Raw genomic sequence first — 55,642 nt, 5'->3', positions numbered from 1 at the left:
CAACCATTGCGAAAAACGGACGTATGCTGTATGCGCGTCAGATTACAGCAGATGGAATTTCTTATACGATTTACCTGACGGGAGGGTACTATAACACGCGTTCATATGCCGATTTAAAAACGGCGGTCGTTCTGGCGGCAATTTTGATCCTGTTTACCATTTTTGCCTCTATTTTATTTACCAATCGATTTTTGACGAAATTTGTATGGAAACGGATCGAAGAGCCGCTGGATATTCTGGTAAATGGTGTGCATGAACTGCGGGACGGAAATCTGGATTATCGTATCACATATGAGAGGCAGGATGAATTTTTACCGGTCTGCCAGGATTTCAATGAGATGGCAGGCAGGCTGAAAGAAATGGTACAGCGGATCCAGCAGCAGGAACGCAGCAGAAAGGAATTGATTGCCGGCATTTCCCATGATATCCGTACTCCTTTGACTTCTATTCAGGCATATGTGGAAGGGCTTCTGGACGGCATTGCAAAGACGCCGGAAGCGGAGCGCAGGTATCTGGAAACAATTAAAACAAAGGCAAAGGATCTGGATCATATTGTTTCCCAACTGTTCCTGTTTTCCAAAATGGAGCTGGGAGAGTACCCGAAGGACTTGCGCGAGCTGCGTCTGAACGAGGTGATGGAAGATATTGTGCTTCCCAGACAGGAAGAATACCGTCAGAAGGGGCTTTCCATTACGATGGATCTGGAAGAGGTTTCTCTGAAGGCAGACCCGGTCCAGTTTCAGCGGATCACGACGAATATTTTGGAGAACAGTTTAAAATATAAAGTGAAGGAGCAGGGAAATCTCCAAATATCGCTGCACCGGAAGGAAAGTGGCTTTTATTTGTCGTTTGCTGATGACGGACCGGGAGTTCCGGAAGAATCTCTTCCTCATTTGTTTGAAGTCTTTTACCGCAGCGATCCGTCCAGACAAAATCCGCATCAGGGCAGCGGTCTTGGCCTGGCGATCGTGGCGGCGGCGGCAGAACAGATGGGCGGAAGTATCCGGGCGCTTCCCTCCCGTATGGGTGGCCTGGAGATACAAATTGAATTTGAAGGTAAGGAGGAAGCCTGATGGATAAGATATTGATTATTGAAGATGATGAAGCGATTGCCGCCATTGAACGGGACTATCTTGAAATTGATGGTTTTCAGGTTGAAATTGCAGCGGATGGCGTAACCGGTTTAAAGCGGGGACTCAGTGGGGAGTTTAATCTGATCCTTTTGGATCTGATGCTTCCGGGAATGGATGGGTTTGCCGTGTGCCGGAAGCTTCGCGAAAAGCTGAACATTCCAATTTTGATGGTGACGGCCAGACAGGAGGATATTGACAAGATCCGGGGGCTTGGCCTGGGAGCCGACGATTATATAGAAAAGCCCTTCTCGCCGGGGGTTCTGGTGGCCAGAGTAAAAGCGAACCTGGCGCAGTACCGCAGGCTTTCAGAGCCGCAGAAGACACCCTCAGAGATTGCTCTGGGCGGAATCCGGCTGAATACCGGAACGCACCGGGTATTTGTGGACGGAAAAGAGGTAGAACTGAAAAACAAGGAATATGAACTGTTGCTTTTTCTGATGCTGAATGTGGACATGGTGTTTGACAGGGAAACTCTGTACGAAAAAGTATGGGGGCTGGAAGCCATGGGAGAAAACGCGACCGTTGCGGTGCATATCAACCGGCTCAGGGAGAAATTGGAGAAAGACCCGGCAAATCCCCGTTATATTGAAACCGTGTGGGGCGCAGGGTATCGGTTTAGGGGGTGAGACGTATGTGGATTGCTTTTGCGTTTGGTTCCGCGTTCTTTGCGGGAGTGACTTCAATTCTGGCAAAATGTGGCATTCGAAAAACGGATTCCACGGTTGCCACCGCGATCCGCACCATTGTGGTGCTGATCTTTTCCTGGCTAATGGTGTTTGTGGCAGGTTCCCAGAATCAGATCAGGGCGATTGACGGGAAAACGCTTCTGTTTCTTGTGCTGTCCGGTCTGGCTACCGGGGCTTCCTGGCTGTGCTATTTCAAAGCGCTGCAGATGGGGGATATCAACAAGGTGGTACCCATTGATAAGTCCAGCACGATTTTAACCATACTCCTGGCATTCCTGTTTCTTCAGGAACCGATCAGCCTGCCAAAAGCGATCGGTGTTGTACTGATTGCCATTGGTACATTTATGATGATTGAAAAGAAGGATGTGAGCGTCCGGCAGACAAAGAGCGGAAACTGGCTTCTTTATGCCGTCGGCTCCGCAGTATTCGCCAGTCTGACCTCTATTCTCGGAAAAGTGGGAATTTCCGGTGTGGAATCCAATCTGGGTACGGCTATTCGCACCGGCGTGGTACTGGTTATGGCGTGGGTGATGGTGTTTGCCACAGGGAAACAGCATATGCTCCGCGAAATACCGAAAGGAGAGCTTGGCTTTATCTGCCTGTCCGGCATTGCGACAGGCGCGTCATGGCTCTGCTACTATAAAGCGCTCCAGGATGGCCTTGCCAGTGTAGTGGCGCCCATCGACAAGCTGAGCATCCTCGTGACGGTGGCCTTTTCTTATATCGTGTTTCACGAAAAGCTGTCTAAGAAATCCGCCATTGGTCTTGTGGGCATTGTGGCCGGGACGCTGATTATGCTTATTCCATAGATTCTTTATTATATTTTATATGTAAAAGTCCGTATTTCCTTATGTCTTCCATTTGGGAATACGGACTTTTTTTGCAGGGAAGCCGCTAGTTTATATGGAGTTTAAGTCTGTTTTCTCTGTGGTTTATAACCGTGAGGTATTCTTTAACCGTAAAGTGAAGCGTTAAGAATGGAGGAAATCAGGATGGAAACGAAAATCACAGGTTTGACAGAGGCAGAGGCCAGGGAGAGAAAGCAGCGGGAGCTAAATGGTGTGCCCCGCCGCTCCATTACAAAATCAACCGGGCAGATCATCCGGGAAAATGTGTTTACCCTGTTTAATCTGCTCAATTTTTCAATCGCCGTACTTTTATTGTTTGCAAAGGCATATTCCAATATGCTGTTCATTGCGATTATTATTCTGAATATTGTGATCGGCATTGCACAGGAACTGAAAGCAAAAAAGCTGGTAGATGAATTATCGCTGTTAAACCGTCCCCAGGTAACGGTGCTGCGGGACGGAAGAGAAAAAAATGTTTTAGCGGAGGATATCGTCAGGGACGATGTGATGATGCTGGATAGCGGCAGACAGATCTGCAGTGATGCGGTGGTATTGTCGGGAAGTCTGGAGGTAAACGAATCGCTGCTGACCGGGGAGAGCGACGCCGTAGTGAAGGAGCCGGGAGATAAGCTTCTTTCCGGAAGCTCCGTGATTTCGGGAAAGTGCTATGCGCGGGTGACCCATGCGGGAAGCGAAAGCTATATCGGGAAGCTTGCGGATGAGGTGAAATCGGAGAAGGAAACGGGAAGCGAGCTGCTTGCTTCCATGCGGAAGGTTACCAGATTCACAAGCTTTTTAATTCTGCCTCTTGGCATTTTATTATTTATCGAAGCGTTTCTGCTTCGGAGCGGCTCTTTTGACACGGCAGTGGTGTCTACGGCGGCGGCCCTTTTGGGAATGCTCCCGAAAGGTCTGGTTCTCCTGATCTCCGTATCGCTGGCAAACGGCGTGATCCGCCTTTCCAAAAAGAAAATTCTGATACAGAATATCTATTCACTGGAAACGCTTGCCCATGTGGATGTATTATGCCTGGATAAAACAGGAACGCTGACGGACGGAAACATGAAAGTACGGAGCGTATCCTATCTGGGCGCTTTTCATGGGGAAGAAAGCCCTGGGAAAGAGGAGGCGGAAAGGCTGCTTCGTTCTTATCTGGCGGTAAGCGACGACAATAATGCAACCATACAGGCGCTGAAAGCAGAATGGAAACCGGAACAGATCGTGGCACCAGCCGGAAAGCTGCCGTTCTCTTCGAAACGGAAGTGGGGCGCCGTCAGCTTTGGGACAGCCGGAACCATATACGTCGGAGCGCCGGAGAGAATTTTAGGCCGCTGTCCGAAGGCAGTGGACGGGGCGTTGAATCAGGGCTGCCGGGTGCTCGCCATTGGATACAGTAAGCAGGGCTGGACAGAAGGCGAATCTTTGCCGCCGGATATCCTGCCTCTGTACATCGTAACTCTGGAGGACAATATCCGGAAAAACGTGGGCGAAACGCTGAGCTATTTTTACAGGGAGGGCGTGGCAGTCAAGGTAATTTCCGGCGACCATGTGAAGACGGTATCCATGGTGGTAAAGAAAGCCGGGCTAAAGCACTGGGAGAAAGCAGTGGACATGTCCGCATTGGGAGAGAATATCGACTATGACCGGATCTGTGAAGAATATGATGTATTTGCCAGAGTGACGCCGAAGCAGAAGCAGGAGCTGGTAGCCGCTCTGAAGAGGAAAGGGCATCATGTGGCAATGACAGGCGATGGTGTCAACGACCTGCTGGCGCTTCGGACGGCGGACTGCTCCATTGCGGTGGCGGAAGGAAGCGACGCCAGCCGCCAGATTTCGCAGATCGTTTTATTGGAATCGGATTTTACCCATCTGCCCCAGGTGGTGATGGAAGGACGGAAGGTTGTAAACAACGTGACAAGAACAGCAGGGGTATTCTTTATTAAGACCATTTATTCCCTCTTGTTATCCCTGATCTGTCTGGTCGGAAATATTCCATTCCCGTTTATCCCGATCCAGATCACGCTTATTGATGCGGCGATGGAGGCGTATCCGTCCTTCCTGACGATCTTTGAAGCCGATACCAGGAGGATTCAGGGGAGCTTTTTGAAGAAAGCAATTGGGAATGCGCTGCCCTTTGCGCTGACAGCTACAAGCATGATGATGTTTGTCGCCCTGTTCCTTCCCCTGCCCGCCGCGCAAAAGCAGACGATGATGTACTTTCTCCTGATTCTGACGACGATGGCCGCCGTAATAAAAAGCTGCATACCGTTTACTGCTCTGCGCATCTTTATCTGTGTAACAATGGTGATCGGGACGTTCGCAGCTCTATGGCTGTTCCCGACTCTTTTGGAGATCACGGCGCTTTCGCCCATGCTTCTGGCGCTCACTGCGCTGATTTTTGGAATGGGTCTTGTAATATTGATTCTTATATTTCAGGCAAAACAGATGATGGAGACATAAACCAAAAGTATCTGAGAGTAAGGAGGGAGCTATGACGATCCAAAAGAAGATCGTATTATCCAATTTAATCATGGTGTTTGTTCCTATCCTGCTGGCCTTCGTTTTCGTACTCCTATGGATTCAGACTGCGGGACAGAAATACTGGAAGCCTTTGGAGGAAATGTATGAGGACAGAAATGGCGTCCTGTCTGCGCAAAATATCATTTACGCATATCAGGAAGAATTATGGGCGACCAACTGGGCAGAAATCGAAGGCGATGAGGAAGGAAAAGAGGCGGATGAACCGGACGCCATTCAGCTGATGCAGACGCCTAAAATGACAGAGCTCAGGCAGGAACTGGCGAGAATGAATTATCATTTTGCGGTTTCCATTGATGGAGAAACCGTGTATTCCAATTTGACAGAAAGCGAGATACAGGAAATCCGACAGATTGGAGGAGACGTTTTATCCGAAGCAGACTCGGTTACGTTGAATGATGGAAAGAATTCTGTGATTAAAAGCAGCTTCCGGGAAGATGATGAAACCTGCGCTATCCTTGCTTTCAATGACGGAATGGCAGGCAGCCGGATGGGGAAGAGCTATCTGCAAAAGTATGTCATTCCCTATCTGTGGGGTTTTTTGGCGTTGCTGCTTGGAATTATTGTTCTTGTGAACTTTCTTTGCTCCCGATGGCTAAAAATGCTTCTTCTCCCTTCCGTAAAGAACCTGAGAGCGGGGGCAAAGCGGGTAAGGGAAGGAAATCTGGATGAGGATATTCCGGTATACCGGCAGGATGAGCTGGGAGAAGTATGCAGCGAATTTAATGAAATGCAGCGGTATCTGAAGGAATCAGCCGAAGAACGGGTACGGTATGAAAGCGGCAGAAAAGAACTGATTTCCGGTATTTCCCACGATCTGCGGACGCCGCTCACGACGATTAAGGGTTACGTTTCCGGCCTGCTGGATGGAATCGCCGACACAGAAGAACAGAGAGAGCAATATCTGAAAGCCATTCAGGTGCGGGCGCTGGATATGGAAACCCTGCTTAACCATCTGTCTGCTTACAATAAACAGTGGAATCCGGAATTTATCTATCATATGGAGCGGACAGATCTTGCTTCGTACATCGGGAACTATCTGCGGGAAAACGCGGCTTATGTCAAAGAAAATGCGATTCAGATATCCTTTGAGATAGAAGGAGAAAATCTTCAGATCTGTCTGGATTCCCAGGAATTTAAACGGATTTTGGACAATCTGTTTTCCAATACGGTACGGTACCGGGAAAAGGCGCACAGCCAGATCAGTATTCGGATAGAACGTGAAGACGTTTTTGTAAGCCTGACCGTTACAGACGATGGCCCCGGCGTACCGGATGAGGCTGTACGAAACATATTTGACAGCTTCTACCGGCTGGACGGTTCCCGGACAAAGTGTTCGGAAGGAAGCGGACTGGGGCTGGCGATCGTAAAACAGATTGTAACGGCGCACAGGGGGATCGTTTATGCGCAGAGCCATCATGGGCTTTCTATTATCATGAAATTTCCGGCGGCGGATCAGGAGGCGGACAAATGACAAGGATTTTAATTATTGAAGACGATGCTTTGATCGCAAAGCTGGAAAAGGACTATTTTCGTGCGGAGGGGTGGGACGCAGATTGTGCAGAGGACGGTTTTCAGGCTCTATGCCAGTTTGAAAAGCAGGAGTATCAGGCAGTTATACTGGATCTGATGCTGCCGGGAAAAGACGGCTATGAAATTTGCCGGGAAATCCGCAGGAAATCAAAGGTTCCAATTATTATGGTAACGGCCCGGAAGGAAGAAATTGATACGATCCTTGGGCTTGGCCTGGGAGCAGATGATTATGTCGTAAAACCGTTCAGTCCTCCGGAACTGGTGGCAAGAGTCAAAGCGCACATTCATATCCATGAATTGTTTGAAGAAAAAACAGAAAGCTGCATTCAGGTGAAAAACCTGAAAATTTATCCGGACGCCTACCGGGTGTACAAGGATGACCGGGAGGTGGATCTGACAAGCCGAGAATTTGAACTGCTTTTATTTTTGGCTCAGAATCCGAATATTGTTTTTTCTAAGGAAAAGCTTTTTGACCGGGTATGGGGTATGGATGCGGTGGGAGATATGGCCACTGTTGCCGTACATATCAATAAGCTTCGGGAGAAAATAGAAGATCATCCGGCCGCCCCCAAACTGATCCAGACAGTATGGGGCGTCGGTTATCGGTTTCAGATTATATAATAGCGGGAACCTATAACCTGATCAACAATGCGGCCGTGATGGTAGAGAGGGGGCTTGGCTGCGCTGTTTGTTTCCATCTTGGGCTAGAAGTATGATAATCTGCGGTTTGTGCCGCTGTCGCCTGCGGTAGAAACTTTAGAATAGGTATTAGACATGAAGAAATGAAGAATGTTATATTGCAGATGTCCGGAAGGGCATCTATTTTTTTAATAAAATTATTTTACGGACAGGGGTAATAAATCGTCTATGACAATTCAGGAAGCAAGTGAGCGGTACCAGTGAGGAATATCTTGGGCGGGCGCTGAAAAAGAATATCGCCCGTGACAAGGAATGTTTTTGACCCACTTTAGAAAGAAGAGAAGTCAGCCGGAGAAGGGCTGCTGGAACTGGTATGGATGAAGAGGCGGTAAAGCATGTGTTTGATAAGTTTTAATATTATTCAAACAAAATTTAAGCAAAAAATAAATATAAACCCGATAGAATACACCCATAGTAAACGAAAGGAGGGTATTAGCAGTGTAAAAAATGGTACCCGTGATCGTTGCTCTGGCGGCGATTGCTGGAATTACAATTACAGTAGTCAGCCGGCTGCAGGATAGATAGAAGTGCAGACAGAAAAAGCAATGAAAAATCAGAACAGGAGGATTTGCCATGACAGAATATAGAATGAAAACAGGAAAAATCGGAGAAAAGGTTGTGAAAACAGCAACATCCGCATATAAGAAAATTGAAGATTCGGTAGTCGGCGGATATAAGAAGATTGAAGATTCGGCAGTTGGCGGATATAAGAAGATTGAGGATACAGTAGTTGGCGGATATAAGAAAATCGAGAATGCGTTTGTAGATACTTTTTTAGAAAAAGTAGAAGATGAAAAAGCTGTAGGCCCGGAGGAACAGGCGGACGGAGAAAGTGCTCGATGTGCAGAAGAATCCGCAGAATAGGACGGATTCTGTAGCTATTTGCAAATGCAGAGTGTCTGGTGTGGGGAACAGAAGGGCCAGAAACTATCGCAGAAGCGGTACGGACAGGAGATATAACAAACCTGGCGGGATGATGCCTCTATTGAATGTTTCTGTACGTGGATTCGTTGGTGCGGCCGTGTCCCGTAAGAAAATTAAACGGATATTTAGAAAAAGTGTATGCTCTGCCAGCACATGGCGGTGCTGACAGAGTGTATTCAGTTTCCGGATCTGATCCTGGTAATCCGTTGTCGATCAGGAGTTTGGAAGCTGGCTTGTATATTGTTTTATTTTAATAATGACAAATATAGCTACTACCAATTCTGTAATTGGCATGGCAAACCAGATCGCGTCTGCTCCTGCGACAGCAGGCAGCAGATAAATGAGACATCCGCTGATCACTGCCCCTCTTGCAACTGACACAAGGAAAGAAGTGCGTGGTTTCATCAGCGCCTGGAAATAGTAGGTCGAAAAAATATTAAGCGGCAGCAGGAGAAAGCTGATACCATAGCTGCGGATAATTCCCGGAGCAATCGCGAGTATTTCGTCTGTCGGAGTCATAAAAATGCGGATGAACAGGTTGGGGACAAGCTCCGCAAGCGCTGTCCAGATCAAACCAAATACGGCTGCCGTTCCTAATGCGTATTTTAAGATCTGACTGATCCGTTTTCCTTTACCGGCGCCGAAATTCGTTGAAATGATCGGCTGGGATGCCTGCCCGATGCTGTAGGCACAGCACTGGACAAAGGTGCTGATATTGATAATAATGCCATAAACAGACAAAGCATTTGTTCCGAGATATTTCAAAATCTGCCGGTTAAAAAGCATGGTCAGGATCCCCATTGCCACGTCAATAAAAAACGTGGAAAAACCGGTCACACTGATGGTCTTTAACCTGAAAAACAATCTTGTTGGTTTTTCTAACCGCAGTGTGTTTCGTTTGCTGCCAAAATGGGTCAGCATAATCAAAAGAGAAAATACGGAACCCATAGCAGTAGCAAGACCGGCGCCCATGATCCCCATATCCAGGGTGAATACGAAGAAATAATCGCCGAACACATTGAAGATCCCGCCGAACAGGACTGCTTTGGTTGCCAGTCCCGGATTACCGTCATTGCGGAGAAATGCTGCCATCAACTGTGTAAATAAAAAACTTGGCACCACAAATTTTACCGGGAACAGATAGCTCTTTGCTAAGGGAAGTAAGGTTTCTTCCGCTCCGAATAATTTTAATAAGCCGGTATCAAAGAAAATAATGCTGATCCAGGTAATGGCGGCAAGGATCACAACTCCGATTAAAGCAGCGGTAAAATACTCGTTCGATTCTTTCCGGTTGCTTTCTGATCTGCCCCGCAAGGTGGAAAAAAGCACGGAGCCGCCGATCCCCATCAGGAGACCTAAGCTGTATATGATATTCCAGATGGGAGCGACAACGGCAAGTGCCGCTGTACCGTTCGGTCCCTGGTACTGGCCGACCATCGCCATATCGACGACGCCATAAATGGACGAGATCAGCGCGCTGCCAAAGGCTGCCGTCAGATACTTAAAATACATAGGCTTGATTTTACTTGTGAGAAAATCCATACTGTGTCCTCCTTAAAATAAAATTTACGCCCGGTTATTGCTTCTATAACCGAGCGCACTCGACATCTTTTTCGTTCCTGTGGCTGCGGCCACGAAACCTCCGATGACAATTCTTTAAAATTACTCAGAGTAACAAAAAAGCCGGATAAAGTCTTACAGGCATCGCAGCCTGTTGCCTTATCCAGCTTATCACTTCTAAAGAATGATATGCCCTCCGAGCAAGCGCCTTTATCATACAGTATGGAATCGGATTTGTCAATCTGAAAATCTGAAAAAATTTTTTATGGTCTCGATTTTCTTTACCATTAAGATTTTTTCAGGGAAATATGGTAGAATGGTTTAAGCAAACAGAATAAGTATTATAACTTGAGAAAACAGGAGCAAGGAGGTCGGGCTCATGGCGTCGCACAGAGAAGAAGTCAATCGTCTGGCGGAGGAATTTGAAAGCTGCCAAAAAATTTTAATAGCGCTTGGCGACGAAAACCGCCAGCATCTCATGTTGGAAATGATGCGAATGGAGCACTGCGGAGGGATCCGGGTCGGAACGATTACAGAAAAAACAAATCTCTCCCGCCCTGCCGTATCTCATCATTTGCAAATATTAAAAGATGTCGGCATTTTGAAAGTGCGCAGGGAAGGAACAAAAAATTATTATTACTTTGATGCGGATATGGAGGCAATGAACAGACTAATACAAATGCTCCAACACGCAAGAAATATTATGGACCAGTTGCCAGATTGGAGTAGTGATAAATGATGAAGACAGGAGTGATTGATGTCGGCGGTGGTCTGCGCGGCGTGTATGCCGCCGGAGTTTTTGATTATTGCATGGATCAAAAAATTCAATTTGATCTTGGCATCGGTGTTTCGGCAGGCAGCGCCAATGTGGCATCCTACATAGCAGGGCAGAAAAAAAGAAATTATGCGTTTTATACAGATTATCCTTTCCGGCGGGAGTATATGAGCCTTCGAAATTTTCTTTTTAAAAAGTCCTATTTGGATCTGGATTATATTTATGGGAAATTAAGCAATACCGGCGGGGAAAATCCGTTGGATTATCGGGCAATAACGAGCAGCCCCATAGAATTTCTGGCGGTTGCTACGGATGCCAAAACCGGTCAGGCGAAATATTTTGATAAAAGTGATCTGAGGCAGGATGATTACAGCGTTCTAAAGGCGTCCTCTGCGATTCCATTTGTATGTCATCCCTATGAGGTGAATGGTGTGTCGTATTATGACGGCGCCCTGAGTGACCCCGTGCCGATACAAAAGGCGTTTGCGTCAGGCTGTGACCGGGCGGTGTTGATTCTGACCAAGCCGAGGGATATCCCGCGGACGCCGGGAAAGGACAACTTCTTTGCAGACAGGATACAGCGAAAATATCCGCTGGCGGCTGAAAGGCTGCGAAAACGGGCTGAACAGTATAATTCTGGAGTGGCAAAGGCGATAGAATATGAGGCTCGCGGGCAAGCTCTTATTATTGCTCCGGATAATACCTGTGGTGTGGATACGCTGACAAAGGATCAGGATGCCTTAAAGCGGTTTTATGAAAAGGGATATCAGGATGCAAGGGCCATTAGAGGCTTTCTTAATAACGATGAATGTGAGGTATGAATATGAACTTGACAGAAGCAATGAAAGCACGTCACAGTGTTCGCCAGTACAAAAGTACTCCGATAGGAGCAGAAACGCTTTTGGCTCTCCAGACGGAGATGAAAGCCTGCAATCGGGAAAGTGGGCTGCATATTCAGCTTGTGACCAATGAGCCGAAAGCCTTTGCCGGGTTTATGGCGCATTATGGAAAATTCAGCGGTGTCACAAACTATATCGCTATGATTGGAAAGAAGGGACCTGGGCTTGATGAAAAATGTGGTTATTATGGGGAGCGGATGGTTCTGAAAGCGCAGCAGCTCGGACTAAACACCTGCTGGGTCGCAATGACCTACAGCAAGATTAAAACAGCATTTGAGATCGGGCAAGGCGAAAAGCTTTGTATTGTCATCGCTTTGGGATATGGCGAAACGCAGGGAGTGGAACACAAGTCAAAATCGCTTTCTGAGGTAACAAAGGTAACCGGTTCCATGCCAGATTGGTTCAAAAAAGGTGCAGAGGCAGCTTTGCTTGCGCCTACCGCAATGAATCAGCAAAAGTTTCTGCTCACTCAGAACGGCAATCAGGTGTCATTGAAGGCGGGAGTTGGATTTTACACAAAGATTGATCTGGGAATTGTGAAATACCATTTTGAAGTTGGAGCAGGAAAAGATACCTTTCAATGGGTATGAATAAAATACCACCTGCGAAATTATTTTTCACATAAGTTTTTTCATGAAGCTGCCTGTGAATCCGATGATGCAAAATAGATAATTTGTCCTCTTGCATTTATATGGCATCAATGATACTATATATAGTGCGCGGCAGAAATGTAGACACAAAGTATTGTTTCGGAGGTAGCAGCATGTTGGAAAATTTTGCTCAGAATCCTGGTACTATCAGGAAACGTGATGGCAGACCGGTGGTTTTTGACAGGAATAAGATTGAAAATGCGATTCGCAAGGCAAATGATGCGGCAAAGGTGGAAGCGATTTCCCCATATCAGTTTGAAAAGCTGGTGGATGAGGTGATTTCTTCTATCCCTGCGGGAGAGGTGCCGGAAGTAGAGCAGGTGCAGGATCTGGTGGAGGAGCGTCTGATTGCCAATGGATTTGCGAAAACGGCAAAGGCATATATTCTTTATCGTGCGGAACACAGCAAAGTCCGCAAGACAGAGGCGGACCTGGTACAGATTTACCGGGAGCTGACGTTTGTCAGTGCGGCAGAGGCAGACAGGAAGCGTGAAAATGCCAATATTGACGCGGATACAGCTATGGGAACCATGCTGAAATATGGTTCGGAGGGCTCAAACTATTTTGTTGACAATTATATACTCCCTAAAGATATTGCGGCAGCACATATCAATGGGGATATCCATATCCATGACAAGGATTTTTATATGCTGACAGAAACCTGCTGTCAGATTGATCTGATCAAATTATTCAAGGACGGATTTTCTACCGGGCATGGTTTTGTACGCTCCCCAAAATCGATCGCCAGTTATGCGGCGCTGGCCTGTATTGCGATTCAGGCGAACCAGAATGAGATGCATGGCGGTCAGTCGATCCCCAATTTTGACTATGCAATGGCAGACGGGGTAGCATGTACCTTCCGTAAAGAATATTATGATGCGCTGCAGCGATATTTTTGGCTGGAATACCAGTGTGAGACGGCGTTGGGGGACGAGTTTCGCACTGCGCTCAAAGAAGCATTGTCTGAGAACCTTGACATGGCTAATATCGATGACTATGAGCGCCCGTTTATAAACTGGATGATGAGCAGAGGAAAGAATCTGCTGGGAATCGAAGTGACAGAAGAGGCGGCGCGCAGGGGACACAAAACCTCTGTACAAATTGCCATGAAAGAGACAGATATGCTTACCTATCAGGCAATGGAGTCTTTGATTCACAATCTGAATACGATGAACTCCAGAGCAGGCGCACAGGTGCCTTTCAGCTCCATCAACTATGGAACCTGCACAAGACCAGAAGCCCGGATGGCAATCCGCAACCTGCTCAATGCCACCTATAAGGGTCTGGGGACAGGGGAAACGGCAATCTTTCCGGTGCAGATTTTTAAGGTAAAGGATGGGATCAATTTTCAACCGGGTGATCCGAATTATGATTTATTCCGCCTTGCCATTAAGACCTCCGCAAAGAGACTTTTTCCGAATTTCAGCTTTATTGACGCGCCGTTTAATCTGCAATATTATAAAGAAGGCGACTATAACACAGAAGTCGGATATATGGGCTGCCGTACCCGTGTCATGGGCAACCGCTACAATCCGGAAAAAGAAGTGACTTGCGGGAGAGGAAATTTAAGCTTTACCTCAATTAATCTTCCGAGGCTGGGGATTCAGGCGAAAGGCGATATTCAGGCGTTCTATGACAGGCTGGACAAAATGCTGGAGCTTTGCAGCAGGCAGCTGCTTCATCGATTTAGTATCCAGAGCAGCAAAACGGTGCGGAACTATCCGTTTTTGATGGGGCAGGGTATCTGGATAGATTCTGAAGGCCTTAGCGTTGACGATAAGGTGGGCGAGGTTTTGCGGAACGGAACCTTAAGCATCGGTTTTATCGGCCTGGCGGAAGCATTGGTGGCTTTGACGGGCAAACATCATGGAGAAAGCGAAGAGAGTCGGAAACTTGGGTACGAGATCATTTCTCACATGAGGGAGTTTGTGGATAAAAAGTCGGAGGAATACAAACTGAACTTTACGTTACTGGCGACTCCGGCAGAAGGGCTTTCCGGAAGATTTGTGCGGATAGACAGGCAGAGGTTCGGCAGTATTCCGGGCGTTACGGACAGAGAGTATTATACCAACTCTTTCCATATACCGGTTTATTACCCGATCAGCGCATTTGAAAAGATCCGGGTCGAGGCGCCCTATCATGCCCTGACAAATGCAGGGCATATCAGCTATGTGGAATTGGATGGAGATACGGCAAAGAATCCGGAGGCATTTGAATCTGTAATCCGATATATGAAAGAGTGCGGTATCGGCTACGGTTCTGTTAATCATCCGGTGGACAGAGACCCGGTCTGCGGATATACAGGCGTAATTGACGATGTGTGCCCGCGGTGCGGACGCCGGGAAGGCGAAGCAGTGTCACTGGACAGATTGAATGAGCTTCGCAAGAAATATCCGGATATTCCCGTATATTTTGACCCAAATCATTGAACGCAAAATTATTTTAGTCAGGAGGAATTGATATGACAGGAAAGCTATTGCCAGAAAACGGAAAAGTGGGAGAGAATGTAAAATTTGACCGTATCCGCCGGATTACCGGATATTTGGTGGGAACGACTGACCGTTTCAACGACGCGAAGCGTGCGGAGGAAAAGGATCGTGTCAAGCATACCTTATCCTAAAGAGCTGAAGATTGCCGGGATCGTTCAGGATTCCATCGTGGATGGTCCCGGCATCCGGTATGTAATCTTTACGCAGGGGTGTCCGCATCACTGCCGGGGATGCCATAATCCGGAAACCCATGATCCTTCGGGTGGACAGATCGCAGATGTAAATACGATTCTGAAGCAAATCTTTTCCAATCCCCTGCTGTATGGCGTTACCTTTTCCGGCGGAGAACCATTCGTGCAGGCAGAAGCGCTGGTTCCGATTGCAGAGGCCGTAAAGACAAAGAAAAAGCATTTGATGATCTACACAGGTTATCTTTACGAGCAGCTTTTGGAAATGAAAAATAAAGACGTGCAGCGTCTCCTGGAATTGTCGGATATTCTTGTGGACGGCCCGTTTATTATGGAACAGCGGGATCTGACGCTGCAGTATCGGGGGAGTAAGAATCAAAGAGTCATTTACCTTGTGAAAACGAGGCAGGCGGGAGACATTGTACTGTATAAAAGTGAATATGAAGATCTGTAACGTATAAGAAGTCCCACTGAATGAAGCCACATTCAGTGGGATAACAAATGTTTACCAGTGTCTGCAGCGGCGGTTGCGGCAGCGTCTGTGATGCATCTCCTGGAAGAGAAGCACCTGGATGAAGTCGCCGAGCCAGTTCTGGCGGGGCGGATAGCGGCGGCGTCCCTCCTGGTTCATGGAGAACATATCGTCCTGATCGTTGGTTTCCTCCACGGGATAGCGGTCCTTTACCTTGTCGTAAATATCGTCGGTCAGCATACGGATGCGCACGCGGTCCGGCATGGTATCGAACATCATGCTGCCCTCGTACTCCATACTGTCGCATACGCGCTCCACCTCGACCATGATGATTTTTGCGATTTCCGGGTACATTTCCTTTAATTTCTGCCAGTCACGCTCATTTTCCTCTTCGAGAAGAATATCGTCGCTCACGCGGGCGCGGGAATCCAGCCGCGGTTCCATCTGCGTAACGGCCCGAGAATCCAGTCGCGGTTCCATCTGCGTAACGGTCCCGGAATCTGAGCGCGCGTCGGATTGCGGCATCTGTGAGGAATCCATACGGGAAGCGCCGGGCTGCGGCATCGTTTCCATATACGGTACTCCCTGCGGCGATGTCCCTTCCATATCTTTCATCTGGCGCGGCGGTTCTGTACGCAGCCAGGAGGGTGGGATCGCGCCGGGGATCTGCCCTTCGTCCATCATCTGATCGCATTTCGGATAGCAGGGGCATTGTCTGATACAATTACAGGATTTTTTTCTATCCACAATAAAAGGCTCCTTTTGCAGTTCCTTATAGTATATGTTCTGACCGCCAAAAGGTTAAAGCGCAAAATTTATACGCATTCAAACTGACTCTGATAAAGCCGATAGTAAGCGCCTTTTCTCTCCATCAGCTCGGCGTGACTGCCGGATTCGAGGATGTGCTTTCCGTCGATATAGAAGATCCGGTCGGCTCCGCGGATGGTGGAAAGACGGTGCGCGATGATGAAGGAGGTTCTGTTCTGCAGCATGGCGGCGATGCCGGACTGCACCAGAAGCTCGGTGTGCGTGTCGATGCTCGAAGTCGCCTCATCGAGGATGAGGATGCGCGGATCGGAGAGCATGGTGCGTGCAAACGCCAGAAGCTGTCGCTGCCCGATGGAGAGCTGCGAACTGCGCTCGCTGATCTTGGTGTCATAGCCGTTTTCCATCTCCATGATAAAGCTGTGCGCGTTGACTGCTTTCGCTGCGGCGATCATTTCCGCCTCCGTCGCGTCGCTTTTGCCGTAGCAGATATTTTCCCGCACTGTTCCGGTGAACAGGAAGGTGTCCTGCGTCATCACGCCCATCTGCCGCCGCAGGCTCTCTAAGGTAACCTTGCGCGTATCAAAACCGTCGATGCAGATTTTGCCGTCTGTGACGTCGTAAAAGCGGCTGATCAGATTGACGATGGTCGTTTTTCCGGCTCCGGTCGGCCCGACAAGTGCGATCGTCTCACCGGGTTTTACTGTAAAGCTGACATTTTCCAGAACGAGCTTATCCGGCTCGTCGGTGTAGGCAAAGCTGACGTTTTCAAAACGCACCTCGCCTTTGATCGGCGGAAGCTCCGTGCTTCCCGGCAGGCTGGTGATCTCCGCCGGGGTATCCAGGATATCGAAGATACGCTCCGCTGCGGAAATGTTTGTCACGATTTTATTATAGAAGCTTGACAGGTTGCGGATCGGGCTCCAGAACATGCCAAGGTACGTGGAAAACGCCAGGAAGGTGCCGACGCCGATCTTATCCGCGCCGACGATGCGAATGCCGATAAAATACAGCAGAAATCCGCCAACGCCCCAGGTGATTTCCACCAGTGCGCCAAACGTATCGCCAATACGCACAGCGTCCACAAAGCTGTCGCGGTATTCCAGCGCACAGCGATCGAAATCCTTCTGGCGCTCCGGCTCAGCGGCAAAGCTCTGCACGATGCGGATGCCGGAAAAATTTTCGTGAATAAACGCATTCAGATTTGAGTTTTTCTTCCGATGGATCTGCCACAGCTTATGCGCCGAAATCTGGATGAGGAACATGCCGGCAGCCAGGAACGGCAGTGTGAGCAGCGCCGCCAGCGCAAGCTGCCAGCTTTTCGCCAGCATGATGCAGGCAACGCCAATAACGGTGAGCAGATCGGGAAGCAGCTTTGTCACGCTGTCGGACAGCACATCCTTCAGCGAGTTGACGTCGCCGACGACGCGCGCCAGGATCTTTCCGGTCGGGCGGCTGTCAAAAAAATGAAAGCTCAAAGTCTGGATATGCTCGTAAAGCTGACTGCGGATCGTCAGCAGCACTTTATTTGTGACGTCCGCCATCATGCGCATCCAGCATCTTGTGCAGAGCATATACAGCACGAAAAGCAGGAGCGCGATCACGGCAAGCCGCAAAAGACCGGCAGTGTCTCTGTTTGCCACGTAGGTGTCGATGGCAAGCTCGATCATCAGCGGCGTTGCCAGCGTAACGGCAAGTGTGATGAGCAGCAAAAGCGCCACCGCCGCCAATGTTTTTTTATACGCGAAAAGGTAGCGGTAAAGCCGCAGCAGTGTCTCACGTTTTGAGACATCGCGCATAACCTCATCCTCGCGGGCTGAGTTTACTGACATAAAAATTTCCCCCCTTCGTATTGCACGCACCAGGTCCGGTAATAGCGTCCCTTCTGCGACATCAGTTCCTCGTGCGTGCCGCGCTCCGCAATCGTGTTATTTTCCAGCACGATGATTTCATCCGCGGAGCGGACAGCCGAAATACGGTGTCCGATAATGATTTTTGTAGATTGCTTCATTTCTTTTAGGTTTTTCTGGATTTCCTTTTCCGTCTCCATATCGAGCGCGGAGGTGGCGTCGTCCAGGATCAGGATAGGAGCCTGTTTTGCAAGGGCGCGGGCGATGCTGATGCGCTGTTTCTGTCCGCCGGAAAGACCGACGCCGCGCTCGCCGATGATTGTCTCATATTGATTTCCAAGACGGCTGATAAAGCGTGCGGCTCCCGCCTGCTGGCACGCCCATTCCACGGTAGATTGCCGCATTTCCTCGCGGCAGCCGGTTTTTACGTTCTCGGTAACGGAATCAGAGAACAGGAAAACGTCCTGCATGACGACGGCAGTACAGGCGCGCAGCTTTGAAAGCGGCAGCTCGCGGATATCGACGCCATCCAGCAGAATGCGCCCTTCCGTCACATCGTAGAACCGCTGGATCAGATTGACGATGGTCGTCTTTCCGGCTCCGGTCATGCCCATAATGCCGAGCGTCTGTCCCGGCTTTAAGGTGATGTTGATGTCTCTTAATATTTCGTGACCATCGAGGGAGAAGCCGACGTGGTCGAAGGTAAGCGCGCCGCTCGTTTCAGAAACCTGCGCATTTTCGGCTGCGTTTGCTGTTTGGCTGTCCGCCGCTGCAGCCGGATCGACGATCTGCGGCTTCTGCTCTGCCACTTTTTTGATTTTCTTCCAGGAGGCAAACGCTGAGGCGATATCATTGCTCAGCCAGCCGAGAATTTCCATCGGCCAGATAACGTTGTTTGCATACTCGGAGAAAGCGCCGAGTGCGCCGAGCGTCATCCGTCCGGTAATTACCATCAGACCGCCGACGATGATGACGGCGATCAGCATTACTTTCCCAAGGAAGGTGATCAGCGGCTGATATTTTGCAAGCAGGCCGGCCTGCTCCATATTCAGATCGTAGAAAAGCCGGTTGTGACGGCTGAATTTCTCAATTTCGTAGTTTTCCCGCGCGAACGCTTTCACGGTTCGCACGCCGGCGATGCATTCCTGTGCGACGGTGTTCAGCTCGGCAGTCTCCTCGCTGATCTTGTCGTAGACCTCGCCCAGTCCCTTCTCCATGCGCACGGCGCAGAAGCCGATCAGCGGCAGCACCACCAGAGGAACAAGGGTGAGATACGGGTTCAGCCGGAACATACAGACCAGCACGAGGATGGTGTGCGTCAGCGCCTCCACAGCGAGAATGCCGATGAAGCCGACCGCAACCCAGACTTTATCCACGTCCTCTTTCGTGCGTGTCATCAGCTCGCCGGTGTTGTGCTTGTCAAAAAAGTCCATCGACATGGTCTGGATGTGCCGGAACAGATCGCGGCGCATATGGTAGCCGACTGAAACGCCGATGTAATCGTATGTAAATTCCTTGACGTACTGAAAAATGGCACGCCCGATGCCGATACCGAGCAGCCCGAACAAAAGCCTCATCAGCAGTTCCACGCGCCCGGCGACGATCACATCGTCGATGATGCTGCGGGTGATCTGCGGCGCCATCATGTCCAGCGCGATGCTGATGACCATTCCGGCGAAGCCAAGCAGATACAGAAATCCGTAGCGCTTCATATAAGTTCCCAGTTTTTTCATGATCGTTGATTCCTTTCCCTGAATTTTGTGCTGTCAATGAAAGCCCACGGATTGCTTCACGCCGCCGGCGTTCCATAAAGAAAAAAGCGAAAGAGCATGTACGCTTTTCCGCTTCTGTATAGGACGATTGATTTTTTACGCGCATAAAGCTGCTGACCCGCATTGGCGGCAGGAAAGCATCCGACGAATGCTCGTGCGGGCATGGCACCTGGCTCATTGCTCGCGGGAATAAAAAACCGCAGTCCTTACAGACTGCGGCAGATATGCGTATCCGGACAGCAGACCAGTGCTGTCAGAAAATTGCTGCGAGGCAGACTGTATGAATCATCTTATCTGTCTGGTTGTCTGAAATATAAAATCTTCCGATCATCATCGCTGCCTCCTTTCCCCTTTTTTGCTAACTGTCTCTCATTGTAAGGGGTATTTACGGTATTGTCAAGACTGATCTGCAATTATTTTTGCAGATGGATTTGCAAAGGTTACTGTGGGCGGAGTGAGTGGTAACTAACATATTGCTTCCGGCAGCATCGGTGGTGTATAATAGGTATCCGGAGGCGCAATATAGTTTCTATAGAGGTGACAAAGAATGAGTGCAATTGTGACATTAAAAAAGGGCGAGGGCAGAACGGTGAAAGCCGGCGGGATGTGGATCTACGACAATGAGATCGCGTCAGTTGCCGGAAGCTTTGAGGACGGAGATATCGTACTGGTGCATGATTTTGACGGCTATCCGCTGGGACGCGGCTTTATCAACCGTCATTCCAAAATCAGTATCCGTCTTTTGACAAGAAATCCGGCGCAGGAGATCGACCGGGCGTTTATTAAAATGCGGGTGCAGAATGCGTGGGATTACCGCAAAAAGACAGTAGACACCGGAAGCTGCCGCGTGATCTTCGGCGAGGCGGATTTCCTGCCGGGAATCGTGATCGATAAATTTTCCGACGTGCTGGTGGTGGAGTCGCTGGCGCTCGGCATCGACCGTCTGAAGGAGACGATCGTGGATACCTTAAAGGAAGTGCTGGCGGCGGACGGCGTACAGATCCGCGGCGTTTATGAGCGCAGCGACGCCAAAGTGCGCGAGCAGGAGGGAATGGAGCGGCGCAAGGGATTTATCGGCGAGGCGTTCGATACCAATGTGCAGATTGAAGAGAACGGCGTGAAATATATGGTGGACGTGGTGAACGGACAGAAGACAGGCTTCTTCCTCGATCAGAAGTACAACCGGCAGTCTATCCGGCGGCTATGTCCGGGCGCGAAGGTGCTTGATTGCTTTACGCACACCGGCTCCTTTGCACTGAATGCAGGACAGGCGGGCGCGGCGAGCGTGCTCGGCGTGGACGCGTCTCAGACGGGCGTGGAGCAGGCAGAGCTGAACGCGCGTCTGAACGGTCTGGAGGATCGCGTGAAGTTTGTCTGTCGTGATGTTTTCGAGCTGCTTCCGGAGCTTGAGGCGCAGGGAGAAAAATTCGATCTGGTGATTCTCGATCCGCCTGCCTTCACGAAGTCGCGCAATTCTGTGAAAAATGCGGTGAAGGGATATCGGGAAATCAATCTGCGCGGAATGAAGCTGGTGAAGGACGGCGGCTTCCTTGCCACCTGCTCCTGCTCACATTTTATGACCTACGAGCTGTTTACACAGACCATTCACCAGGCGGCAAGGAATGTCCATAAGCGTCTGAGGCAGGTGGAATTCCGCACGCAGGCGCCGGATCATCCGATCCTTTGGGCGGCGGATGAATCGTATTATCTGAAATTTTACATTTTCCAGGTTTGCGACGAAAAATAGGAAAATGACAGCACAGGAGAGGCATGGAAAAGAGGAGGATACGGAAGATGACTTTAAAAGATCTGGAAATCGGAAAGTCCGCGGTGATCACGGCAGTCGGCGGCGAAGGCGCGCTGCGGCAGCATTTTCTGGATATGGGCGTGATTCCGGGCGCGGAGATCACGCTGGTAAAATATGCGCCGATGGGCGATCCGATGGAGCTGCGGATTCACGGCTATGAGCTGACGCTGCGCCTTGCGGATGCGGAAAAGATAGAGATAGAAAAGAAAAAAGCGGCGGTGAAGACGCCGGAAGGAAAAACGGATGTGCGTGAGAACCGCAAAAAGGTGGAGCATCCGGGACTCGGTGAGGGCGGCCGCTATCATGTGAAGGAGGGCGAGAATCCTCTGGCAGAGGGAACGCTGCTCACGTTTGCGCTGGCAGGCAACCAGAACTGCGGGAAGACGACGCTTTTTAACCAGCTCACCGGGTCGAACCAGCATGTCGGCAACTTTCCGGGCGTGACGGTGGACAGAAAGAGCGGTTCCATCAAGGGCTATCCGCAGACGGAGATCACGGATCTGCCCGGCATATACTCGATGTCGCCGTATAGCAGCGAGGAGATCGTCACGCGGCAGTTTATCATCGGCGAGAAGCCGACCGGCATCATTAACATTGTGGATGCGACGAATATTGAACGGAATCTTTATCTGACGATGCAGCTTATGGAGCTGGATGTGCCGATGGTGCTGGCGCTGAACATGATGGACGAGGTGCGCGGAAACGGCGGCTCTGTGCGCATCAATGAGATGGAGGAGCTGCTTGGCATCCCGGTGGTGCCGATCTCGGCGGCGAAAAATGAGGGCGTGGACGAGTTGATCCGCCATGCGCTGCATGTAGCGCAGTACCAGGAACGTCCGGGAAGAACGGATTTCTGCAGCCAGGATGAGCATGGCGGCGCGGTACACCGCTGCCTGCACGGTATCATGCATCTGATCGAGGATCACGCGAAGGCGGCAGGCATTCCAGTGCGTTTTGCGGCGACGAAGCTGGTGGAGGGCGATCCGATGATATTAAACGCGCTTGCGCTTTCTCAGAATGAAGAGGAAATGATCGAGCACATCATCAGCCAGATGGAGGAGGAGCGCGGCCTGGACCGCGCGGCGGCGATCGCGGATATGCGTTTTGACTTCATACAGAAGCTGGTGGACGAGACGGTGGTGAAGCCGCAGGAGAGCAGGGAGCACGCGCGCAGCCGGAAAATCGACCGCGTACTGACCGGAAAATATACGGCGATCCCGGCGTTTGTCGGCATTATGGGACTGGTATTTTTCCTTACGTTTAATGTGATCGGCGCGTGGCTGCAGGGACTTCTGGAGCTTGGCATCGGCTATCTGACGGATGCAGTGGATGTCTGTCTTACCTCCTGGAATATCAATGAAGCGATCCATTCGCTGGTAATCGACGGCATTTTTAACGGTGTCGGCAGCGTGCTGAGCTTCCTGCCGATCATCGTGACGCTGTTTTTCTTCCTGTCGCTTCTGGAGGACACGGGCTATATGGCGCGCGTGGCGTTCGTGATGGATAAGCTGCTGCGGAAGATCGGTCTTTCGGGCAGAAGCATCGTGCCGATGCTGATCGGCTTTGGCTGCACCGTTCCGGGCGTCATGGCCAGCCGGACGCTGCCGTCCGACCGCGACCGCAAAATGACGATCATGCTCACACCGTTTATGAGCTGTTCGGCGAAGCTGCCGATCTACGGATTTTTTGCCTCGGCCTTTTTCCCGGATCACGCCGCGCTGGTGATGATCGGACTGTACTTTATCGGAATTCTTGTGGGAATCCTTGTGGCGGTCATTTCTAAGAACAGTATGTTTAAGGGCGAGGCGGTGCCGTTTGTTATGGAGCTTCCGAATTATCGTATGCCGGGAGCGAAAAATGTGGCGCAGCTTCTGTGGGAAAAGGCGAAGGATTTCCTGCAGAGAGCCTTTACTGTTATTTTTATAGCGACGATCGTAATCTGGTTTTTGCAGACCTTCGACCTGCATTTCAGTATGGTAAGCGATTCGCAGAACAGTATTCTTGCGATGCTCGCCGGATGGATCGCACCGCTGTTTGCGCCCCTCGGCTTTGGAGACTGGCGTATTTCCACAGCGCTGATCACCGGCTTCATGGCAAAGGAAAGCGTCGTATCGACGCTCAACGTGCTCTTTGGCAGCACCGAAGCAGTGCTCGCGGCAATTTCTCCGCTCGCGGCAGCCTCGCTGCTGGTATTCTGCCTGCTCTACACCCCGTGCGTAGCCGCGATCGCGTCCATCAAGCGTGAGCTTGGCGGCAAATGGGCGGCGGGCGTCGTCGTCGGACAGTGTGCGATCGCATGGGTGTGCGCGCTGATTGTGCGGCTGGTCGGGCTGCTATTCGGGCTGGGATAAGAAGCAGTACGTGAACAGAAATATAGTCTTTGTTCTGCGAACATGGAGGGAACTATGCAATACTATGTCGCCCCGCTTGAGGGCATCACCGGCTACATTTTCCGCAATGTCCACCACAGATTTTTCCCGGGCGCGGACAAATATTTTATTCCGTTCATCGAGCCGAAGCCGAATTCGAAGAAGATTTTTTCCTCGCGGGAGCTGAACGATATTCTGCCGGAGCACAACGAGGGAATGTACGCCGTGCCGCAGATCCTCACGAATAAGTGGGAGGATTTTGTGTGGACGGCGAAGCATCTGCAGGAGTACGGCTACAAAGAGGTGAATATCAACCTGGGCTGTCCGTCGAAAACGGTGGTTTCGAAGAAGCGGGGAGCAGGCTTTCTCGCCGATCCGGAGGGCGTGGACGATTTTCTTGCGCACATTTTTGACGCGCTGGACATGAAAATTTCCGTGAAGACACGTCTTGGCAGGGAGGATCCGGTGGAATTTCGCTGGCTTCTGGAGATTTACAACAAATATCCGCTTTCGGAGCTGATCATCCATCCGCGCACGCAGAAGGAGTTTTACAGCTTTACGCCGCATTATGAGATGTTTGCGGAGGCGCTGGCACAGACAGCGCTTCCGGTGTGCTACAACGGGGATGTGAATACAAAAGAGGAATGCCGGGAAGTTGAAAAACGTTTCCCGCAGATAACCGGTGTGATGATGGGAAGAGGGATTCTGCGAAATCCGGGGCTGATCGGAGAGATACGTGGGGAAGAAAAGGCGGACATCCGGCGGCTGCGCCGCTTCCACGATGAGTTGTACGCCGCCTATCAGCAGGAAATGTCCGGTGACGTGCAGGTTTTATTTAAGATGAAGGAGCTTTGGACATACTTGCGCCATTCCTTTGTGCTGGAGGAAAAAACAGAAAAGAAGCTCTTTAAGGCGAAGCACCTCCGGGAATACGATGCGGCGGTGGCTGCGGTTTTCGCGGCGAACGCAGGCGTTCGTATCTGAAAGGCGATGGCTTTGCACTTCAGCATTTCCGCGTACCGGCTGACACAGATATCACCATACATGAAGGTCTGCGGATTGCTTCGCGCTTACTGTTTTTCCGCAATCTTTTTATCGTAGATACAATGCACACCCTGGTGTGCCATCATTCCGCCGAGGCAACGCTTATTGCAGCGCACGCACCGGCGGATTTTTCCGGTCTCCCCGGCGGATACCTTATTCATCCACTGTGGGTCGGCGATGAGCTGGCGGCTCATGGCGGCGCACTGTATCCTGCCGTCGGCAAGCTGCTGTTCTATGAAATCGGGATGAACCAGGCCGCCGACGCCGCAGATGGGAAGCTTCGTGTATTTGCGCACCTGGTCGCAGAATTTTAAGAAACAGCCTTCCTCAGAAAAATAAGGATGCTTTGCGCCGGGAATGGTATCATTCAGACTGGAGTGATTTGACAGTGTTACGTGAAAGCTGGTGACGCCTGCCGCCTCCAGCATCGGCACAAACAGCGGCAGCTCCGTATCCAGTACCCCGGCGTTTCCGTAGTGCGGGTTTTCCTGGCGGACGGCGAGCTTAAAATCAATGGGGTAGTCTGCAAGCTGCGAGCGGATTGCAGAGACGGCTTCTACGGCAAAGCGGACGCGGTTTTCGGCGCTTCCCCCGTAGCAGTCCGTGCGGTGATTGAACATGGCGGAGCTGAAGCTTCCGCACATGCGGTCCCCGTGCACCTGCACCATATCAAAACCCGCTTTTTTCGCCAGTACCGCCGCCGTCCCGAATGCGGCGGTGATTTTTTTCACCCTTTTGACGGGAAGGCTGCTGATGTAAGGGGCGACCTGCGCGTTCAGCAGTGGGCGCAGTTCCTGCTGTGAAATTTTCTTTGTCAGAACACCCGGAATGTATTTTATCATTCCCTTCAGATTGGTATCCGTCTGATGAAGCTGCGCGCAGATCAGACAATCGTGCCGGTGCACAGTTTCCGCTAACTTCTGATAATACGCAAAACCTTTTTTACTGTAAAGGCTGTGTCCGAAGCGGGCGGGCAGAACCGGGACATCCCCGATGATAATCATACTGCAGCCGCCAGCCGCGATGCCCTCTATCTTTTTAAAATAGTCCTCATCAGAAAGTCCCATCGTGGTGGGTGCAAAGATAAGGCGGTTTTTCAGAGTTACATTTCCAAGCGTTATGGGACTGCACAGCGTTTCATACATAAATATCACTTATCCTTTCTGAGAGCAACAGTTTAAGAAAGCCTAAACTGTGCCGTTTCCAAGCATCTTTTTCAGGGCGCTCTCCAGGCAGGTCTGCTCCTGGGGCGTCAGCAGCGCAAGCTTTTCTTCGTTCCATGAAACAATGATATCGTGGCTCTTCTGAAATACCTGAGACCCTTCTTTAGTCAGATTTAGACTAAAACGGCGGCGGTCCAGGGGATTTTTCTCCCTGCTGATCAGATGACTGGCGACCAGCCGGTCCAGAGTACGCTGCGTCAGCCCCCAGTCCATATGCAGAGCCTCGGTCAGTTCTTTGGGAGAACAGCCGGGATGCCTGCCGATGTAAAGCACCGGGTAGAGAAGACCTGGCGTCAGGTCGTCCTCCTGCAGCTTCCGGCTGCATTCTTTCACGAAATCCCGTCGCAGCTCTGAGATGTAATACGCTAATTTAACCTTCATAGTCCCTCCGTTGAATAAATTACTTGACTAAATCAAGTGTAATATAATTACTTGATTGGGTCAAGTATTTTTTAAAAAACTTTAAAATTCAAAGTAATAGATCAGCCGCTGTGTATGCAGACGAAAGAACGCCTGATACCGTATTTTACGCGACTTTCCTGACAGTCGAGCCGGAAAATGGTCGCTTTTTATTGACATTTTTTCCGGGCGTCATTATGCTGAAAGCAGTCTTGCAGGATGATACAGTAACATGGTCAGGGAGGATTTTAATATGGAAAATAAGAAAACATTTGGAGCTTTTATTTTGCGCCGGCGAAAAGAGCTTGGCATGACGCAGAAGGAATTCGCGGGGAAGCTGTACGTGACAGAATCGGCGGTGAGCAAGTGGGAGCGGGGAATGAGTTACCCGGATATCACATTGATTCGCAGCATCTGCGACGTGCTGGAGATTTCCGAGCATGAGCTGCTCACCGGGAGCGAGGATACGGAAAAGCGCTCCTCGGAGAAGCTTGCGGAAAAATATCTGCGGCTGACGCGCAATTACCGGCTGGCGCAGTACCTTATCTATGGAGCAGTTTTGCTGGGGTGTGCGATCGGAAATCTTGCGTCGTCGCATACGTTAGACTGGTTCTTTATCGTGCTTACGGCGGTGATGATGAGCGCGTCGCTGACGCTGGTTCCGGCGCTTGCCGCGCTGCATCCTGTGCTTGCGCAGTGTAAGGCGGCAGTTTCTCTTGGAAGCTTTCTGGTTTCCCTGGAGCTTTTGCTGCTGGTGTGCTGTCTGCAGACCGGCGGTGACTGGTTCCTGATGGCAGGCGTCAGTGTGCTGTTTGGAGCTGCTCTGGTTCTGCTGCCGTTTCTGCTTCCCACGCTGCCGCTGCCGGAGTGGCTCACGCACCGGAAAACGTCGTTTTATCTGATCGCGGTGATGACGCTGCTGATCTTACTGCTTCTTACCGGATGCCTGAAAAACGACGGCGACTGGTTCTTTACAGCGGCGCTTGGCACGCTCTTTGGGACCGGATTTTTCATTCTGCCGGTGCTGCTGCGCCAGCTTCCTCTGCCGGAAGCGTTGAGATCGCACAAAACGCTGCTGTATTTTATGCTGCAGACGATGGTTCTGGTCTTGCTTCTTGTCGCGGTCGATTTTGGAGCTGACGGAAGCGGCGGAAGAGATTTTATCCGGGAAATGCTGCCGATGACGATGCTGATCGCAGTGCTCCCCTGGGGCGAAATGCTGCTGATCCGATATCTTCCGGTGAGCGGCTGGTTCAGGGCATCCGCCTGCGCGCTGCTTGCCGCCCTCTGGATCTGGCTGTTCCCGGCAGCTATGGATGCGATCATGTTTTTTCAATATGGACCGTCCGATAATTCGTGGAATCTGTGGCTCACATTTGATTTTCGCGTGTGGGGCGGCAACCAGACGGCGATAAATGTCATTGCGATCATTCTGTTTTCGCTGCTTGCGATCGCGGCGGCGCTGGCTGGCGTTGGGATATGGAGGAAAAAGAAAGGCCGCTAAGGTGAAATCCGGCGTGCTTTGCATAAAATTCCATTTTTCAGACAAAATAACGGTAAATACCTGAAGGAGAAGAATGGAATGAAGGATAAAGTGTTTGGTGTTTTACAGCGCGTCGGGCGCAGCTTTATGCTGCCGATCGCGATTCTGCCGGTGGCAGGGCTGCTTCTTGGCGTCGGCAGTTCCTTTACGAACGAGACGACCATCGCCACCTACCGGCTGCAATGGCTCCTGGGTGAAGGAACCGTGCTGCACGCACTGCTGGTGATCATGAATAAGGTAGGCAGCGCGGTGTTCGATAACCTTCCGCTTATTTTTGCAGTCGGCGTGGCAATCGGCATGGCAAAGCGGGAAAAGGAGGTTGCCGCGCTCTCCGCCGCGATTGCTTATCTCGTCATGAATACGGCGATCAATGCGATGCTGGTGCTGAACGGGGACATTCTGGAGAACGGTCAGATCGCGGCGGATGTGCTGGAGGGAACCATTGCGTCCGCCTGCGGCATCCTGACACTGCAGACCGGCGTGTTCGGCGGCATTATTGTAGGCTGGGGCGTGGCGGCGCTGCATAACCGGTTTTATAAGATCGTGCTGCCGAATGCTCTGTCGTTTTTCGGCGGCACCCGGTTTGTGCCGATTATTTCTACGCTGGTCTATATGCTTGTCGGCATCCTTTTGTACTTTGTCTGGCCGCCGGTGCAGAACGGCATCCATGCGCTCGGAGGACTGGTGACGGGCAGCGGCTACATCGGGACGCTTATTTTCGGGCTGATCAAGCGCGCGCTGATCCCATTCGGACTTCATCATGTTTTTTACATGCCGTTCTGGCAGACGGCGCTCGGCGGCACGATGGAGGTGGGAGGTCAGCTCGTGCAGGGCGGACAGAATATTTTCTTTGCCCAGCTTGCCAATTCCGCGAATGTTTCACACTTCAGCGCGGACGCGACCAGATATTTTTCAGGTGAATTTATCTTTATGATATTCGGGCTTCCGGGCGCGGCGCTCGCGATGTACCACTGCGCGAAGCCGGAAAAGAAAAAGGCGGCGAAGGGACTGCTTCTGTCGGCGTCGCTCACCTGTATGCTGACGGGTATTACAGAGCCGCTGGAATTTTCTTTCCTTTTCGTGGCGCCTGCTCTGTTCGTCGTGCAGGTGATCCTGGCGGGATCGGCGTACATGATCGCTCATATGCTCAACATTGCCGTCGGGCTGACGTTCTCGGGCGGTCTGCTGGATCTGTTTCTGTTCGGTATTCTGCAGGGCAACGCCAAAACGAGCTGGCTGCTGATCATTCCGGTCGGCATTGTATATTTTCTGCTGTACTACTTTATTTTCCGCTTCCTCATCCGCAAATTTGACTTTAAAACCCCGGGACGCGAGGATGACGACAGCGAGACGCGCCTTTACACAAAGGCGGACGTGCGTGCGCGCCGGGAGGATTCTGCGAAGGAACAGCCGGAAAGTGCGGAGACGCTCGATCCGGTCAGCGCCGTTATCACGCGCGGTCTTGGCGGAAAACGCAACATCAGCGATGTGGACTGCTGCGCTACCAGGCTTCGCTGCAGCGTTCATGATGAGACGCTTGTCAACGATGCGCTGCTGAAATCAACCGGGGCGTCCGGCGTCATTCACAAAGGAAAAGGCGTGCAGATCATCTATGGACCGCAGGTTTCCGTGATCAAATCCGAGCTGGAGGCCTATCTGGAGACTGCGCCGGAGGAGCTTTATACAGCCGGAACAGAAGAAAGCGGCGGGGAGAAAGAGTTTGACAATGGCGGGCAACGGTCGTCGGAAATCGTGCAGTCCATTTTGATCTCCAGTCCCATCACCGGCATGGCGGGCGATCTTACGATGGTTCCGGACGAAGCCTTTGCCTCCGGAATGATGGGCGACGGGGCGGCGGTCCTGCCGACGGAAAGCACCGTGGCTGCGCCGGAGGACGGCATGATCGGGTTTGTATTCGACACAAAGCACGCGATCGGATTTGAGACGGATCTTGGCATCAGCCTGCTGATTCATATAGGGATCGACACCGTTAAGCTTGAAGGGGCAGGCTTCGAGGTTCTGGTGAGAAACGGGCAGAGGGTGAAAAAGGGCGAGCCGCTTTTAAAACTTGACCTGGAGTATCTGAATAAAAATGCTTCCTCCCTCGTCTCGCCGGTCATCTGTACCGGGCTGTCTGCGAACCAGAAAATCCGCCTTTTAAAGGAGGGCAAGATAGATGCCGGCGAAGCGCTGTTTGCGGTCGATATTTACGGAGAGCAGCCGTAGGAAGCTTCGGTACGCGCAAAAAAACGGGAAAGGACACGGAGATATGAAAAAATTTGAGTGTGTAATAAAAGATCAGCTGGGCATCCACGCAAGACCTGCGGGTCTGATCGCGCGGCGTGCGGACAAATACAGAAGCCGGATCACCCTGCGCATCGGCGGACGCCCTGCCGACGCCGGAAAAATCATGAGTATCATGATGCTGGGGGCAAGATGCGGCCAGACTATGGAGGTCGAGATTGAGGGCGAGGACGAGGAGGCGGCATATGAAGGGATGAAATCGCTGCTGGAGGAAATACTGTAGAAAGTATCATGAAAAACAGAAGATGTGTTCCGCTGCGGACAACCGGTAAAAGCAATGTGTCTGCAGGGAATACATCTCCTTTTATTTGTCAGGAAGGTTTCATCATGTCTGGCTTAGTAAGTATAATTCTCCACGTTTACCTTATCTACCTCCTGGAACGGCGCGAGCGTGGAAACCATTTTCACTGGCTTATCGTAGCTGTTTTTGCAGTAATGGATCTCACCGGGTTCAATGTGGATAAGCTGGCCCGGGTACATATGGTGTACTACGCCGTCCACAACGATGTCGATCTCACCCTCCAGGATATAGAAATCCTCCTCCATGATATTGTGGTAGTGTGCCTTGAAATCCTGCCCCGGCATAAACTGCACAATGGCAAAATTCATGCGCGGACCTTTCATAAGGTATTTGGGACCGCTGTCCCCGAAGCGGTATTCTCTGTCTTTTTCGTCAACGATAAACATATCTGCAATCTCCTTTCGGGTTATTATAATCATAAGAGTCTGGTAATTTCTGTGTTTTTAATATACCGGGAAAGCGCCGCTGTCATTTACAGTCCGGGCGCCGTCCACATCGGTTTCGTGATCCCCTCATTCACCAGCTCAAGCTGCGCAGCGTAAATTTTGCGCCAGGTAACGTAAAGCTCGTTGTAAACAGCATGGTTTTCCATGTTGGGCACGAATACCTGATCCCACTGGACTGTGCGCTTTGCACCCTCTTCGATACTGGGATAAATGCCGACGCCGTATCCCGCGAGAATTGCGGCGCCGAGAGCAGTTGCTTCTTTTACGACCGGAACCTTTACCGGCATACCGAGCACGTCGGCGAGGATCTGTGACCAGAGCGGACTCTTGGAGGCTCCGCCGGCAAAAATAACTTCGGACGGCATATTTCCGGTAGCTTCGTGCACCAGTTCCATGTGTCCCTTTACCAGCATGGCGGTATTCTCCAGAATAGCGCGATAGAAGGTATAGCGGTTAAATTTTTCCGGATCAAGCTCAAAATTCGTGAAGGTGGGAGAGGCGTGCTTCCAGCTTATAAAGTTCATAACGTCGCTGAAGGCGCACATCATGCCGTAACTTCCGGCGGGAATCTTTTTTGCCTCACGGTTCATGATATCGTAGGTGTCTTCTCCGGTAGCGGCGCTCTGCTGTTTTTCGAGCTGGCAGAAGCCGTCGCGGAACCAGCGCATTACAAGCCCCGGCTTGAAAGCAAGAGCCTCATACTGCCAGACGCCGGGTACGGCATGGCAGTTTACACGCACACGGCACTTGGAATCGGTAGCGCCGTCCGCTGTGTTAAATTCATACTGCCAGAAGCTGCCGCCAAAAACAGCCGCCTGGTTCGGCTCCGTTGCGCCCACGCCGATCGATCCGAGCTGGCAGTCTCCACCGCCCACTACCACCGGGGTGCCTTCGGCAAGCCCGGTATCCGCAGCGCCCTTTGCGTTTACGTTTGCGATAATGCTTCCGCATTCCATGACCGGCGGGAAAATATCGTCGCGCAGTCCGCATTTGCGGGCGATCGAAGCATCCCAGCTTCTGCTTCGCAGGTCAAAAATACCGGTGGTAGAACCGTTGCTTGGCTCTACAGCCTCCACGCCGGTCAGCCTGCGGATCAGCCAGTCGTTGAACATACCGATCTCGGCAACCTTCTCATAAATCTCCGGCATTTTATCTTTTACCCAGAGCAGACGCGGGAGAGCGCCAAGCGCATAGGTCTGACCGCTCTGCAGATAAATCTCTTTTTCCAGCTCCGGATCCATGTGGATGAGCTTTCCTACCTCGTCGTTGCTGCGCGCGTCAACGTTGGCGCATGCCCAGACCTCGTTTCCGTCTTTGTCGTAGAGGACGATGCCCTCCCGCATACAGGTGGTGGAAACGGCCGCGATCTGCTTCGGATCAATGCGGGTTTCCTCAAGTACGCCGCGGATGCAGTCGCAGGCAAGATCCCAGTTATGTACCCAGTCAAAATCCATGCTGCCCGGATAGCGGGGATCCTCCCGATGTTCCCATTCTCTCTGCACACAGCTTAGCTGCGTGCCATCTGTGCGAAAGAGTACGGCACGCACGCTTCCGGTACCGGCGTCGATCGCCATTAAAAATTGTTCTGCCATAAAAACCCTCCTTTTTTATTGATTATTCACTGCTTTTTAAAATGCCTGCCGCTGTGGTTTCATCTGTGATAAGAATATCCAGATATCCGCCGCGCAGCGCGGCAAGAATTGCCTCTGCCTTGTTCTCCCCGGCGGCAACGCCGATTACGTTGTCCAGGGATCTCAGTGTTTCCAGCGAAGTACTGATGAGCCGGTCCTCGATATCGGAAGGAACCAGTCTGCCGTCCCTGTCGATAAAATGACACAGCATGTCCCCGACTGCGCCCTTCATGGAGAGCAGCAGGAAATCATTGTAGGAGAGCGTGCCGTTCGTGAGAATAGTAGCACCCTTGTTCATGCTTCCGATACCGATCACGGTCATTTTCGCAAGCGATACCATGTTGCGGATCTGCTCGACGCCCGGCTCCTTTTCCATTACTGACACGATCTTCGGGTCGGTCATCACCAGCGGAGTCGGCATCAGATACAGCTTTGCGTTGAAGATGGTGGACTGTGTATTCGGCAGGTAATAATTGACGCCCCCGGTGAGGGAAACGACATTCACCGGAAACTCGGAATTATTCGCAAGGTGATTCAGGACGCGGCTTGGTGTGTCGCCGTATCCCATATTAATATAGCTGGATTTATCAAGACGCTCGTTGATGTACATAGCGGCTGCCTGCGCGACGCTTTCGTTGTTATCCTTGCCGTCCACGGCGGGCGGGACGATAAATGCGTCCTTCAGATGAAAGCGTGTGATAAGCTGTTTTTCGATCTGCATACGGCTGCTGTCGCTGTTGCGCACGGAAAAATGAATAATGCCGGTTCTGCGCGCCTTGTCCAGCAGGCGGTTTACACGCAGACGGGGAATCCCCAGATAGTCCCCGATGGTCTGCTGGGTAAGCCCTTCCATATAATAATACCATGCAACCTTTACGAGCAGAATATCTTCATAATCGTATTCTTCAGACATAGTTGCTCCTCCTGTGAAAGATTAACAAAAGTTTGAAAAGCTAACAAATGTTCTGCTTATAATGGAAGTTTAGCATGAAAAAGCGTGTATGTCAACAGAATTTAACATGGGAACAAAAATATTTAAAATGCATAAAAATATACACAATTTAAAAAAATCAATATTCAAAATGTATAAAAAATAAAAAGAGAGCCAAAAACGCTCTGTAAAATATCGACAATTTGCGTGTTGACAAATGTGGGTGCAGAGGTGTATAGTATACTCAAACATTATTTCTAAATGAAAACATTTGACGAAAGGAGGAGGCTTCTTGTCCGGGAAAGCGCTTTTAACGATAAAAAATGTACATAAGGCTTTCGGCATGAATGAGGTACTGAAGGGAATCAGCCTGGAGCTGTGTGAGGGAGAGGTTCTTGCGCTGATCGGCGGCAACGGCGCCGGGAAGAGTACGCTGATGAAAATCATCATGGGCATTTACCAGCACGACAGCGGCGAGATTTTTGTCAGAGGCGAAAAGGTTACTTCCAACAAAACCAGTGCGGCGCTTGCAAGCGGGATTTATATGGTGCCGCAGGAACCGATGCTTTTTCCGAATATGACGGTAAAGGAAAATATCATCATCGGTTTCAGTAAAAAGCCGGCGGAGCTGGGCAGGGAACTGACGGAGCTGATCAGGGAGATCGGCTGGAATCTGGACTTAAACAGAAAAGCGGGCAGCCTTTCCATTGCGGAGCAGCAGATGGTCGAGATATTAAGAGGTCTTCTGAGACACGCACAGATACTGATTCTGGACGAGCCGACCAGCGCGCTCACATTCGACGAGGTAAAAAGCCTGTTCAAAAGTGTGAACGAGCTGCGGGAAAAGGGCATCGGCATTATTTATATCACGCACCGTCTGGCGGAGGTTTTTGAGATCGCCACAGACGTTGCGATCATGAGAGACGGAAAGATCCCGGTGCGCGGACCGGTGGAGGAATTTACGCGGGAAGCGCTTGTGAAGGGATTGCTTCCTCCGGATGTGCAGGATAAGGAAAACAAATTAAAGGATCAGCTAAAGGGTGTGGATTACAGTCAGAAGCCTGTCTTTGAACTGCAGCATTTCAGCGGCTATGGCTTCAGCGATATTTCCCTGAAGGTTTATCCGGGAGAGATTCTCGGACTTGCCGGAGTGATCGGCGCGGGCAGAACAGAGCTTGCCACCACGGTATTCGGCAAGGATAAGGTGCTCGGCGGAAAAGCGATTCTGGACGGAAACGATATTACCGGGCTTTCTACCAGAAAAGTAATGGAGGCGGGACTGAATTATGTGCCGGAGGACCGCCACTATCATGGATTATTCAAGCTCAGCGATGTGGCGGCAAACACGACCAGCGCCATGCTTGGAGAAAAACCGATGGGCAGCTTTCTTCTGAACCGTAAAGCGGAATACAATATGACGCAGAAGTACATCGACGACTTTCGCATCAAGGTGACCGGGCAGGATCAGACGGTTGGCAGTCTCTCGGGCGGAAACCAGCAGAAAGTCGTGATCGGGCGCAGTCTCTCCACATCGCCGAAGCTTGTCATTCTCGATGAGCCGACGCGCGGGATCGACGCGGCAGCCAGGGGCGATGTGTACGCGATCATCCACCAGCTCCGGAACCAGGGAGTGTCAGTGCTCCTGATTTCCTCGGATATGGAAGAAATCGTTGAGCTTTCTGATCGCGTCATGACAGTATGCCAGGGCAGGATCAATGGAGAATTTAAAGGAGAAGAGATTAATCAGGATAATCTGATGGCTGCATCCTTTGGCATCACAAAGAATGAGGGGGTGGGAGCATGAAGCGGTTATTGAAAATACGGGAGCTCAGCAGCTTTCTGTTTCTCGTGGCGCTGTTTGTGCTCGTTGGGATCCTGAATCCGAGCTTCCTCACGGCAGACAATATTGTGGCGTGCTTCAACGACAGTGTGGTGTATATTCTGATCTCTGTTGGTATGGCGTTTGCCATTATCGTCGGGGAGATCGACGTATCAGTCGGTGCAAACCTTGGATTTACGGCAACGGTTGTATCGTGTATGCTGCGCGATGGACAGAATTGGGCGCTTGCCTTTATTACAGGCATTCTGATCGGCGTGCTGTTCGGGCTTTTTAACGGCTGGGGCGTTGCGGTGATGGGAGTCCCCTCCCTTATCTTCACCCTTGGCACCAACGGCGTGATGCGCGGCATGATGTATGTGTACACGGGCGGTGCGTGGGTGGAAAACCTGCCGGCATCCTTCAAGCAGCTTTACACAAATACGTTTATCGGGAACATCAGTATCTGCTTTACCGTGACGGCGATCGCTGTGGTCATCGTACATCTCCTGCTGAAGAATACGAAGCGGGGCAGATATTTTACTGCAGTCGGGGATAATCCGGGCGGCGCGACGCTGGTTGGCATCCCGGCGGTACAGACAAAGGTCGTGGCATATGTGATCTGCGGTATTTTCGCGGCGATTTCCGGAATTGTGTTTTCCTCCAGGATCGGTTTCATCACTGCCACTTCCGGAAACGGCTATGAAATGAAAGCGGTAGCGGCGTGCGTGCTCGGCGGCATCAGTCTTTCGGGCGGCGTGGGAAGCGTGATCGGAGCTTCCATCGGAGCCGTTATCATGGCGAGCATCAGCCGCCTGCTGGTATTTATGGAGCTTGGCTCTACCTACGACGATACTATCACGGGCATCATGCTGATCACCATCGTTGTTGTGGACGCGCTGATGCAGAAGCGGACGGCGGAGAAGAACCGCAGGGAGCGTCTGGCGGCGCGTACAGCGGGAAAGGAGGAGATGTAAATGAAAAAATCCTTTTCCACAAGAATAAAAGAGTTCCTGAAAAGCTGGGAGATGGTGCTGCTGTGTATTCTGGTGGCTGAATTTATCATCTTCGGCAGTGCAAACCCAAAGTTTCTGCGGCCGGCGCTGCTGTTTAACAGTATGAATGATTTTATGTCGATCTGCATTATCTCCCTGTTTGTAACGTTTGTTATGATCACAGGCGGTATCGACATCCAGGCGGGTTCGATCGTAGGCCTGACGTCTATCATCATCGGCGTTTCCTGGCAGGACTTCGGGTTCAATATCTGGGCGGCTGCTCTGCTTGCGGTAGTGATCGCGGCGCTCTGCGGCGCACTTTCCGGGTTCTTTGTAGCGTACTGCGGGGTGCAGGCGATGGTCGTCACTCTGGGAGGTCAGTTTCTGTACGCAGGGATCGCGCTGCTGGTATCGAATCTGGCGTCGACGGCGAGCTACCAGGGGATCAGCGGATTTCCGGATTATTTTAAAATTGTATCGAAGTATAAGCTTTTCGGTCTGATACCGAGCCAGCTGTTGATTTTCCTGGCGCTGACAGTGATCGCCTATATCATTCTTCACCGCTCAAAATATGGAAGAAGAGTGTTCCTGGTCGGCGTAAACCAGGAGGCGGCGGAATATTCCGGCATCAATACGCGCCTGGTGATTATGAGTACTTATGTTCTTTCCGCTGTGAGCGCGGCAGTCGCGGGTATTGTTCTGACGGCATACCTTGGCACGGCAAAGAGTGACCTCGGTTCTAATTTTACGCTGAATATCATCACGGCGGTAGTGCTTGGCGGCACGTTGAGCACCGGAGGAAAGGGGAATGTTATCGGAACGGCGCTGGCATCCATGGTGATCGGTCTGCTGAGATTCGGGCTTCCGCTTTGCTTCAAGGTGGGCACACAGTACCTGGATATCCCGGTGGGGATCCTGCTTCTGGTGGTGGTGCTCGGAAGGTCGCTCGGTTCGCATCCGTCGGTCACAAACCTTCTTGCAAGGATGAAGAAAAACAGGAAGGCGGCATAAATACGATGTTTAGGGGAAGGACCCTAGATATATAAAAATCTTTTATAAAAAGGAGGAAAAGAAATTATGATGAAAAAGGTTTTGGCTGGAATGCTGGCGACAGCTATGGTAGCCGGAGGAGCAATGACATGCTTCGCAAGCGAGTCTGTTGAGGGAATGACCGTTGCTTTTATCCCGAAGCTGACAGGAAATGCATTCTTCGAGTCTGCAAACGACGGCGCCCAGGAGTACGCAGAAAAATGGGGAATTACCGTTGAGTACATGGGCAACTCCGTAGCAGGCGCTGCCGAGCAGGTAGAGGTTATTCATCAGGCGATCAACACGGGTGTTGACGCGATCTGTATCTCCACCGTTGACGCGGCGGGCGTATCGGATGCGCTGAAGGAAGCGGCGGACGCAGGCATCACCGTCTGCACATGGGACTCTGACGCAAATGTAGAAGACCGTGCGCTGATGGTATCGCAGGGAACCCCGGAGGTTCTTGGCAAGATGCTGGTTGATATGGGCGTTGACGCTCTGACAAAACGCGGCAAAGACCCGGCAGCGGATGCGATCAAATACTGCTGGCACTACTCACAGGCTACTGTAACTGACCAGAACTCCTGGCAGGTGGCCGGTGAAGCTTACATTAAGGAAACCTATCCGAACTGGGAAAATGTAGCGCCGGAAAACTACTACAGTGAACAGGATTCTGAGAAGGCTGTTACGGTTGGTGCTGCCGTACTTGCAGACCATGCAGATGTTGACCTCATTATCTGCAACGACTCCACGGCTCTTCCGGGACAGCTTCAGGCAGCCCAGAACGCAGGCCTTACCAAAGACGACATTACGATCACCGGTTTCGCTTCCCCGAATTCCATCAAGGAATACTGCAAAGCAGGCGTTCTCTATGAATGGGGTCTCTGGGACTGCAAGATCCAGGGCGCTATGGGATGCTATGTAGCAGCTTACCTTGCAGCTGGCAACGAAGTGGCAGTTGGCGATACCATTTCCATTCCGGAAATCGGCGATGTAACTGTTGAGGCAAATGACAGTATCGCAGAGGGCGCTGCAACGGCAGACACAAACAATGGTGTTGTGCTTCTTCCGGAGCGTGCGATCTTCGACGAAAGCAACATGGATAATTACAACTTCTAAGGTTTGACTTGAAATTTACCGAAAAAGGCTGTTGCTTGCAGCAGCCTTTTTCAGGTATAATGCAATCGTGATTTCCGCGAGGATGCGCAGCCCGCGGAAAAGCAGGTGAAAACTTATTAAGAAAAGAGGAGAACGAATGGCAGATAAAGACGGACTTAAGGTAGCGAAAGATTATAAGGTAGATATTCCGTTTGCGAATAATGAGGGCTTTTACGTAAAGGGGGCAAATAATCTCGACTGGGGAATGCAGAAGCACCTTTCCAATATTTTCAACCCTAAGAGTGGGAATTCTGTAATGTTTGCGTTTGACCATGGATATTTCATGGGCTCGACGGCCGGTCTGGAGCGGCTTGATTTGCTTCTTCCGAAGCTGGCGCCGTATGTTGACGTATTTATGGGAACAAGAGGAGCTATCCGCACCTGTGTGCCGCCCCAGATCACGAAGGGCATTGCACTGCGTGTATCCTCCGGGTCCTCTATGCTGAATGATGATCTGTCGCACGAGGTGGTTGCGGTAGACATTGAGGATGCGATCCGTATGAACGCAGACTGCATGGCAGTACAGACTTTTATCGGCGCGGACGGACAGCTCTCCAGCATTGACAATCTTTCAAAAGTGATCAATGCGGGTATGCGCTACAGCATTCCGACGCTGGGCGTCGTTGCGGTTGGAAAGGATATGGCGCGCACCGACCGTTTCTTTAAGCTGGCGACAAGAATTGTGGCAGAGATGGGCGTTCAGCTTGTAAAAACTTATAATTGTGATAACTTCGAGGAGATCGTTGCAGCGTGTCCGGTTCCGATTGTTGTGGCAGGGGGAAAGAAGCTTCCGGAGCCGGAGGCGCTCAATCTTGCGTATACCGTAATCTCCAAGGGCGCAAGAGGCGTCGATATGGGAAGAAATATTTTCCAGAGCGAGCATCCGGTAGAGATGGCACAGGCGGTTGCAAAGATTGTGCATGAAGGATTTACAGACAAGGAAGCATACGAGTTTTATCTCGACGCAATTCATTAAAAGGCTAAAACAATCAGACGGGAGTTCCTCCCGTCTGATGTGGTATAATACAGGTAACGCGAAAATGTGATAAGGGAGAAGAGTATGGGATTACGGGTAGTTGAGATGGTTCTGCCGGTACTTCTAATGATCGGTATCGGTTATTTCTGCAACCGCAGACAGATTTTTGATATGAATGGCCTGAAAGGACTAAAGGCGCTTCTGGGGGACATCATGCTGCCGGTAGTGCTGTTTAATGCGTTTTTTACTGCCAGCTACAGTCTGCGTGTGGTGGTAGTTTTTCTGGTGGTTTATCTGGGCTTTGGGGCGGCGATCGCACTTGGCTTTCTGCTGCGTCCGCTGGTAAAGCCTTATGGAAAATATCTGCCGTTTCTTGTTGCCAGTGCAGAGGGCGGGATGCTCGGCTATGCCCTCTACGGGTTGATCACAGGCAGCCAGTCGGGCTTTGCGGCAGTCGATCTTGGGCAGACGGTGTTTGCATATACCGTATGGCTGGGGCTGCTTACTTCTGTGGACGGCGGCGAGGTGAAGGCGGAAAAGCTGCTGAAAAATATGATTTCCAACAAATGCTTTCTTGGTATGGTGTTCGGGATCGTGCTTGGAGCGGCGGGAGTGGGAAATGTTGTCATGAATTCGGCGGCAGGCGGTATTGTGAAGTCTGTCGTCAGTATGATTACGGCGCCGGTCAGTGCGGTCGTTCTTTTGATGGTCGGCTACGAGCTGAATCTGAAAAAGGAACTGTTCCTGCCGGTTCTTAAAACGATCGTGCTGCGCCTTGTCATTATGGGCGCGCTGCTGCTTGTCAGCAATCTGGTTATTTTCCGCATCTTTCCTTTCGATAAGGAACTGGAGATCGCGCTGATGGTACTCTATGCGCTCCCCGCGCCGTTTATCATACCGATTTTCTCCGATGTTGGAAAAGATGGAGAATATGTTGCCACCACGCTCTCCGTACATACGCTGGTTACGGTGGCGCTTTACGCGGCAATCGTAGTGTATAGTCTGTAACAGCGCAGGAAAAATGATGCAGGAGGAACCGAAATGGAATTACTGGATATCGTAGATGAAAATGGCTGCCCGACGGGAGAGACAGTCGAGCGGGAGACGGCGCACAGAAAAGGGATACGTCACCGTACCTCCCATGTCTGGCTGATGCGTGAGGGCAAAAACGGAACGGAGGTGCTCCTGCAGAAGCGCAGCAAGAATAAGGATTCGTATCCCGGCTGCTATGACATCTCCAGCGCCGGCCATATTCCGGCAGGCGTGGATTTCGTTCCCTCCGCGATCCGGGAACTGCGTGAGGAGCTGGGACTTTTGGTGGAAGCGGAAGAGCTGATTTACTGCGGGCAGCGCAGATTTCATTTTGAGGCAAAATTTCATGGAAAACCATTCAACGATTACCAGGTGAGCAATGTGTACTGTGTCTGGAGGGATGTGGAGCCGGAAAATCTGACGCTGCAGGCATCCGAGGTGGAGAGCGTGTGCTGGATGAATCTGGAGGAATGTAAGGCGGCGGTGCGCGAAAACACCATCCCGAACTGCATTTTTACGGAGGAGCTGGAGATGCTGCCGAAAAGCAGGCTTGACAACGCCGCTTTTCAGTCTGTATACTAGACATTAGGAAGAATCCTGCATATGATAAGGATGGGCGGAAAATGATAGCTTTTTTAAATTCGCTGCTGGAGTTTCTGGTAGAATGCGGCATCTTGATCTTTGAATATATCGGCGTCGGTGTGATCATCTGCACAAGTCTGGTCAGTCTTTACAAATATGTCACGCGCAGACCTGACACCAGAATTTATCTGGCAAAAGGGCTTGCCATGGGGCTGGAGTTTAAGCTTGGCAGCGAGATTTTGCGCACCGTTGTCGTGCGTGAGTGGAAAGAGATCGCTATTGTTGCCGGCATTATTGCGCTGCGCGCCGCACTTACCTTCCTCATTCACTGGGAGATCCGGCAGGAGGAAAAAGAAGTGGAGGATAAGCTGCATAAGGAATCGTAAACAGGAAAACCATCACGGAAAGAACCGTGTACTTGTAAGAGTCTGCCCTGGCAGGCTCTTGTTTCGCTATGCTTAAGGAAAGGGGATTTTGGGATAATGACACAGGCAGAAAAACAACACATGATGGCGACGGCGCCGATACCTGGACTGATCGCGCGTCTTTCGGTGCCGACGATCATCAGTATGCTGATCACTTCATTTTATAATATGGCGGACACTTTTTTCGTTGGAAAGCTCGGCACCAGCGCTACGGCGGCGGTTGGCGTCGTATTTCCGCTGATGTCCATCATACAGGCGCTCGGCTTTTTATTCGGTCACGGCTCCGGCAACTCCGTATCGCGCAAGCTCGGCGCACAGAAGGTTGACGAGGCGGAGCATCTTGCTTCCTGCGGCTTTTTTTCTTCGCTTGTCTGTGGTCTGTTTATTTTGATCGGCGGACAGCTTTTTCTGGAGCCGCTGTCTCGCATTCTCGGCTCCACCGACACAATTCTTCCCTACACCAAGCAGTATCTGAGCGTGATCCTTATCGGGGCTCCGTACATGACGGCGTCGCTGACGATGAACAATCTGCTGCGTTTTCAGGGCAGTGCGTTTTATGCAATGATCGGGATCACGACCGGAGCGGTGCTCAATGTGATCCTGGACCCGGTATTTATTTTCGTGTTTGATATGGGAATCGCAGGCGCGGCCTGGGCGACGATCCTCAGCCAGCTTGTGTCCTTTGTTTTGCTGCTTGTCGGAATGAAGGTATCAAACTGCGTTCCGCTGCGCATGAAGAACATGAAATATCTGCCGTCACTGATCGGGCAGATCTTCGGCGGCGGACTGCCCTCGCTCTGCCGGCAGGGACTTGCAAGTCTTGCCACGGTTGCGCTGAATCTGGCGGCGGGTCCTTACGGCGACGCGGCGATCGCGGCAATGTCTATCGTGATGCGCATCGCATTCTTTGCAGGCTCCACAGTGATCGGCTTCGGGCAGGGCTTCCAGCCGGTCTGCGGCTTCAATTACGGCGCAGGCAACATTAAGCGCGTAAAGGAAGCGTTCTGGTTCTGTGTGAAGCTGGCGACGGGCGTGCTGATCGTGCTCGCTATCCTCGGCTTTGTCTTTTCCGGCGATCTGGTTGCGATCTTCCGCAAAGACGATCTGGAGGTTATCGAGATCGGCACCCTGGCGCTGCGTATGCAATGCATCACGCTGCCGCTCACGGGCTGGATCATTCTGAACAATATGTTGTTTCAGACGATCGGGCGCACCGTTCCGGCAAGTGTGCTCGCGGCCTCCAGACAGGGAATCTTCTTTCTGCCCGCGGTGCTGATCCTGCCGTTTTTCTTCGGTATCCGTGGCGTTCAGTGCGCGCAGGCGGTGGCGGATGCGGCGGCGTTTGTACTGGCGCTGGTTCTGAACCGGAAACTGATGCCGACGCTGTGAGGCGAAAGAGGGCGACATTTGTTCTGCGCGGACAGAAGCAGCGCGCAGATTCACAGTACGGAATAATCTGTCAGGCATCTTCTGGTTTGATATCGTGAACAGGAGATGTGTAAATATAAGGTACGCAGGAGGAGAAGTATGACAAAGAAAGAGCTGGCGCTGGAAATCATTGAGCGCCTGAAGAAGGAATACCCGGATGCGGGCTGTACGCTGGATTACGACGAGGCCTGGAAGCTGCTGGTGAGCGTGCGCCTGGCGGCGCAGTGCACCGACGCCAGGGTGAATGTGGTTGTGGAAGGATTGTTTGAAAAATATCCGAGCGTGAAGGCGTTGGCGGAGGCCGACGTGGAGGATATCGAGCGCATCGTAAAGCCGTGCGGTCTCGGACACAGCAAAGCACGCGATATCAGCGCCTGTATGAAGATGCTGCAGGAGGAGTACGACGGAAAAATCCCGGAGGATTTCAATGCGCTGCTGAAACTGCCGGGCGTGGGGCGCAAGAGCGCCAATCTGATCATGGGTGATGTGTTCGGCAAACCGGCGATCGTGACGGATACGCACTGCATCCGTCTGGTGAACCGCATGGGACTGGTGGACGGCATCAAGGAACCGAAAAAGGTGGAGATGGAGCTTTGGAAGATCATTCCTCCCGAGGAAGGGAGCGATTTCTGCCATCGGCTCGTTTATCACGGCAGGGAAATATGCACGGCGCGGACGAAGCCGTACTGTGACCGCTGCTGTCTGCAGGATATCTGCAAGAAAAAAGGAGTTGACTAAATGAGTGAAGAAAAATATGCACTGTTAATCGACGCGGATAATGTGTCCGCAAAATATATCAAACCGATCCTGGATGAGCTTTCGAAATACGGAAACGTTACTTATAAACGAATTTACGGAGACTGGACGAGTACCCAGCACGCGAGCTGGAAGGAGGTGCTGCTGCAGAATTCTATCAGTCCGATCCAGCAGTACAGCTATACGCAGGGGAAGAATGCTACCGACTCAGCGATGATCATCGACGCGATGGACATCTTGTATACCGGCAATGTGGACGGCTTCTGTCTGGTGTCCAGCGACAGTGATTTTACCAGGCTGGCGAGCCGCCTGCGTGAGAGCGGCCAGAACGTGATCGGTATGGGCGAGGCAAAAACGCCGATTCCCTTCCGGCAGGCGTGCAACATTTTTACAACGCTGGAGCTGCTGCTTGAAGACAGCACCGCTGAGAAGGAAGAGAAAGCACCTGTGGTTTCGGCAGTGGAACAGACAGCGCACAAATCCGGCGAGACGGATGTGGTGAGCCGCGAGCAGGTGGAGGAAGCGGTCATCAAGATCATTACAGAAAATCAGAACAACGACAAGGAAACGGGACTCGGCGAGGTTGGCAGCCGTCTGGTGAAGCTTTACCCAGACTTCGATGTGCGTAATTATGGGTATAGTATGCTTTATAAATTCCTGGAAACTTTCCCGAAGCTGAAGGTCATCCGTGACGGTTCCAAAATGTCCGTGGCTCTCTACGAAGATCCGGGGCGCAAAGAAAGCCTGGAAAAATATATTGTTGAGCAGGTGCAGAACAGCGGCAGCGTCGGCATTGCTCTTGGGCCGCTCGGCAATAAAATTCACCTGCAGTTTAAGGATTTTAAAGTACGTGATTACGGCTACTCGCGGCTGAAGGAATATATCAGCAGCATCCCGAGCATCCGTACAAAGGGCGAGGGAAAGCAGATCCGCGCCGTCTTTGAAGATGCAAAAGAGAAGGACAAAGAGAAAGAAAAGGAAAAAGAGAAGGAAAAACCGAAAAAAAGAGCGGGCAGCAAAAAATGAGAGAGAAAAATGATCTGGGTGCGCAGGGAAGCGGGAGCCTGCATAAAAATATGAAAAAACGGGAGTCTGAAGGAAAACGCGGAAATGCGGCAAGAACCGAGACGTCAGGCGGACGGCGCAGTGATGGGGCAGGAACCGGGATAACAGGTGGACGATGCAGTGATGCGGCAGAGAGCGAGATGTCGGAGGGACGACACAGCGATATGCCGATGTGCCCGGTTCAGAAGAAATGCGGCGGCTGCCAGTTCCAGGGCATTCCTTATGCGCAGCAACTGAAAATCAAGCAGCGCCAGGTGGAGAAGCTTCTCAAACCCTTCGGAAAGGTCAACCCGATTATTGGTATGGAAAATCCGTATTACTACCGCAATAAGGTACACGCTGTTTTCGGCAGGACGCGGAACGGGGAGGTCATTTCCGGTACCTACCAGGAAAATACCCATAAAATCATTCCGGTAGAGCAGTGTCTGATTGAGGATCAGAAATCCGCAGAAATTATCCGCAGCATCCGTGGACTTCTGAAATCCTTCAAGATCAGGACCTATGATGAGGATACCGGTTATGGACTTCTGCGTCACGTGCTGGTGCGCCGGGGATTTCAGAGCGGGCAGATCATGGTCGTTCTGGTGCTTGCAAGTCCGATCCTTCCGTCCAAAAACAATTTTGTGGCGGTGCTGCGCAGGCTTCATCCCGATATCACCACCATCATCTTAAATGTAAATGATAAGAAGACCAGCATGGTGCTTGGCGAAAAAGAAAAGGTGCTCTACGGACCCGGCTATATCGAGGACACGCTGCTTGGAAAGACTTTTCGCATCTCTGCAAAATCTTTCTATCAGGTCAACCCGGTGCAGACCGAAGTCCTCTACCGGACTGCTATCGACTATGCACATCTTACAGGAAAAGAGCGTGTGCTGGACGCCTACTGCGGAATCGGCACGATTGGATTAATCGCAGCAGCAGAGGCAAAAGAAGTTATTGGTGTGGAGTTAAATTGTGATGCGGTTCGCGACGCCCGCATAAACGCAAAACGAAATGCTGTCACAAACACGCAATTCTATAACGCCGACGCCGGAAAATTCATGACAGACCTGGCAGAACAAAACGTAAGCGTCGACGTGGTATTCATGGATCCCCCGCGCGCAGGAAGCGACGAGGCGTTTCTCTCCTCTGTGGTAAAATTGCAGCCAGGGAAGGTAGTGTACATCTCATGCAATCCGGAGACACTGGCACGGGATTTAAAATATCTGACGGGAAACGGGTATAAGGTGGAGAAGATACAGCCGACAGATATGTTCTGCTTTACGGAGCATGTGGAGACCGTTTGCTGTTTATCCCGCATAAAGTAAGGAATTTAAACATTTTTTGCATACCACACAGGGCATTTTGTCGACCATTTGTCAACCAAATTTTCATTGGTTGACGAGCTTCTGGTTGACTGCCTGTTCAAAAATGTCTACGGAGCGGTTGGACATAGTTTCAGTATTATGGACATAAGTCTGCATCGTTGTCTGGATGTTGTCATGTCCGAGTCTCTCCTGGACGTCCTTTATATCGGCCCCGTTCTCGATCAGCATCGTCGCATGTGTGTGTCGGAGTGAGTGATAGTTAAAAGCAATTTTTAATTCATGCTGGATAACGCGTGCGCAATATTTAAAACTGTCTGTTGATATATACTGACCATTTTCACGCACACATACCATATCTGTGCGAGTTAAAGCACATGGTATGCTACGTTCTACCTCTACGAGCCGTAGGATTTTATCCCCTTTTTCATCCTGCTCCGGAAGGAGAAAGATGTCGGTATAATATTCTCCATATCTGAGACGATTTTCTTTTTGCTTACGCTTGGCACTTCTTAGCGCATTGAATAGGGTTTCTCCGAATTTGATAGTTCGGACGGACCCCTTTGTTTTTGGGGTACCAAAATACCATGCTGATTTTTCTTCCCGGTTTTCTTTTCTTTTTATTTTCTGCATGGTTGTACCACGGTTCCTTTTTACTGTAATCTTGTTGACAGTCAGAGTGCACGCTTCCAGATCTATATCATCCCATGTCAGGGCAAATGCTTCTGATATGCGCATTCCGGTATAGTATCCGAGCATCAACGGAAGGTAGAACGGGGTTCCGGGTCCAAAACGAGCAATAATCTGGCTGAAATCTTCCGGGGAGATAATAAAACGGGTTTCAGCCTTTGGTGCGAATTTAGGATAACGGATATTATTGCATGGATTATACTGGAGATAATGCATGGGTTCCACCGCATAATTCAATGCACCGGAAAGAGTGCTGATGATTCCGACAACAGAGCCACGGGCGTATCCATTGATTTTTAACTGGTTTGCATACTCTTGGATTGGGGCAGCTGTCAGCGCGCAGAGCCGGTAGTGCCCAAACTGTGGCTTTAGGTGTGTATCGATAATTTTGCGGTATCCATTCAGTGTATTATATTTCAGATTCATTTTGCAGTAATTATCCATCCAGTAATCAAGATAATCAGCCACGCTTATCTGTGACGGAGAAAAACTCTGACCAGCACTGTTATATTGCGCCAGGGCTTTATTGCCGGCCTCCAGAGCATCAGCTTTAGTTCGGAAACCTCCTTTCGTGATTCTGTTGCGCTTGCCTGCAATTTTGGCTCCTTCAAAGCCATATTCCCAGGTCTTTCCGCGTTTTCTGGTTGTGACTTGTCCCATAGTGATTCCTCCTTTTTGAAAATGGGTATAAAAATACACCTGTACAGGTGCCGGAGGATTGTGGTATAATCTTCTTGTTGAGGGATGATTATATAGTCCTCCGTATAAGTGACTGTATAGTTATCATTTCTGCCCCTGCTTTAGTAGGGGCGGTTTTAAAACAAAGTTGTTATACTAACGAGCGGATTGCACTAACTATAGAATCAGTCTGCCAGCGAACCATTACAGTTGCATTTTGAGTAATGTATGTTGGCGCGTAAGTTTGGCCCCACGGGTAAATTCCAATGATGGGTTTTCCCATTCGAATAGATTCATCTACTTCATATTTCATCCAATCGCTATATGCCCCATACATGCCGGAAAGCACGAGTGTAACTTGGGCAGGGCGTATTTTATTGGATATCAAGTTTCGGATTTGTGAATTTGTCATTGGTGTACCAGCGGGGAAAAGAGGTTTTTCCGCCGGCGCGGAATAATTGTAATAAGAAAAATATTTGGCATTATTGAGGAGATTGATGAGTCTGTTGTAGTCTTGGCCATATTTCCATGCATGGCTGATAAAGAGTCTGTAATCGTATAAATTTGGCATAATATTTCCTTTCTTCTATTATGAGGAGGTGTATGGTGTGAAAAAAGTTAATAAGTTCCGAAAAAAACCAGTAATCGTTGAAGCCTATCAAATAGACCATGAAGAAATAATACATACTCTGGAAGGTGAAATGAAAGCTTCTCCGGGTGACTGGATAATAACAGGTGTACATGGTGAAAGATATCCTTGCAAACCTGATATTTTCAATAAAACATATGAACCGGTCACTTAGCTTTATCTGGATTATTGCTTTCCTCCATAATGTTTGTTACCTTCCATTGATTATTTTCGGAGGAAATAATGTTTTCCACATTTTTCACAAAAATGTTGTCAATGGTTTCATCAATAGGATTATATGGAGAAGATTTTGTTAAATATAAACTTTTTTGATAACGCAATAACTCACAAGTGGATCGGTACTGAATCCAATTTTCATGATATTTGTTCAGTTTTGTAATTGCCTCTATAATGGCGATAATAGCTCCAAATGCACCTACAATGAAAGCAATACAAGTTGAATTACGCGAATATCCAGATAATAAGGGAATGCAGGCTGCAAGAATAATTTCTGCTATTTGAAATTGCTTATATCTTTTTTGGGCATGGATTGATTTTTTATCATACCAATCAATTTGTGGTTCTAAGCGTTTCTTGATATATTCGTCCATGTTCATAAAATAAAAATCTCCTTGTTATCGTAGCCGGTTCCTGTTGGCGCAGGGGCGGTTTTGCATTTGACAAATGCGGTTATCTGGCGTATAATATACTTAACAAGACAGCCGGAAGATAGAGCACACCTATCCGCCCGGCGAAGTATAAGCTAAGTGAAGCCGCCTATCTTTTCCAGGGACAGGGCGGCTTACTTATTTTTCAGATTCAGAATCGCAACTATCAGCAGACCTATGGTCAGTATAATCATGAATTCCTCATATGTACTCATAAGCATCATCCTCCTCTCAAGACTCAGGCGGATGATATGCACGCCCTCCCGGCTGCCCGGTTAAGCATATTATGTTGTCAAGGTTAAGCATTTCTATTGTCACAAGGATTTTATTTAAATAAATCCTTTAAACCAAAAGTAGTTTTATTGTAAATTTTATTGTATGCTGCTTTTTTCGGATTTTTAATCCATCCGGTTCCTTTTTTGCCGTATCCAGGAATCAACGCTTTTTTAATAGCTCTTTTTGCTTTCCCGGTAGTTCGTGCAGATATGGATTTTTTTATGCTTGGTTTTCTGATTCCAACTTTCATTACAATTCTCCTTTTCATGGTAAATTTTGTTAAAATATCAGACCAATTCAATCCTCAAACTTCTTCAGCACGGCAAGCTGTGGCTCGAAGAAAATAATATAGTTGTCCAGCTCTTTGCATATGCCATATTTACTTCGGTATGCTGACAGTGCTTCCAGCAGGAATACTTCTGTTACCTCCAGATATTCTGCTGTTTCATAGAGATTCCGGCAGCCATGCTCATATGCTCTGATGATTCCCATCAAGCCTACCATTCTGTTATAACCATGTAGTCTTGCGCGGAATTCCTGCTTGCGGTTACCGGCATCCGACTGATCAAGGATATCGCCGACAGTAGTGTAATAGTGTCCTAGCTCCTCTGCGAGAACGCAGGCTTTTTCGGTTGAGGTTTTGATATCTTTATTAATCGCAATTCTGTTTTTATATATTCTTCCGTTGTATCCGGGAATGTTTTTCTCGCGAACAATCAGCTTCTCGGAATCGGCTTCCAAAAGTAAATCTTCGTAGGTCAATGAAATCACTCCCACTCTGAATCAGTTTTCATAACGCTGTCTGTTTGTGCCTCATCTTCACTGGTAACATCTGGACGTTCGCTTGCTGCATTCAAAGCGGGTGTCTCAAAGGCAATAATTTTGGTGGAACGCTCCCATTCTTTTTGTAAAGTGAAATCAACCATTTCTTTACCGTGCTGGTCGAGGGAACGATATTTTTTTATTATACTTTCAAATTGATAGCTTTCCTTTTCTGTATCTAAAGCCTTTAGAGGAATTATTTTAGAAATATTTCTACGCATACTTTCCAATCTGATTTTTTCATAGTTACTAACTAACTCACCTTCTGTAGTAGAGGCGATTATTTCATCATTTTCTGATTTTATTTTTATGGAATCATTTTTATAGAATCTTTGAATTCGATATCCTAATGATTCTATGGCTGAAAGAATTTCATTCAAAGTTTTGTTAAAATAATCTGATATAGAATCGCCAACGTCATCATCCCATCCCATTAAGTATTGAGGACTACAATTCAATATTTTGGCATACGTACACATATGCTCATATGGTACACTTTTAATACTTCCACTTTCATATCTCTGCGCGGTAGCTTCTGTTACATTTAGCGCATCGGCTATCTGAGCAAGAGTAATACCTTTTTCTACTCGTTTTTGTTTGATACGTTCGTTCCATATTGCCATTTTCTGTCACCCCCACTTTCTATAGTTAATATGCTATCATATTCTTACGCAAAATGCAATAGAATTTATGCGTAAAAAGAAAAAACTTACTATTTTTGCAAGAAATGTATTGACACATGATTTTTATAGTGGTAACATAAACTTACGAAAAACGTAAGAAAGGAGAGCTGGGAGAAGCAATGCAATACAAAGTAGATGTAATAGAATTAAAAAAGATAATGGTTGAACAAAAGCTGGATAAAATCGTTGACCTTTCAAAGGTTTCATCAGTCGATAGAAATACCTTATCGAAAATTCTGAATGATGAGATAAAACCATCAACAACTGTTATTGAGAAATTGATGAGCGCATTAAATATACCGCCAGAACGTGCAGGGAGAATTTTTTTTAAACCAAACTTACGTAATCCGTAAGAAAGAATAGAGAAAAGAGGCGATACAAATAGAGGAGGTGAAAAAATGAATGAAGAAAATAACATCGATGCTTATCAGCCGACTTTCCAGCCAGGGGCGCTTCGAGACCCTGTCTGGTATGAAGGACAGACCGTTTTCGAAATGGGAAATGGAAAAATCTCTTGGAAAAACAATATATACCAGAGCTGCAGAAGACATTTTATACAGGAAGCGGATGTGATTGAAGAAAACAGAGAAAGGTCAATAGTAAAGGTAAATCTGGCGCGGGAAGCATTTTTGTGTAAGGCAAAGATTGTCTGCATAACAATTGTGGTTTATACGCCGATACTTATCGGGATATTAACTCTACTAAAATAGGAGCATTATCAAAAACTTGATACAGCAAGGAACCGACAGATATTGCCGCTGAAATAATTGATATTGCCAATGGGGCGAGAAAATACCATTTATTTCTTCTGCTGCTTTCCACGATAGCCCTTCCAGCAGGAAGGAGGTACACGGAGTAAGTTGGAAGAATCGTTTCACGATTATTCAAAGCGCATTCATGGACATAGGAACGCACATTATGTCTTAAAACATAACGGTTCTGGTCTGTAATAATGCCAAGGTATCCTTCGTCCACAAAATATTCGAGCAGGGCGTATATGTAATCCCGTCTTGATTCCGCATGCAACTGAAATTTATTCATTATTTCACGCACTGTTTTCGAGTCAGCATCGTACAGAAATGTAAGTATTTTGATGGAATTGCTGTCGATTTTATCCATGATAAACCCTCCAATTTTTTTTAATTATACCACCAGAAAGGAAGTGAGACAATGTCAGAAAAAGAAAAGAATGAAATCGCCGAAATGGTAGAAACAGCAGAGTTGCTGGCGAAGCACGATCCGCAAAGCCTTGTGATTGCAAAGGCGAATTTGGATATTTTGAAAAGTAGATGTGAGATCGAGAAAGCAATGAGAGAAGAGAGCGCAGGATAGCAATTTTACGCATGGAGTAAGAGCGTCACGTGTAAAGTCAAATGAAAGAACGTTTCTTGAACCCAGGTTGCCGGAAGAAAAGAGGTGAGAGAATGACGAGAGTAAACCAGTATATTCAGGAGATTCTTAATGGAATGGAAGAGCGAGAATTTACGCAGGGAGAGGCTGAAATGCTTCCTAAAATGTTAGAACATTCCATAAAGGAAAACAGCAAAAGATTTGAGCATCACAAACCCTTTACTGTTTTCAAATTTCCTACTGATTGTAGTGGTCAATAATCGGTTTAAATTCGAATGTCAATTTATCATATTCTTGATAAAACTGTTCGAGCGTTAATGGCATGGCATCAGTAGTAATGTTTTGGTACAGCAAGTATGCGATAGAAAGGTCATGAAGAATCTTTTCTTTGTCCATTGCGATATTTTCCTTTCTACAGTATTCCAGATGGCAGTCTGGTCTACAGTATAAGACGGAGAATAGCAAAAGGCAACAAGAAAGCGAGGTGAGAGAGAATTGACCATCGCAGAAGCGAACGAGCCCTTTGCAAGCGGTCTGAGGACACTGATTGTTCAAAAGGGATTTAAAAATCTGTATTTAGCGCAAAAGGCAGGATACACAGCACAGGAACTGAGCGACATGCTACATGGTCGACGCTTGATTGAAGCGTGTGACATCCCGAGACTGGCAAAGGCTTTAAATGTTAGGGAGGATGAAATTTATGCAGCGGGAAAGGAAGGAGGGGCAGAATGGTAGAAGCATATAAACCATTATACACAGTCAAACAGGCAGCGCAGATATTGCTGACAAATGTTTCAGCGGTGTATGAGCTGATGAACACAGGACAATTACCGTATCTGAATCTGGGGCAGAAAAAGATACGTGGGAGCGATTTGGAGAGATTCATAGAGAAGTATCCGACGGCGCTTCCAAGAGATGACGGAAAAGGAGGACGAGTCAATGCAGAAAAGAATGTATGCAGGTCTTGACGCAACAGACAGCGCCGGATTTGGTCCGACAGAGGTGATGCTGGTAGAAGCCGGAAGGGTACACAGCGTCAGAGAGCGCGCTGCAAAGCTCCGGGAGAATGCGATGACATATATTTTCGGGACGCTGATCAAGCAGGTTCTTGAGGATCTGGATCTGTGGGAGGAAGGCACGCAATGAAATACATAAAGTATTTACGCAGTTATGCCGCGATCACGACCGGGCTGCTTCTGGGCGGCGGGACAGTATTCCTGCTCGGCGTTTGTTCCAGCATGGAGATCTGCTCCCTGCTGTTTGCCGGGACGATGGTATTCTCCGTTACAGCATCGGGATTTATGGCATTGACGGAAGATCGCTTCGGGAGCGCGCAGATACGGAAACACCGCCGTACAGAGGAGCCAGAGAGAAAGCTGCAGATATACACGCTTGACGGAGAGCCGCAGTGGGTACCGTCAGAGACATGCGACGGCATGGAAAAGCTGCGCATGGTAGTCGGGAGATAAGGAGGACAGAAAACATGACAGACAGGGATTTTGCTGTATGGTTGCGGAACATGGAGCTTGCTGTAAGTCGGGAAGCGTAGGCGAGAGGGATCCATATAAGCATAAATGCAGGAGGAGAAGGCACCAGCTTTGCATGTATTACAGACAGGATGCACAGCTACCATCACTGGACGTACAGCGATGGAGAAGAGGAATATATATATACGGATGATGATGAGAGTATATACAATCTCCTGCCGGAAGAAATCCGCATCGGAAAGGAACCATTAACAGAGGAGGTGAGAGCGTGAAGCAGCCGAAGAAACCAACACTGGCACAGAAAAAGCTTATTGCGGACGCCGGTCTGGATCCGGAAAAGTGGATGGTGCGGTATGAGGACAATGGATACCTGCACATCATTGACAAGGGCGTACTTGAACAGCGGGAAGTACATATCATTGACAAGCAGACAGGTCAGATTGTTAAAAGGCCGTCTGACGGCGGGGAGAATATTGGAATTGCCGGAAGAGCATCCCATGGTGACAGGAACATGGAAAATGCCCCGGGGTTTTAGGAGAACCGCCAGGGCAGCAAAATAATATCACGAGTGCATTATAGCACGGAAAGGACAGTCATGAAAAAGTATTTTTGGAGAAATTTTAATGGGAGTAGTAAAGATTTGTGAGGGCGCCGACCCGGAGAAAGTGGCAGATGAATGCGCAGATAAGATCATCAAGGAAATGTCTGGAGCAGGAGAAGGCGCGGGAGCAGAGAACGCATCCGGTTCTAGCGGAAAAAATGAGGACAGGGAAAATGCATCCGGTTCCGGCAGGGAAAACGGGGACAAGCCGGCGGAACAGAGAAACTTCGCTGCAGATGAAAAAGCTTCTGCTGGCAGAGAGCATGAAAATTTCCTCATCAGTGCGGAAGACCTCGAGACATTCCGGGTGAGTATAGCGCATGAGGCGGGGGATCCTGGAATAAACTTTTTGGTTACTGGAAATGCCAGGAGTATCTTTAACGGAATTGCAAACCTGCTTGAATATACAGCACTCACGCTCGCTGACGGAAAAGCAGCGGAAGCTGCGATGATTGCCGGGGAAATCGGAGAAGCGGTGAAAGAAGAGATCTTATCAGGAGGTACGCATAATGAGGAAGATTAAACTGAAAAAACTGAGGATGGAGAATTTCAAAGGCTGCCAGGGGTGCAGTGCCGGAAAGGAGCCATATGTCGCTGAAAATTAACCAACTTGAAATCGAAAATGTAAAACGGATAAAAGCCGTAAAAGTCGAGCCTGCCCAGGATGGCTTGACTATTATTGGAGGGAATAACAGACAGGGAAAAACATCTGTGCTGGATTCCATCACATGGGCACTCGGAGGGGATAGATACAGACCGTCATGTGCGCAGCGGGAAGGTTCAGTAATCCCGCCATACATACGCATTACAATGAACAATGGGCTGGTCGTAGAGCGGAAAGGGAAAAACAGTGATCTGAAAGTAACAGATCCTTCCGGGAAAAAGGCAGGGCAGCAGCTTCTGAATGAATTTATTGAACAGCTTGCACTGGATCTTCCGAAATTTATGAATTCATCCGGGAAAGAAAAAGCGGAAACGCTTCTCCGGCTTATTGGTATTGGTGACCAGGTCGCAGCACTGGAAAAGAAAGAAGCAGAGCTGTATAGTGACCGGCAGGCAGTCGGGCGTATCGCAGATCAGAAAAAGAAATATGCCAGGGAGCAGGTCTTTTATCCCGATGCACCGCGCGAACTGGTGTCCCCGACGGAACTTATCCGCAGGCAGCAGGAGATCCTGGCGCGGAACGGCGAGAACCAGCGAAAACGGAATGCCCTGCAGCAGATGCAGGCACAGTCCGAAGAAATGGACAGCAGGATTGCCGGCATGGAAGAACAGCTCAGAAAAATGAGGGCTGAACGGGAAAAAATCGCGGCTGACATAGAGACTGCCCGGAAAACGGCTGAAGAACTGCAGGATGAATCCACTGCTGAACTGGAGGCTGATCTTGCTAATGTCGAGGAGATAAACCGTAAAG

Annotated in this window: 60 protein-coding genes (2 of these 60 only partly in view); 43 read left to right on the top strand and 17 right to left on the bottom strand. The window is 49.7% G+C overall.

Annotation, left to right across the window (positions count from 1 at the left end; genetic code table 11):
* From ACLU9Q_RS12130 to ACLU9Q_RS12100, 7 genes are all read left to right on the top strand, one after another.
* A protein-coding gene (locus ACLU9Q_RS12130) for a sensor histidine kinase (protein WP_412625305.1) crosses the window boundary here: on the top strand, nt 1-1,073 show its 3' portion. Its footprint begins 355 nt before the window's first position; only the last 1,073 of its 1,428 coding nucleotides appear in the window; the start codon falls outside the window, past its left edge; the stop codon is at nt 1,071-1,073.
* Entirely contained in the window at nt 1,073-1,759 is a 687-nt protein-coding gene (locus ACLU9Q_RS12125) for a response regulator transcription factor (protein ID WP_296832746.1), read from the top strand. The genes ACLU9Q_RS12130 and ACLU9Q_RS12125 overlap by 1 nt, the downstream gene beginning before the upstream one ends.
* 5 nt (nt 1,760-1,764) lie before the next feature.
* Complete coding sequence (locus tag ACLU9Q_RS12120; RefSeq protein WP_296832742.1) at nt 1,765-2,628, top strand: EamA family transporter; 864 nt, start codon at nt 1,765-1,767, stop codon at nt 2,626-2,628.
* 183 nt (nt 2,629-2,811) lie between these two features.
* Nucleotides 2,812-5,127 (top strand): HAD-IC family P-type ATPase, encoded by a 2,316-nt coding sequence (locus ACLU9Q_RS12115; protein ID WP_412625303.1) that lies wholly within the window; start codon nt 2,812-2,814, stop codon nt 5,125-5,127.
* Nucleotides 5,128-5,158: 31 nt separating this feature from the next.
* Nucleotides 5,159-6,679, top strand: a complete 1,521-nt coding sequence (locus ACLU9Q_RS12110; RefSeq protein WP_296832736.1) for a sensor histidine kinase — start codon at nt 5,159-5,161, stop codon at nt 6,677-6,679.
* On the top strand, nt 6,676-7,359 hold the full coding sequence (locus ACLU9Q_RS12105; RefSeq protein WP_296832733.1) for a response regulator transcription factor: 684 nt from the start codon (nt 6,676-6,678) through the stop codon (nt 7,357-7,359). Before ACLU9Q_RS12110 ends, ACLU9Q_RS12105 begins: the two co-directional genes overlap by 4 nt.
* Before the next feature lie 651 nt (nt 7,360-8,010).
* The gene (locus tag ACLU9Q_RS12100) at nt 8,011-8,301 is read left to right on the top strand and encodes a hypothetical protein (RefSeq protein ID WP_308594147.1); all 291 of its coding nucleotides are present in this window, start codon (nt 8,011-8,013) and stop codon (nt 8,299-8,301) included.
* A 273-nt stretch (nt 8,302-8,574) separates the two neighbouring features.
* On the opposite strand, the gene ACLU9Q_RS12095 is transcribed toward ACLU9Q_RS12100, so the two are convergent.
* Nucleotides 8,575-9,903 (bottom strand): MATE family efflux transporter, encoded by a 1,329-nt coding sequence (locus tag ACLU9Q_RS12095; RefSeq protein WP_296832730.1) that lies wholly within the window; start codon nt 9,901-9,903, stop codon nt 8,575-8,577.
* A 397-nt stretch (nt 9,904-10,300) separates the two neighbouring features.
* Here ACLU9Q_RS12095 and ACLU9Q_RS12090 point away from each other — a divergent pair, with 397 nt between their 5' ends.
* The 6 genes from ACLU9Q_RS12090 to nrdG all read left to right on the top strand — a co-directional run bounded on the left by ACLU9Q_RS12090 (nt 10,301) and on the right by nrdG (nt 15,376).
* Nucleotides 10,301-10,660, top strand: coding sequence for an ArsR/SmtB family transcription factor (locus tag ACLU9Q_RS12090; protein ID WP_296832726.1), 360 nt, complete (start codon nt 10,301-10,303; stop codon nt 10,658-10,660).
* Entirely contained in the window at nt 10,657-11,517 is an 861-nt protein-coding gene (locus ACLU9Q_RS12085; protein ID WP_308594145.1) for a patatin family protein, read from the top strand. Before ACLU9Q_RS12090 ends, ACLU9Q_RS12085 begins: the two co-directional genes overlap by 4 nt.
* 2 nt (nt 11,518-11,519) lie before the next feature.
* On the top strand, nt 11,520-12,185 hold the full coding sequence (locus ACLU9Q_RS12080; RefSeq protein WP_296832723.1) for a nitroreductase family protein: 666 nt from the start codon (nt 11,520-11,522) through the stop codon (nt 12,183-12,185).
* A 173-nt stretch (nt 12,186-12,358) separates the two neighbouring features.
* Nucleotides 12,359-14,674, top strand: coding sequence for an anaerobic ribonucleoside triphosphate reductase (locus ACLU9Q_RS12075; RefSeq protein WP_296832720.1), 2,316 nt, complete (start codon nt 12,359-12,361; stop codon nt 14,672-14,674).
* Between the two features lie 32 nt (nt 14,675-14,706).
* Nucleotides 14,707-14,865 (top strand): anaerobic ribonucleoside-triphosphate reductase, encoded by a 159-nt coding sequence (gene nrdD / locus ACLU9Q_RS12070; RefSeq protein WP_296832717.1) that lies wholly within the window; start codon nt 14,707-14,709, stop codon nt 14,863-14,865.
* Complete coding sequence (gene nrdG, locus ACLU9Q_RS12065; protein ID WP_296832714.1) at nt 14,843-15,376, top strand: anaerobic ribonucleoside-triphosphate reductase activating protein; 534 nt, start codon at nt 14,843-14,845, stop codon at nt 15,374-15,376. The genes nrdD and nrdG overlap by 23 nt, the downstream gene beginning before the upstream one ends.
* A 51-nt stretch (nt 15,377-15,427) precedes the next feature.
* Here the strand turns inward: nrdG and ACLU9Q_RS12060 are convergent, their stop codons facing one another.
* From ACLU9Q_RS12060 to ACLU9Q_RS12050, 3 genes are all read right to left on the bottom strand, one after another.
* Nucleotides 15,428-16,141: a hypothetical protein gene (locus ACLU9Q_RS12060; protein ID WP_296832712.1), complete on the bottom strand. Its 714-nt coding sequence runs from the start codon at nt 16,139-16,141 to the stop codon at nt 15,428-15,430.
* A 68-nt stretch (nt 16,142-16,209) separates the two neighbouring features.
* The gene (locus tag ACLU9Q_RS12055) at nt 16,210-17,991 is read right to left on the bottom strand and encodes an ABC transporter ATP-binding protein (RefSeq protein WP_296832709.1); all 1,782 of its coding nucleotides are present in this window, start codon (nt 17,989-17,991) and stop codon (nt 16,210-16,212) included.
* On the bottom strand, nt 17,982-19,742 hold the full coding sequence (locus ACLU9Q_RS12050) for an ABC transporter ATP-binding protein (protein WP_296832707.1): 1,761 nt from the start codon (nt 19,740-19,742) through the stop codon (nt 17,982-17,984). Before ACLU9Q_RS12050 ends, ACLU9Q_RS12055 begins: the two co-directional genes overlap by 10 nt.
* A 586-nt stretch (nt 19,743-20,328) precedes the next feature.
* Between ACLU9Q_RS12050 and ACLU9Q_RS12045 the strand changes: the two genes are divergently transcribed.
* Genes ACLU9Q_RS12045 through ACLU9Q_RS12035 form a run of 3 tightly spaced genes read left to right on the top strand, consistent with a single transcriptional unit; the run spans nt 20,329 to nt 24,941 of the window.
* Nucleotides 20,329-21,528 carry a class I SAM-dependent rRNA methyltransferase gene (locus ACLU9Q_RS12045; RefSeq protein WP_296832704.1) on the top strand — a complete coding sequence of 400 codons (1,200 nt, stop codon included), beginning with the start codon at nt 20,329-20,331 and terminating at the stop codon, nt 21,526-21,528.
* Between the two features lie 47 nt (nt 21,529-21,575).
* Nucleotides 21,576-23,939, top strand: coding sequence for a ferrous iron transport protein B (gene feoB, locus ACLU9Q_RS12040; RefSeq protein ID WP_296832701.1), 2,364 nt, complete (start codon nt 21,576-21,578; stop codon nt 23,937-23,939).
* Nucleotides 23,940-23,993: 54 nt separating this feature from the next.
* On the top strand, nt 23,994-24,941 hold the full coding sequence (locus tag ACLU9Q_RS12035) for a tRNA dihydrouridine synthase (protein ID WP_296832698.1): 948 nt from the start codon (nt 23,994-23,996) through the stop codon (nt 24,939-24,941).
* 86 nt (nt 24,942-25,027) lie between these two features.
* On the opposite strand, the gene bilR is transcribed toward ACLU9Q_RS12035, so the two are convergent.
* Together bilR and bilQ are read right to left on the bottom strand one after the other, a co-directional pair.
* Nucleotides 25,028-26,146 (bottom strand): bilirubin reductase, encoded by a 1,119-nt coding sequence (gene bilR, locus ACLU9Q_RS12030; RefSeq protein WP_296832695.1) that lies wholly within the window; start codon nt 26,144-26,146, stop codon nt 25,028-25,030.
* 42 nt (nt 26,147-26,188) lie between these two features.
* Complete coding sequence (gene bilQ / locus ACLU9Q_RS12025) at nt 26,189-26,605, bottom strand: bilirubin utilization transcriptional regulator BilQ (protein ID WP_296832693.1); 417 nt, start codon at nt 26,603-26,605, stop codon at nt 26,189-26,191.
* Nucleotides 26,606-26,876: 271 nt separating this feature from the next.
* On the opposite strand from bilQ, the gene ACLU9Q_RS12020 reads away from it, so the two are divergent.
* The 3 genes from ACLU9Q_RS12020 (at nt 26,877) to ACLU9Q_RS12010 (ending at nt 30,693) form a co-directional block, all read left to right on the top strand.
* On the top strand, nt 26,877-28,127 hold the full coding sequence (locus ACLU9Q_RS12020) for a helix-turn-helix domain-containing protein (RefSeq protein WP_296832690.1): 1,251 nt from the start codon (nt 26,877-26,879) through the stop codon (nt 28,125-28,127).
* A 78-nt stretch (nt 28,128-28,205) separates the two neighbouring features.
* On the top strand, nt 28,206-30,392 hold the full coding sequence (locus ACLU9Q_RS12015) for a PTS transporter subunit IIABC (protein ID WP_296832687.1): 2,187 nt from the start codon (nt 28,206-28,208) through the stop codon (nt 30,390-30,392).
* 43 nt (nt 30,393-30,435) lie between these two features.
* Nucleotides 30,436-30,693, top strand: a complete 258-nt coding sequence (locus ACLU9Q_RS12010; protein WP_296832683.1) for an HPr family phosphocarrier protein — start codon at nt 30,436-30,438, stop codon at nt 30,691-30,693.
* A 113-nt stretch (nt 30,694-30,806) separates the two neighbouring features.
* On the opposite strand, the gene ACLU9Q_RS12005 is transcribed toward ACLU9Q_RS12010, so the two are convergent.
* The 3 genes from ACLU9Q_RS12005 to ACLU9Q_RS11995 all read right to left on the bottom strand — a co-directional run bounded on the left by ACLU9Q_RS12005 (nt 30,807) and on the right by ACLU9Q_RS11995 (nt 33,761).
* Nucleotides 30,807-31,157, bottom strand: a complete 351-nt coding sequence (locus tag ACLU9Q_RS12005; RefSeq protein ID WP_296832681.1) for a cupin domain-containing protein — start codon at nt 31,155-31,157, stop codon at nt 30,807-30,809.
* Between the two features lie 86 nt (nt 31,158-31,243).
* Entirely contained in the window at nt 31,244-32,809 is a 1,566-nt protein-coding gene (gene lsrK, locus ACLU9Q_RS12000; protein WP_296928340.1) for an autoinducer-2 kinase, read from the bottom strand.
* Between the two features lie 22 nt (nt 32,810-32,831).
* Nucleotides 32,832-33,761, bottom strand: coding sequence for a sugar-binding transcriptional regulator (locus tag ACLU9Q_RS11995; RefSeq protein WP_296836274.1), 930 nt, complete (start codon nt 33,759-33,761; stop codon nt 32,832-32,834).
* Nucleotides 33,762-34,071: 310 nt separating this feature from the next.
* Here ACLU9Q_RS11995 and ACLU9Q_RS11990 point away from each other — a divergent pair, with 310 nt between their 5' ends.
* From ACLU9Q_RS11990 to rlmD, 12 genes are all read left to right on the top strand, one after another.
* Nucleotides 34,072-35,583: a sugar ABC transporter ATP-binding protein gene (locus ACLU9Q_RS11990; RefSeq protein WP_330490532.1), complete on the top strand. Its 1,512-nt coding sequence runs from the start codon at nt 34,072-34,074 to the stop codon at nt 35,581-35,583.
* Nucleotides 35,580-36,572 carry an ABC transporter permease gene (locus ACLU9Q_RS11985; RefSeq protein WP_296836277.1) on the top strand — a complete coding sequence of 331 codons (993 nt, stop codon included), beginning with the start codon at nt 35,580-35,582 and terminating at the stop codon, nt 36,570-36,572. Before ACLU9Q_RS11990 ends, ACLU9Q_RS11985 begins: the two co-directional genes overlap by 4 nt.
* Entirely contained in the window at nt 36,573-37,601 is a 1,029-nt protein-coding gene (locus tag ACLU9Q_RS11980) for an ABC transporter permease (protein WP_296836280.1), read from the top strand.
* Nucleotides 37,602-37,667: 66 nt separating this feature from the next.
* Nucleotides 37,668-38,738, top strand: a complete 1,071-nt coding sequence (locus tag ACLU9Q_RS11975) for a substrate-binding domain-containing protein (RefSeq protein WP_308594140.1) — start codon at nt 37,668-37,670, stop codon at nt 38,736-38,738.
* Nucleotides 38,739-38,874: 136 nt separating this feature from the next.
* Nucleotides 38,875-39,753, top strand: a complete 879-nt coding sequence (lsrF, locus tag ACLU9Q_RS11970) for a 3-hydroxy-5-phosphonooxypentane-2,4-dione thiolase (protein WP_296836283.1) — start codon at nt 38,875-38,877, stop codon at nt 39,751-39,753.
* An 84-nt stretch (nt 39,754-39,837) separates the two neighbouring features.
* Nucleotides 39,838-40,761, top strand: a complete 924-nt coding sequence (locus tag ACLU9Q_RS11965) for an AEC family transporter (protein WP_296836286.1) — start codon at nt 39,838-39,840, stop codon at nt 40,759-40,761.
* Nucleotides 40,762-40,794: 33 nt separating this feature from the next.
* Nucleotides 40,795-41,367 (top strand): NUDIX hydrolase, encoded by a 573-nt coding sequence (locus ACLU9Q_RS11960; RefSeq protein WP_412625291.1) that lies wholly within the window; start codon nt 40,795-40,797, stop codon nt 41,365-41,367.
* 41 nt (nt 41,368-41,408) lie between these two features.
* Nucleotides 41,409-41,753, top strand: coding sequence for a DUF1622 domain-containing protein (locus tag ACLU9Q_RS11955; RefSeq protein WP_412625289.1), 345 nt, complete (start codon nt 41,409-41,411; stop codon nt 41,751-41,753).
* 96 nt (nt 41,754-41,849) lie between these two features.
* Complete coding sequence (locus ACLU9Q_RS11950) at nt 41,850-43,181, top strand: MATE family efflux transporter (protein ID WP_412625287.1); 1,332 nt, start codon at nt 41,850-41,852, stop codon at nt 43,179-43,181.
* A gap of 138 nt (nt 43,182-43,319) precedes the next feature.
* On the top strand, nt 43,320-43,958 hold the full coding sequence (locus tag ACLU9Q_RS11945) for an endonuclease III domain-containing protein (RefSeq protein WP_296836298.1): 639 nt from the start codon (nt 43,320-43,322) through the stop codon (nt 43,956-43,958).
* Nucleotides 43,959-45,002 carry an NYN domain-containing protein gene (locus ACLU9Q_RS11940; RefSeq protein ID WP_296836302.1) on the top strand — a complete coding sequence of 348 codons (1,044 nt, stop codon included), beginning with the start codon at nt 43,959-43,961 and terminating at the stop codon, nt 45,000-45,002.
* 179 nt (nt 45,003-45,181) lie between these two features.
* Nucleotides 45,182-46,348, top strand: coding sequence for a 23S rRNA (uracil(1939)-C(5))-methyltransferase RlmD (rlmD, locus tag ACLU9Q_RS11935; RefSeq protein WP_412625340.1), 1,167 nt, complete (start codon nt 45,182-45,184; stop codon nt 46,346-46,348).
* A 63-nt stretch (nt 46,349-46,411) separates the two neighbouring features.
* Here the strand turns inward: rlmD and ACLU9Q_RS11930 are convergent, their stop codons facing one another.
* Nucleotides 46,412-47,695, bottom strand: coding sequence for a tyrosine-type recombinase/integrase (locus tag ACLU9Q_RS11930; protein ID WP_296836304.1), 1,284 nt, complete (start codon nt 47,693-47,695; stop codon nt 46,412-46,414).
* Nucleotides 47,696-47,864: 169 nt separating this feature from the next.
* On the bottom strand, nt 47,865-48,284 hold the full coding sequence (locus ACLU9Q_RS11925) for a TIR domain-containing protein (RefSeq protein ID WP_296928338.1): 420 nt from the start codon (nt 48,282-48,284) through the stop codon (nt 47,865-47,867).
* A gap of 37 nt (nt 48,285-48,321) precedes the next feature.
* Between ACLU9Q_RS11925 and ACLU9Q_RS11920 the strand changes: the two genes are divergently transcribed.
* Nucleotides 48,322-48,516: a hypothetical protein gene (locus tag ACLU9Q_RS11920; RefSeq protein ID WP_330606287.1), complete on the top strand. Its 195-nt coding sequence runs from the start codon at nt 48,322-48,324 to the stop codon at nt 48,514-48,516.
* On the opposite strand, the gene ACLU9Q_RS11915 is transcribed toward ACLU9Q_RS11920, so the two are convergent.
* The 5 genes from ACLU9Q_RS11915 to ACLU9Q_RS11895 form a co-directional block, all read right to left on the bottom strand.
* Nucleotides 48,509-48,958 carry a DUF4231 domain-containing protein gene (locus ACLU9Q_RS11915; RefSeq protein ID WP_296928334.1) on the bottom strand — a complete coding sequence of 150 codons (450 nt, stop codon included), beginning with the start codon at nt 48,956-48,958 and terminating at the stop codon, nt 48,509-48,511. The two genes, ACLU9Q_RS11920 and ACLU9Q_RS11915, sit on opposite strands and share 8 nt — an antisense overlap.
* Before the next feature lie 185 nt (nt 48,959-49,143).
* Nucleotides 49,144-49,233, bottom strand: a complete 90-nt coding sequence (locus tag ACLU9Q_RS11910) for a putative holin-like toxin (protein ID WP_302226811.1) — start codon at nt 49,231-49,233, stop codon at nt 49,144-49,146.
* Between the two features lie 101 nt (nt 49,234-49,334).
* Nucleotides 49,335-49,535: a hypothetical protein gene (locus ACLU9Q_RS11905; RefSeq protein WP_296928332.1), complete on the bottom strand. Its 201-nt coding sequence runs from the start codon at nt 49,533-49,535 to the stop codon at nt 49,335-49,337.
* 47 nt (nt 49,536-49,582) lie between these two features.
* The gene (locus ACLU9Q_RS11900) at nt 49,583-50,047 is read right to left on the bottom strand and encodes an ImmA/IrrE family metallo-endopeptidase (protein WP_302226807.1); all 465 of its coding nucleotides are present in this window, start codon (nt 50,045-50,047) and stop codon (nt 49,583-49,585) included.
* A gap of 5 nt (nt 50,048-50,052) precedes the next feature.
* Entirely contained in the window at nt 50,053-50,730 is a 678-nt protein-coding gene (locus ACLU9Q_RS11895) for a helix-turn-helix domain-containing protein (protein ID WP_302226804.1), read from the bottom strand.
* 179 nt (nt 50,731-50,909) lie between these two features.
* On the opposite strand from ACLU9Q_RS11895, the gene ACLU9Q_RS11890 reads away from it, so the two are divergent.
* Both ACLU9Q_RS11890 and ACLU9Q_RS11885 read left to right on the top strand, forming a co-directional pair.
* On the top strand, nt 50,910-51,143 hold the full coding sequence (locus ACLU9Q_RS11890; RefSeq protein ID WP_302226802.1) for a helix-turn-helix domain-containing protein: 234 nt from the start codon (nt 50,910-50,912) through the stop codon (nt 51,141-51,143).
* A 45-nt stretch (nt 51,144-51,188) separates the two neighbouring features.
* Nucleotides 51,189-51,500 carry a hypothetical protein gene (locus tag ACLU9Q_RS11885; protein ID WP_298515585.1) on the top strand — a complete coding sequence of 104 codons (312 nt, stop codon included), beginning with the start codon at nt 51,189-51,191 and terminating at the stop codon, nt 51,498-51,500.
* Here ACLU9Q_RS11885 and ACLU9Q_RS11880 read toward each other — a convergent pair.
* Nucleotides 51,472-51,909 carry a hypothetical protein gene (locus ACLU9Q_RS11880; RefSeq protein ID WP_298515582.1) on the bottom strand — a complete coding sequence of 146 codons (438 nt, stop codon included), beginning with the start codon at nt 51,907-51,909 and terminating at the stop codon, nt 51,472-51,474. The genes ACLU9Q_RS11885 and ACLU9Q_RS11880 overlap by 29 nt on opposite strands.
* Nucleotides 51,910-51,960: 51 nt before the next feature.
* Here ACLU9Q_RS11880 and ACLU9Q_RS11875 point away from each other — a divergent pair, with 51 nt between their 5' ends.
* The 9 genes from ACLU9Q_RS11875 to ACLU9Q_RS11835 form a co-directional block, all read left to right on the top strand.
* Nucleotides 51,961-52,122, top strand: coding sequence for a hypothetical protein (locus ACLU9Q_RS11875; RefSeq protein ID WP_298515579.1), 162 nt, complete (start codon nt 51,961-51,963; stop codon nt 52,120-52,122).
* 92 nt (nt 52,123-52,214) lie between these two features.
* Nucleotides 52,215-52,400, top strand: a complete 186-nt coding sequence (locus ACLU9Q_RS11870; RefSeq protein ID WP_298515576.1) for a hypothetical protein — start codon at nt 52,215-52,217, stop codon at nt 52,398-52,400.
* A 235-nt stretch (nt 52,401-52,635) separates the two neighbouring features.
* A complete protein-coding gene (locus ACLU9Q_RS11865) occupies nt 52,636-52,875 on the top strand; it encodes a helix-turn-helix domain-containing protein (RefSeq protein ID WP_296906630.1) in 240 nt (79 codons plus the stop codon).
* On the top strand, nt 52,869-53,108 hold the full coding sequence (locus ACLU9Q_RS11860; RefSeq protein ID WP_296906628.1) for a helix-turn-helix domain-containing protein: 240 nt from the start codon (nt 52,869-52,871) through the stop codon (nt 53,106-53,108). The genes ACLU9Q_RS11865 and ACLU9Q_RS11860 overlap by 7 nt, the downstream gene beginning before the upstream one ends.
* Nucleotides 53,080-53,286, top strand: a complete 207-nt coding sequence (locus ACLU9Q_RS11855) for a hypothetical protein (protein WP_296906624.1) — start codon at nt 53,080-53,082, stop codon at nt 53,284-53,286. The genes ACLU9Q_RS11860 and ACLU9Q_RS11855 overlap by 29 nt, the downstream gene beginning before the upstream one ends.
* Nucleotides 53,283-53,609 carry a hypothetical protein gene (locus ACLU9Q_RS11850; protein ID WP_296906621.1) on the top strand — a complete coding sequence of 109 codons (327 nt, stop codon included), beginning with the start codon at nt 53,283-53,285 and terminating at the stop codon, nt 53,607-53,609. Before ACLU9Q_RS11855 ends, ACLU9Q_RS11850 begins: the two co-directional genes overlap by 4 nt.
* Before the next feature lie 286 nt (nt 53,610-53,895).
* Nucleotides 53,896-54,162 (top strand): DUF6906 family protein, encoded by a 267-nt coding sequence (locus ACLU9Q_RS11845; RefSeq protein ID WP_412625283.1) that lies wholly within the window; start codon nt 53,896-53,898, stop codon nt 54,160-54,162.
* An 88-nt stretch (nt 54,163-54,250) separates the two neighbouring features.
* Entirely contained in the window at nt 54,251-54,751 is a 501-nt protein-coding gene (locus tag ACLU9Q_RS11840) for a hypothetical protein (RefSeq protein ID WP_412625282.1), read from the top strand.
* A gap of 65 nt (nt 54,752-54,816) precedes the next feature.
* On the top strand, nt 54,817-55,642 hold the 5' portion of the coding sequence (locus tag ACLU9Q_RS11835; RefSeq protein WP_296835015.1) for an AAA family ATPase. It continues 470 nt past the right edge of the window; only the first 826 of its 1,296 coding nucleotides appear in the window; its start codon is at nt 54,817-54,819; the stop codon falls past the right edge of the window.

The sequence above is a fragment of the Marvinbryantia sp. genome (assembly GCF_047017445.1).
Lineage (GTDB): Bacteria > Bacillota > Clostridia > Lachnospirales > Lachnospiraceae > Marvinbryantia.
This window is presented reverse-complemented; position numbering and strand designations above follow the sequence as displayed.

What these genes read in the sequence shown, in the direction of transcription:
- ACLU9Q_RS11885 (WP_298515585.1), top strand. Translation starts at nt 51,189, where the DNA reads ATGAATGAAGAAAATAACATCGATGCTTATCAGCCGACTTTCCAGCCA.
- ACLU9Q_RS12015 (WP_296832687.1), top strand. Translation starts at nt 28,206, where the DNA reads ATGAAGGATAAAGTGTTTGGTGTTTTACAGCGCGTCGGGCGCAGCTTT.
- ACLU9Q_RS11890 (WP_302226802.1), top strand. Translation starts at nt 50,910, where the DNA reads ATGCAATACAAAGTAGATGTAATAGAATTAAAAAAGATAATGGTTGAA.
- ACLU9Q_RS12125 (WP_296832746.1), top strand. Translation starts at nt 1,073, where the DNA reads ATGGATAAGATATTGATTATTGAAGATGATGAAGCGATTGCCGCCATT.
- ACLU9Q_RS11995 (WP_296836274.1), bottom strand. Translation starts at nt 33,761, where the DNA reads ATGTCTGAAGAATACGATTATGAAGATATTCTGCTCGTAAAGGTTGCA.
- ACLU9Q_RS11945 (WP_296836298.1), top strand. Translation starts at nt 43,320, where the DNA reads ATGACAAAGAAAGAGCTGGCGCTGGAAATCATTGAGCGCCTGAAGAAG.
- ACLU9Q_RS11955 (WP_412625289.1), top strand. Translation starts at nt 41,409, where the DNA reads ATGATAGCTTTTTTAAATTCGCTGCTGGAGTTTCTGGTAGAATGCGGC.
- ACLU9Q_RS11915 (WP_296928334.1), bottom strand. Translation starts at nt 48,958, where the DNA reads ATGAACATGGACGAATATATCAAGAAACGCTTAGAACCACAAATTGAT.
- ACLU9Q_RS11855 (WP_296906624.1), top strand. Translation starts at nt 53,080, where the DNA reads ATGCAGAAAAGAATGTATGCAGGTCTTGACGCAACAGACAGCGCCGGA.
- ACLU9Q_RS12035 (WP_296832698.1), top strand. Translation starts at nt 23,994, where the DNA reads ATGCAATACTATGTCGCCCCGCTTGAGGGCATCACCGGCTACATTTTC.
- ACLU9Q_RS11950 (WP_412625287.1), top strand. Translation starts at nt 41,850, where the DNA reads ATGACACAGGCAGAAAAACAACACATGATGGCGACGGCGCCGATACCT.
- ACLU9Q_RS11880 (WP_298515582.1), bottom strand. Translation starts at nt 51,909, where the DNA reads ATGGATAAAATCGACAGCAATTCCATCAAAATACTTACATTTCTGTAC.
- ACLU9Q_RS11840 (WP_412625282.1), top strand. Translation starts at nt 54,251, where the DNA reads ATGGGAGTAGTAAAGATTTGTGAGGGCGCCGACCCGGAGAAAGTGGCA.
- ACLU9Q_RS11905 (WP_296928332.1), bottom strand. Translation starts at nt 49,535, where the DNA reads ATGAAAGTTGGAATCAGAAAACCAAGCATAAAAAAATCCATATCTGCA.
- ACLU9Q_RS11870 (WP_298515576.1), top strand. Translation starts at nt 52,215, where the DNA reads ATGACGAGAGTAAACCAGTATATTCAGGAGATTCTTAATGGAATGGAA.
- bilQ (WP_296832693.1), bottom strand. Translation starts at nt 26,605, where the DNA reads ATGAAGGTTAAATTAGCGTATTACATCTCAGAGCTGCGACGGGATTTC.
- ACLU9Q_RS12055 (WP_296832709.1), bottom strand. Translation starts at nt 17,991, where the DNA reads ATGTCAGTAAACTCAGCCCGCGAGGATGAGGTTATGCGCGATGTCTCA.
- ACLU9Q_RS11975 (WP_308594140.1), top strand. Translation starts at nt 37,668, where the DNA reads ATGATGAAAAAGGTTTTGGCTGGAATGCTGGCGACAGCTATGGTAGCC.
- ACLU9Q_RS11985 (WP_296836277.1), top strand. Translation starts at nt 35,580, where the DNA reads ATGAAGCGGTTATTGAAAATACGGGAGCTCAGCAGCTTTCTGTTTCTC.
- ACLU9Q_RS12020 (WP_296832690.1), top strand. Translation starts at nt 26,877, where the DNA reads ATGGAAAATAAGAAAACATTTGGAGCTTTTATTTTGCGCCGGCGAAAA.
- ACLU9Q_RS11910 (WP_302226811.1), bottom strand. Translation starts at nt 49,233, where the DNA reads ATGATGCTTATGAGTACATATGAGGAATTCATGATTATACTGACCATA.
- lsrK (WP_296928340.1), bottom strand. Translation starts at nt 32,809, where the DNA reads ATGGCAGAACAATTTTTAATGGCGATCGACGCCGGTACCGGAAGCGTG.
- ACLU9Q_RS11850 (WP_296906621.1), top strand. Translation starts at nt 53,283, where the DNA reads ATGAAATACATAAAGTATTTACGCAGTTATGCCGCGATCACGACCGGG.
- ACLU9Q_RS12085 (WP_308594145.1), top strand. Translation starts at nt 10,657, where the DNA reads ATGATGAAGACAGGAGTGATTGATGTCGGCGGTGGTCTGCGCGGCGTG.
- lsrF (WP_296836283.1), top strand. Translation starts at nt 38,875, where the DNA reads ATGGCAGATAAAGACGGACTTAAGGTAGCGAAAGATTATAAGGTAGAT.
- ACLU9Q_RS11965 (WP_296836286.1), top strand. Translation starts at nt 39,838, where the DNA reads ATGGGATTACGGGTAGTTGAGATGGTTCTGCCGGTACTTCTAATGATC.
- feoB (WP_296832701.1), top strand. Translation starts at nt 21,576, where the DNA reads ATGACTTTAAAAGATCTGGAAATCGGAAAGTCCGCGGTGATCACGGCA.
- ACLU9Q_RS11960 (WP_412625291.1), top strand. Translation starts at nt 40,795, where the DNA reads ATGGAATTACTGGATATCGTAGATGAAAATGGCTGCCCGACGGGAGAG.
- ACLU9Q_RS12105 (WP_296832733.1), top strand. Translation starts at nt 6,676, where the DNA reads ATGACAAGGATTTTAATTATTGAAGACGATGCTTTGATCGCAAAGCTG.
- bilR (WP_296832695.1), bottom strand. Translation starts at nt 26,146, where the DNA reads ATGTATGAAACGCTGTGCAGTCCCATAACGCTTGGAAATGTAACTCTG.
- ACLU9Q_RS12005 (WP_296832681.1), bottom strand. Translation starts at nt 31,157, where the DNA reads ATGTTTATCGTTGACGAAAAAGACAGAGAATACCGCTTCGGGGACAGC.
- nrdD (WP_296832717.1), top strand. Translation starts at nt 14,707, where the DNA reads ATGACAGGAAAGCTATTGCCAGAAAACGGAAAAGTGGGAGAGAATGTA.
- ACLU9Q_RS12100 (WP_308594147.1), top strand. Translation starts at nt 8,011, where the DNA reads ATGACAGAATATAGAATGAAAACAGGAAAAATCGGAGAAAAGGTTGTG.
- rlmD (WP_412625340.1), top strand. Translation starts at nt 45,182, where the DNA reads ATGTCGGAGGGACGACACAGCGATATGCCGATGTGCCCGGTTCAGAAG.
- ACLU9Q_RS12115 (WP_412625303.1), top strand. Translation starts at nt 2,812, where the DNA reads ATGGAAACGAAAATCACAGGTTTGACAGAGGCAGAGGCCAGGGAGAGA.
- ACLU9Q_RS11925 (WP_296928338.1), bottom strand. Translation starts at nt 48,284, where the DNA reads ATGCCAAATTTATACGATTACAGACTCTTTATCAGCCATGCATGGAAA.
- ACLU9Q_RS11940 (WP_296836302.1), top strand. Translation starts at nt 43,959, where the DNA reads ATGAGTGAAGAAAAATATGCACTGTTAATCGACGCGGATAATGTGTCC.
- ACLU9Q_RS12110 (WP_296832736.1), top strand. Translation starts at nt 5,159, where the DNA reads ATGACGATCCAAAAGAAGATCGTATTATCCAATTTAATCATGGTGTTT.
- ACLU9Q_RS11930 (WP_296836304.1), bottom strand. Translation starts at nt 47,695, where the DNA reads ATGGGACAAGTCACAACCAGAAAACGCGGAAAGACCTGGGAATATGGC.
- ACLU9Q_RS12095 (WP_296832730.1), bottom strand. Translation starts at nt 9,903, where the DNA reads ATGGATTTTCTCACAAGTAAAATCAAGCCTATGTATTTTAAGTATCTG.
- ACLU9Q_RS11980 (WP_296836280.1), top strand. Translation starts at nt 36,573, where the DNA reads ATGAAAAAATCCTTTTCCACAAGAATAAAAGAGTTCCTGAAAAGCTGG.
- ACLU9Q_RS12010 (WP_296832683.1), top strand. Translation starts at nt 30,436, where the DNA reads ATGAAAAAATTTGAGTGTGTAATAAAAGATCAGCTGGGCATCCACGCA.
- ACLU9Q_RS11895 (WP_302226804.1), bottom strand. Translation starts at nt 50,730, where the DNA reads ATGGCAATATGGAACGAACGTATCAAACAAAAACGAGTAGAAAAAGGT.
- ACLU9Q_RS12050 (WP_296832707.1), bottom strand. Translation starts at nt 19,742, where the DNA reads ATGAAAAAACTGGGAACTTATATGAAGCGCTACGGATTTCTGTATCTG.
- ACLU9Q_RS12075 (WP_296832720.1), top strand. Translation starts at nt 12,359, where the DNA reads ATGTTGGAAAATTTTGCTCAGAATCCTGGTACTATCAGGAAACGTGAT.
- ACLU9Q_RS12080 (WP_296832723.1), top strand. Translation starts at nt 11,520, where the DNA reads ATGAACTTGACAGAAGCAATGAAAGCACGTCACAGTGTTCGCCAGTAC.
- ACLU9Q_RS12120 (WP_296832742.1), top strand. Translation starts at nt 1,765, where the DNA reads ATGTGGATTGCTTTTGCGTTTGGTTCCGCGTTCTTTGCGGGAGTGACT.
- ACLU9Q_RS12045 (WP_296832704.1), top strand. Translation starts at nt 20,329, where the DNA reads ATGAGTGCAATTGTGACATTAAAAAAGGGCGAGGGCAGAACGGTGAAA.
- ACLU9Q_RS12090 (WP_296832726.1), top strand. Translation starts at nt 10,301, where the DNA reads ATGGCGTCGCACAGAGAAGAAGTCAATCGTCTGGCGGAGGAATTTGAA.
- ACLU9Q_RS11875 (WP_298515579.1), top strand. Translation starts at nt 51,961, where the DNA reads ATGTCAGAAAAAGAAAAGAATGAAATCGCCGAAATGGTAGAAACAGCA.
- ACLU9Q_RS11860 (WP_296906628.1), top strand. Translation starts at nt 52,869, where the DNA reads ATGGTAGAAGCATATAAACCATTATACACAGTCAAACAGGCAGCGCAG.